50 protein-coding genes are annotated in these 52,526 nt (G+C 60.2%); 30 read left to right on the top strand and 20 right to left on the bottom strand.

Annotated features, from left to right (window positions below; genetic code table 11):
- Window positions 1-229: 229 nt before the first annotated feature.
- Window positions 230-1,447: an amidohydrolase gene (locus tag BKN05_RS06205; RefSeq protein WP_286688232.1), complete on the bottom strand. Its 1,218-nt coding sequence runs from the start codon at window positions 1,445-1,447 to the stop codon at window positions 230-232.
- Window positions 1,448-1,706: 259 nt separating this feature from the next.
- Between BKN05_RS06205 and BKN05_RS06200 the strand changes: the two genes are divergently transcribed.
- The 6 genes from BKN05_RS06200 (at window position 1,707) to BKN05_RS06175 (ending at window position 8,489) form a co-directional block, all read left to right on the top strand.
- A complete protein-coding gene (locus tag BKN05_RS06200; RefSeq protein WP_286688231.1) occupies window positions 1,707-2,687 on the top strand; it encodes a carbohydrate ABC transporter permease in 981 nt (326 codons plus the stop codon).
- 27 nt (window positions 2,688-2,714) lie between these two features.
- Window positions 2,715-3,560, top strand: a complete 846-nt coding sequence (locus BKN05_RS06195; RefSeq protein WP_050776571.1) for a carbohydrate ABC transporter permease — start codon at window positions 2,715-2,717, stop codon at window positions 3,558-3,560.
- Between the two features lie 80 nt (window positions 3,561-3,640).
- On the top strand, window positions 3,641-4,963 hold the full coding sequence (locus BKN05_RS06190) for an ABC transporter substrate-binding protein (protein ID WP_269954382.1): 1,323 nt from the start codon (window positions 3,641-3,643) through the stop codon (window positions 4,961-4,963).
- Window positions 4,964-5,007: 44 nt separating this feature from the next.
- Window positions 5,008-6,129, top strand: a complete 1,122-nt coding sequence (locus BKN05_RS06185) for an ABC transporter ATP-binding protein (RefSeq protein ID WP_049378731.1) — start codon at window positions 5,008-5,010, stop codon at window positions 6,127-6,129.
- Between the two features lie 175 nt (window positions 6,130-6,304).
- A complete protein-coding gene (locus tag BKN05_RS06180; protein WP_198492639.1) occupies window positions 6,305-6,922 on the top strand; it encodes a zinc metalloprotease in 618 nt (205 codons plus the stop codon).
- A gap of 172 nt (window positions 6,923-7,094) precedes the next feature.
- Window positions 7,095-8,489, top strand: a complete 1,395-nt coding sequence (locus BKN05_RS06175) for a GntP family permease (RefSeq protein WP_286688230.1) — start codon at window positions 7,095-7,097, stop codon at window positions 8,487-8,489.
- Here BKN05_RS06175 and BKN05_RS06170 read toward each other — a convergent pair.
- The 3 genes from BKN05_RS06170 to uriT form a co-directional block, all read right to left on the bottom strand.
- Entirely contained in the window at window positions 8,486-8,995 is a 510-nt protein-coding gene (locus BKN05_RS06170) for a gluconokinase (protein ID WP_286688229.1), read from the bottom strand. The two genes, BKN05_RS06175 and BKN05_RS06170, sit on opposite strands and share 4 nt — an antisense overlap.
- A gap of 192 nt (window positions 8,996-9,187) precedes the next feature.
- A complete protein-coding gene (gene uriH, locus BKN05_RS06165) occupies window positions 9,188-10,129 on the bottom strand; it encodes a uridine-preferring nucleoside hydrolase UriH (protein ID WP_286688228.1) in 942 nt (313 codons plus the stop codon).
- Between the two features lie 9 nt (window positions 10,130-10,138).
- Window positions 10,139-11,563: a uridine transporter UriT gene (gene uriT, locus BKN05_RS06160; RefSeq protein ID WP_286688227.1), complete on the bottom strand. Its 1,425-nt coding sequence runs from the start codon at window positions 11,561-11,563 to the stop codon at window positions 10,139-10,141.
- A gap of 129 nt (window positions 11,564-11,692) precedes the next feature.
- Between uriT and BKN05_RS06155 the strand changes: the two genes are divergently transcribed.
- The 4 genes from BKN05_RS06155 (at window position 11,693) to BKN05_RS06140 (ending at window position 16,189) form a co-directional block, all read left to right on the top strand.
- Entirely contained in the window at window positions 11,693-12,301 is a 609-nt protein-coding gene (locus BKN05_RS06155) for a hypothetical protein (protein ID WP_286688226.1), read from the top strand.
- 81 nt (window positions 12,302-12,382) lie between these two features.
- A complete protein-coding gene (locus BKN05_RS06150) occupies window positions 12,383-13,933 on the top strand; it encodes an alkaline phosphatase D family protein (protein WP_286688225.1) in 1,551 nt (516 codons plus the stop codon).
- A 21-nt stretch (window positions 13,934-13,954) separates the two neighbouring features.
- Window positions 13,955-14,860 carry a polysaccharide lyase family protein gene (locus BKN05_RS06145; RefSeq protein WP_286688224.1) on the top strand — a complete coding sequence of 302 codons (906 nt, stop codon included), beginning with the start codon at window positions 13,955-13,957 and terminating at the stop codon, window positions 14,858-14,860.
- 135 nt (window positions 14,861-14,995) lie between these two features.
- Window positions 14,996-16,189 carry an amidase gene (locus BKN05_RS06140; RefSeq protein WP_286688223.1) on the top strand — a complete coding sequence of 398 codons (1,194 nt, stop codon included), beginning with the start codon at window positions 14,996-14,998 and terminating at the stop codon, window positions 16,187-16,189.
- Here BKN05_RS06140 and BKN05_RS06135 read toward each other — a convergent pair.
- Entirely contained in the window at window positions 16,186-16,695 is a 510-nt protein-coding gene (locus BKN05_RS06135; RefSeq protein WP_284815626.1) for a 2'-5' RNA ligase family protein, read from the bottom strand. The genes BKN05_RS06140 and BKN05_RS06135 overlap by 4 nt on opposite strands.
- A 104-nt stretch (window positions 16,696-16,799) precedes the next feature.
- Here BKN05_RS06135 and BKN05_RS06130 point away from each other — a divergent pair, with 104 nt between their 5' ends.
- The 6 genes from BKN05_RS06130 (at window position 16,800) to BKN05_RS06105 (ending at window position 24,835) form a co-directional block, all read left to right on the top strand.
- On the top strand, window positions 16,800-18,698 hold the full coding sequence (locus tag BKN05_RS06130; protein WP_286688222.1) for a fructose-specific PTS transporter subunit EIIC: 1,899 nt from the start codon (window positions 16,800-16,802) through the stop codon (window positions 18,696-18,698).
- Between the two features lie 564 nt (window positions 18,699-19,262).
- A complete protein-coding gene (locus tag BKN05_RS06125) occupies window positions 19,263-19,826 on the top strand; it encodes a CAP domain-containing protein (RefSeq protein ID WP_286688221.1) in 564 nt (187 codons plus the stop codon).
- Window positions 19,827-20,039: 213 nt separating this feature from the next.
- Window positions 20,040-20,801, top strand: a complete 762-nt coding sequence (locus BKN05_RS06120; protein WP_286688220.1) for a LamB/YcsF family protein — start codon at window positions 20,040-20,042, stop codon at window positions 20,799-20,801.
- A complete protein-coding gene (locus BKN05_RS06115; protein WP_286688219.1) occupies window positions 20,801-22,375 on the top strand; it encodes a 5-oxoprolinase subunit B/C family protein in 1,575 nt (524 codons plus the stop codon). The genes BKN05_RS06120 and BKN05_RS06115 overlap by 1 nt, the downstream gene beginning before the upstream one ends.
- A complete protein-coding gene (locus BKN05_RS06110) occupies window positions 22,365-24,146 on the top strand; it encodes an acetyl/propionyl/methylcrotonyl-CoA carboxylase subunit alpha (protein ID WP_200435793.1) in 1,782 nt (593 codons plus the stop codon). Before BKN05_RS06115 ends, BKN05_RS06110 begins: the two co-directional genes overlap by 11 nt.
- A gap of 68 nt (window positions 24,147-24,214) precedes the next feature.
- Entirely contained in the window at window positions 24,215-24,835 is a 621-nt protein-coding gene (locus BKN05_RS06105; RefSeq protein ID WP_005322499.1) for a GntR family transcriptional regulator, read from the top strand.
- On the opposite strand, the gene BKN05_RS06100 is transcribed toward BKN05_RS06105, so the two are convergent.
- The 3 genes from BKN05_RS06100 to BKN05_RS06090 form a co-directional block, all read right to left on the bottom strand.
- Window positions 24,832-25,602, bottom strand: coding sequence for a putative hydro-lyase (locus tag BKN05_RS06100; protein ID WP_200435794.1), 771 nt, complete (start codon window positions 25,600-25,602; stop codon window positions 24,832-24,834). The genes BKN05_RS06105 and BKN05_RS06100 overlap by 4 nt on opposite strands.
- Window positions 25,602-26,765 (bottom strand): NRAMP family divalent metal transporter, encoded by a 1,164-nt coding sequence (locus BKN05_RS06095; RefSeq protein ID WP_200435864.1) that lies wholly within the window; start codon window positions 26,763-26,765, stop codon window positions 25,602-25,604. The genes BKN05_RS06100 and BKN05_RS06095 overlap by 1 nt, the downstream gene beginning before the upstream one ends.
- Before the next feature lie 186 nt (window positions 26,766-26,951).
- Complete coding sequence (locus BKN05_RS06090) at window positions 26,952-27,854, bottom strand: DUF559 domain-containing protein (protein WP_286688218.1); 903 nt, start codon at window positions 27,852-27,854, stop codon at window positions 26,952-26,954.
- Between the two features lie 251 nt (window positions 27,855-28,105).
- Here BKN05_RS06090 and BKN05_RS06085 point away from each other — a divergent pair, with 251 nt between their 5' ends.
- A complete protein-coding gene (locus BKN05_RS06085; RefSeq protein WP_250408868.1) occupies window positions 28,106-29,149 on the top strand; it encodes an RNase H family protein in 1,044 nt (347 codons plus the stop codon).
- A gap of 158 nt (window positions 29,150-29,307) precedes the next feature.
- Here the strand turns inward: BKN05_RS06085 and galK are convergent, their stop codons facing one another.
- From galK to BKN05_RS06055, 6 genes are all read right to left on the bottom strand, one after another.
- Complete coding sequence (gene galK, locus BKN05_RS06080; protein ID WP_286688217.1) at window positions 29,308-30,507, bottom strand: galactokinase; 1,200 nt, start codon at window positions 30,505-30,507, stop codon at window positions 29,308-29,310.
- Window positions 30,500-31,594, bottom strand: a complete 1,095-nt coding sequence (galT, locus tag BKN05_RS06075; RefSeq protein WP_286688216.1) for a galactose-1-phosphate uridylyltransferase — start codon at window positions 31,592-31,594, stop codon at window positions 30,500-30,502. The genes galK and galT overlap by 8 nt, the downstream gene beginning before the upstream one ends.
- Complete coding sequence (locus BKN05_RS06070; protein WP_005322508.1) at window positions 31,594-31,836, bottom strand: hypothetical protein; 243 nt, start codon at window positions 31,834-31,836, stop codon at window positions 31,594-31,596. The genes galT and BKN05_RS06070 overlap by 1 nt, the downstream gene beginning before the upstream one ends.
- Window positions 31,837-31,846: 10 nt before the next feature.
- The gene (locus BKN05_RS06065) at window positions 31,847-33,496 is read right to left on the bottom strand and encodes a sodium:solute symporter family protein (protein WP_286688215.1); all 1,650 of its coding nucleotides are present in this window, start codon (window positions 33,494-33,496) and stop codon (window positions 31,847-31,849) included.
- 11 nt (window positions 33,497-33,507) lie between these two features.
- Window positions 33,508-34,407, bottom strand: a complete 900-nt coding sequence (locus BKN05_RS06060) for an aldose epimerase family protein (RefSeq protein ID WP_005322510.1) — start codon at window positions 34,405-34,407, stop codon at window positions 33,508-33,510.
- A gap of 196 nt (window positions 34,408-34,603) precedes the next feature.
- Complete coding sequence (locus BKN05_RS06055; RefSeq protein ID WP_286688214.1) at window positions 34,604-35,047, bottom strand: YdcF family protein; 444 nt, start codon at window positions 35,045-35,047, stop codon at window positions 34,604-34,606.
- A gap of 130 nt (window positions 35,048-35,177) precedes the next feature.
- Between BKN05_RS06055 and BKN05_RS06050 the strand changes: the two genes are divergently transcribed.
- Genes BKN05_RS06050 through rbsD form a run of 6 tightly spaced genes read left to right on the top strand, consistent with a single transcriptional unit; the run spans window position 35,178 to window position 40,845 of the window.
- The gene (locus tag BKN05_RS06050; protein ID WP_286688213.1) at window positions 35,178-36,167 is read left to right on the top strand and encodes a LacI family DNA-binding transcriptional regulator; all 990 of its coding nucleotides are present in this window, start codon (window positions 35,178-35,180) and stop codon (window positions 36,165-36,167) included.
- A complete protein-coding gene (locus BKN05_RS06045) occupies window positions 36,164-37,708 on the top strand; it encodes a sugar ABC transporter ATP-binding protein (protein WP_286688212.1) in 1,545 nt (514 codons plus the stop codon). Before BKN05_RS06050 ends, BKN05_RS06045 begins: the two co-directional genes overlap by 4 nt.
- Window positions 37,705-38,646, top strand: a complete 942-nt coding sequence (locus BKN05_RS06040; RefSeq protein WP_150851164.1) for an ABC transporter permease — start codon at window positions 37,705-37,707, stop codon at window positions 38,644-38,646. The genes BKN05_RS06045 and BKN05_RS06040 overlap by 4 nt, the downstream gene beginning before the upstream one ends.
- Before the next feature lie 12 nt (window positions 38,647-38,658).
- On the top strand, window positions 38,659-39,573 hold the full coding sequence (locus tag BKN05_RS06035) for a substrate-binding domain-containing protein (protein WP_286688211.1): 915 nt from the start codon (window positions 38,659-38,661) through the stop codon (window positions 39,571-39,573).
- Window positions 39,570-40,478 (top strand): ribokinase, encoded by a 909-nt coding sequence (locus BKN05_RS06030; protein ID WP_286688210.1) that lies wholly within the window; start codon window positions 39,570-39,572, stop codon window positions 40,476-40,478. The genes BKN05_RS06035 and BKN05_RS06030 overlap by 4 nt, the downstream gene beginning before the upstream one ends.
- Window positions 40,471-40,845 (top strand): D-ribose pyranase, encoded by a 375-nt coding sequence (gene rbsD, locus BKN05_RS06025; RefSeq protein WP_286688209.1) that lies wholly within the window; start codon window positions 40,471-40,473, stop codon window positions 40,843-40,845. Before BKN05_RS06030 ends, rbsD begins: the two co-directional genes overlap by 8 nt.
- Here rbsD and BKN05_RS06020 read toward each other — a convergent pair.
- Complete coding sequence (locus tag BKN05_RS06020; RefSeq protein WP_239661102.1) at window positions 40,842-41,003, bottom strand: type II toxin-antitoxin system RelE family toxin; 162 nt, start codon at window positions 41,001-41,003, stop codon at window positions 40,842-40,844. The genes rbsD and BKN05_RS06020 overlap by 4 nt on opposite strands.
- A gap of 173 nt (window positions 41,004-41,176) precedes the next feature.
- Here BKN05_RS06020 and BKN05_RS06015 point away from each other — a divergent pair, with 173 nt between their 5' ends.
- Complete coding sequence (locus BKN05_RS06015) at window positions 41,177-41,428, top strand: type II toxin-antitoxin system Phd/YefM family antitoxin (RefSeq protein ID WP_286688208.1); 252 nt, start codon at window positions 41,177-41,179, stop codon at window positions 41,426-41,428.
- On the opposite strand, the gene BKN05_RS06010 is transcribed toward BKN05_RS06015, so the two are convergent.
- The 3 genes from BKN05_RS06010 to BKN05_RS06000 all read right to left on the bottom strand — a co-directional run bounded on the left by BKN05_RS06010 (window position 41,425) and on the right by BKN05_RS06000 (window position 44,187).
- The gene (locus tag BKN05_RS06010) at window positions 41,425-42,132 is read right to left on the bottom strand and encodes an endonuclease domain-containing protein (protein WP_286688207.1); all 708 of its coding nucleotides are present in this window, start codon (window positions 42,130-42,132) and stop codon (window positions 41,425-41,427) included. The genes BKN05_RS06015 and BKN05_RS06010 overlap by 4 nt on opposite strands.
- A 414-nt stretch (window positions 42,133-42,546) precedes the next feature.
- Window positions 42,547-43,047, bottom strand: a complete 501-nt coding sequence (gene purE / locus BKN05_RS06005; protein ID WP_049378615.1) for a 5-(carboxyamino)imidazole ribonucleotide mutase — start codon at window positions 43,045-43,047, stop codon at window positions 42,547-42,549.
- A 24-nt stretch (window positions 43,048-43,071) separates the two neighbouring features.
- Window positions 43,072-44,187, bottom strand: a complete 1,116-nt coding sequence (locus BKN05_RS06000) for a 5-(carboxyamino)imidazole ribonucleotide synthase (RefSeq protein ID WP_049378613.1) — start codon at window positions 44,185-44,187, stop codon at window positions 43,072-43,074.
- Between the two features lie 79 nt (window positions 44,188-44,266).
- Between BKN05_RS06000 and budA the strand changes: the two genes are divergently transcribed.
- Window positions 44,267-44,998: an acetolactate decarboxylase gene (gene budA / locus BKN05_RS05995; RefSeq protein WP_049378612.1), complete on the top strand. Its 732-nt coding sequence runs from the start codon at window positions 44,267-44,269 to the stop codon at window positions 44,996-44,998.
- Here the strand turns inward: budA and BKN05_RS05990 are convergent.
- Complete coding sequence (locus BKN05_RS05990; RefSeq protein ID WP_049378610.1) at window positions 44,976-45,416, bottom strand: hypothetical protein; 441 nt, start codon at window positions 45,414-45,416, stop codon at window positions 44,976-44,978. The genes budA and BKN05_RS05990 overlap by 23 nt on opposite strands.
- A 37-nt stretch (window positions 45,417-45,453) precedes the next feature.
- The gene (locus BKN05_RS05985; protein WP_286688206.1) at window positions 45,454-46,308 is read right to left on the bottom strand and encodes a biotin--[acetyl-CoA-carboxylase] ligase; all 855 of its coding nucleotides are present in this window, start codon (window positions 46,306-46,308) and stop codon (window positions 45,454-45,456) included.
- A 44-nt stretch (window positions 46,309-46,352) separates the two neighbouring features.
- Here BKN05_RS05985 and BKN05_RS05980 point away from each other — a divergent pair, with 44 nt between their 5' ends.
- The 5 genes from BKN05_RS05980 (at window position 46,353) to BKN05_RS05955 (ending at window position 52,384) form a co-directional block, all read left to right on the top strand.
- Window positions 46,353-47,345 carry an ABC transporter ATP-binding protein gene (locus BKN05_RS05980; RefSeq protein ID WP_049378608.1) on the top strand — a complete coding sequence of 331 codons (993 nt, stop codon included), beginning with the start codon at window positions 46,353-46,355 and terminating at the stop codon, window positions 47,343-47,345.
- Between the two features lie 168 nt (window positions 47,346-47,513).
- Window positions 47,514-48,764 carry an ABC transporter substrate-binding protein gene (locus BKN05_RS05975; protein WP_286688205.1) on the top strand — a complete coding sequence of 417 codons (1,251 nt, stop codon included), beginning with the start codon at window positions 47,514-47,516 and terminating at the stop codon, window positions 48,762-48,764.
- A 122-nt stretch (window positions 48,765-48,886) separates the two neighbouring features.
- Window positions 48,887-49,891: a carbohydrate ABC transporter permease gene (locus tag BKN05_RS05970; protein ID WP_396334666.1), complete on the top strand. Its 1,005-nt coding sequence runs from the start codon at window positions 48,887-48,889 to the stop codon at window positions 49,889-49,891.
- A complete protein-coding gene (locus BKN05_RS05965) occupies window positions 49,891-50,712 on the top strand; it encodes a carbohydrate ABC transporter permease (protein ID WP_049378605.1) in 822 nt (273 codons plus the stop codon). The genes BKN05_RS05970 and BKN05_RS05965 overlap by 1 nt, the downstream gene beginning before the upstream one ends.
- Before the next feature lie 181 nt (window positions 50,713-50,893).
- Window positions 50,894-52,384: an alpha-amylase family protein gene (locus BKN05_RS05955; RefSeq protein WP_049378603.1), complete on the top strand. Its 1,491-nt coding sequence runs from the start codon at window positions 50,894-50,896 to the stop codon at window positions 52,382-52,384.
- Window positions 52,385-52,526 lie beyond the last annotated feature (142 nt).

Raw genomic sequence — 52,526 nt, 5'->3', positions numbered from 1 at the left:
GGCTGCGTTTTCCCTCCGGATAAGTGAAATAATCCTAATATCAGCAGGCCAGACGGGCTAAACATATAACTTCACCAACACATCCTGTCGTTTAGGCCATGCATGGACCAGATTCGCGGTTATGGATCCTGCGGACTACTCCCCCACCCCGCCGCCTCATGCAGCGCGCATGCCAAAAGGAATGGCCGCACACTCCATTGGAGCTGTGCGGCCGAATGCTGCATGTCGGTTAGTTGTTTCCTAAGTAGCTCATCACTGCGGCGATAGGGGCTTCGGTGCCGGTGCGCAGAGCGGGCTGGAGCAGCGGGGCGAAGTGCGGGCTGTGGTTAGGGACATCCTTTTCTTCTTCTCGGCCTGAAAATACCCAGAAGCAGTAGGGAACGCCGAAGGCGCGGGCAATGGTGGAAAAATCCTCCGAGGCGGTGAAGGGCTCAGCGTCGAGAACACGGTCGGGGCCGAAGTGGGACGTGAAGGCTTCCTTAAGGCGTGCCGTGATGGCCGCATCGTTGCTGGTAAGCGGATAGGAATCGTGGTAGGTGAACTCAGCGGGGTGCGGACTGCCGGCGGCCTGACACTCGGCAGTGACGATGCGCTCGATGGCGCCGGTGATTTTATCGCGCACCTGCTCGCTATAGGCGCGCACATTGATCTTCAGGTTGGCTTCGAAGGGGATAATATTGGCCTTCGAGCCGGCGTTGATAGCGCCGACGGTCAGCACGCCGAACTCGGAGGGGTTGAGTTCGCGGGAGATGACCGTCTGTAAGCGCATGACAATCGAGCTGGCCAGTACAACGGGATCGACGCTGAGGTGCGGCATGGAGCCGTGCGAACCCTGACCATAAACCTTGACGTCCATGCTGACCGCGGTGGACATGAATGGGCCGGAGGCCAGCGCCACCGTACCGGCGGGAAAGTTGCTGGCAAAGACGTGTTGCCCCAGTACCACGTCCGGCGTGGCGACCTTGTCCACAAGTCCGTCATCCACCATGGACTGGGCACCGGCGGCAATCTCCTCGCCCGGTTGGAAAATGAGCTGTAGGGTGCCAGACCACTGGTCGGTGGCCTGCGCCATGAGCGCGCCCATGCCCAGCAGGCTGGCCACGTGGGAGTCATGGCCGCAGGCGTGCATGACGGGGACCGCGTTTCCTTCCTGGTCAACGGCGGTATCGGTGGAGGCATAATCTAGGCCGGTATCCTCCTTAACCGGCAGGCCGTCGAAGTCCGCGCGCAGCATGACGGTAGACCCAGCACCGTTTTCTAAGACACCGACCACGCCGCCGCCTACTTCAATTTGGTGAAAGCCAAGCTCAGAAAGCTCGTCTTTGATGATGCCCAGCGTGCGCTCTTCCTGCATGGATAACTCCGGGTGCCGGTGGAGATCCTTATAGAGCGGCTCCTGCCAGGCCTTGACGGAGTCATAGTTGCTGCAAACGGTACGAACAGACATTGCTTCCTCCTGGTGGGGTCGCGGTCGATTGTAGGGGCCAGTGTAGTGGGGTGGGAGGAAGGTGGCGCCGGCAAGCGGGGCATCTTTGTAACGGCAGACATAGTTGGGCAGCGGAGCGACCAGCGTCATAGGGGGTTGCGCTGCGGCTTTATAGAATCTTTGATGACGCGTCCACCTTTAACTCATTGGCCTTGTTTTATTCATCAGATGTTTGTTTTCTGTGTAGCTGGGCGTCACCTGCCCGCCCTAGATTGACCGAGTGACTTTTCAGGAAGACTCTCCCGGTGCCGGTGGCGCCGGCACTACAACCGCATCTCCCGCACGCGCGGAAAGCCCCGGTGATTCCGCGGCGCTTGTCCGCAAGGCCAAGCGCAACAGGCACAAGGAATGGCTGCTGGCCGCGGCGCTCTTAGCGCCGAACCTGATCCTGCTGGCCGTCTTTACCTACCGGCCGCTGCTGGATAATATCCGCCTTTCCTTTTTCAATTGGAATATCTCCAGCCCCACCTCCACCTTCGTGGGCCTAGATAACTATGTGGAGTGGTTTAGCCGCGATGACACGAAGACCATCGTGCTCAACACCCTGGTGTTTACCTTCTTCGCAGTGATTGGCTCCATGGTCATCGGCCTAGCGCTGGCCTTGCTGCTGAACCAAAACATTAAGGGCCGCAACTTTGCGCGCTCGGTAGTCTTTGCCCCCTATGCCATCTCCGGCGCGGCCATTGGCATTGCCTTCCAATTCGTCTTCGACCCCAACTTTGGCCTCATCCAGGAAATCCTGGGCTGGTTCGGCGTGGACTCCCCCAACTTCTACGCCGTACCGGGCTGGGCGATGTTCATGGTGACCTTCACCTTTGTGTGGAAGAACTTGGGCTATACCTTCGTCATCTACTTGGCGGCGCTGCAGGGCCTGGACAAGGAATTGGATGAGGCCGCCGCTATCGACGGCACCGGTCGCTGGCGCAAGTTCTGGCGTGTGACCATGCCGCAACTGCGTAATACCACGTTCTTCCTGTCCATTACGGTGCTGCTTAACTCCGTGCAGGTCTTCGACATCATCAACGTCATGACCCGCGGCGGCCCGCAGGGCAATGGCACGCAGACGCTGGTCTTCCAGATCTACAACGAGACCTTCGTCAACTTCCGCGCCGGCTACGGTGCGACTGCCGCCACCATCTTGTTCCTCATCCTGCTCATCATCACCCTGATCCAGGTCCGCATCATGGATAAGCGAGGTTAACCCAACATGGCTACTTCTACCCTTCACATGGTCACGGATGAATCCCCCACCGCCCGCCGCGCCAAGCTCATCGGCGGCTACCTAGGCATCCTAGCGGTCTTGCTGCTCATTGGCCTGCCGCTGTTTTGGATCCTGATGACCTCGTTTAAGGCCAAGGGCGATATTTATACCGACCCAGTCAATTGGCTTCCGCCAGTGTGGGAAACCGAGAACTACTCCGATGCCACCACCCGTGTGCCGTTCTGGACCTACCTGCGCAACTCGGTGTTCATTACCGCAGTATTGTCCATCATCAAGATTGTGCTGGGAGTCATCTCCGCCTATGCGCTGGCCATCCTGCGCTTCCCGGGCCGCCACCTGGTATTCCTGCTGGTCATTTCCTCACTCATGGTGCCGAGTGAAATCACCGTCATTTCCAACTACGCCCTGGTCAATTCCTTGGGCTGGCGCAATACCTTCGTGGGCATCATCGTGCCGCTGGCCGGCGTGGCCTTCGGTACCTTCTTGATGCGCAACCACTTTTTGTCCCTGCCCTATGAGCTGGTGGAAGCCGCCCGCATGGACGGCGCCGGGCCCATCCGCCTGCTGACCAAGGTGTTACTTCCGGTTTCGTGGCCCACGCTGACCGCATTTTCCGTCATCACCATGGTCAATGAATGGAATACCTACCTGTGGCCCTTCCTCATGGCGGATACGGAGGACGTCGCTCCGCTGCAGGTGGGCCTGACCATGCTGCAAAACAACGATGGCGTGACCAACTGGGGCCCGGTAATGGCCGCCACCATTCTCACCATCATTCCTATGGTCATCATCTTCCTAGCCTTGCAAAAGTACATGATTCAAGGCCTCACCACTGGCGCCGTGAAGGGTTAGAAGGCTTTTTCCCCACCCACGCTCGCCGTTTCCACTTGCTTTACTTTCCACCCCTTAACCACCCTTTTAAGGAGAACTACATGCTACGTCGCAAATTCCTCGCCCTAGCCTCCACAGCCGCTTCTGCTACCGCACTCGCAGCTTGTGCCGGCACCTCGTCCACCAATCCGCAGGGTGGCAACGACAAGGGCGGCGACGGTGAAGTCACCGAGCTGACCTGGTGGTCCAACCACCCGGGCACGTCCAAGGACATTGAGAAGGAGATCATCTCCCGCTTTGAAAAGGAGAACCCGGACATCAAGGTCAACCTCGTTGATGCCGGCAAGAACTACGAAGAAGCAGCACAGAAGTTCAACGCCGCGCTCACCGGCCAGGACCTGCCGGACATCGTGGTGCTGTCTGACGTCTGGTGGTACAACTTTGCCATCAATGACCAAATCGCCAACGTGGATGACCTTGCTAAGGAAGCGGGCATCGACCTGTCTACCTACGTGCAGCCCCTTTATGAGGACTACAACTACGACGGCGGCCACTTTGCGCTTCCTTTCGCTCGTTCCACGCCGTTGTTCTACTACAACAAGGACGCGTGGAAGAAGGCCGGTCTGCCAGACCGCGGCCCGAAGTCCTGGGATGAGATGGATGAGTGGTCCAAGAAGCTGGCTGAGGCTGATTCCAAGATGAAGCCTTTTGGCTGGGGCGATGCCGTGGACTACCTGGGCTGGATCTTCCAGGGCCCGCTGTGGTCCAAGGGCGGCGCTTACTCCGATGAGTGGGATCTGAAGTTCACCGATGACAAGACCATCAAGGCCGTCGAATGGCTCAAGGACATCACCGATGAGAAGAACGGTTACTCCTACGTGGGCAATGACATGGCCATGGAGTTCGGCACCGGCCGCGCCGCCGCCACCGTCCTGTCCACCGGTGACCTGGCGGGTCTGACCGATACCGCCAAGTTCGAGCTCGGCACCGCCTTCTTGCCTAACCCGACTGGCGAAGGTGCCTGCCCCACCGGTGGTGCCGGCCTGGCTATCCCGGCTGGCATCAGCAAGAACCGCCAGCTGGCTGCTATCAAGCTCATTGACTTCATCACCAATGAGGAAAACACCTGCTACTGGTCCCAGAACGTGGGCTACATGCCGGTGCGCTCCACCGCGGTGGACAACGAGGACCAAAAGAAGTTCATGAAGGACAACCCGAACTTCGAAACCGCTATCAAACAGCTGCCAGAGACCCGACCGCAGGACAATGCCCGCGTCTTCCTGCCCGGCGCGGACCAGGAAATCGGCGGCGCCTTTGAAAAGATCGTCACCAACCGCGATGACGTCACCAAGGTGCTGACCGATCTACAAAAGACCCTGCAGTCTATCTATGACAACCAGGTCAAGACCGTCATCAATAAGTAGGCTCTCGCAGCCACCCCTTCCCCACTAGATTCTGAAAGGTAACCATGGCTACTGTCACCTTCGATGGCGCAAGCCGCATCTACTCTAAGGACGCGGAACGCCCCGCCGTTGACCGCCTCAACCTGGATATTGCCGATGGCGAATTCTTGGTCCTCGTTGGCCCATCCGGCTGCGGCAAGTCCACCAGCCTGCGCATGCTGGCAGGTCTCGAGCCCACCGACCGCGGCTCCATCCGCATCGGTGGTAAGGACGTCACCGGGGTCAGCCCATCGGACCGCGACGTGGCCATGGTCTTTCAGAACTATGCCCTCTACCCCAATATGTCCGTGGCGCAGAATATGTCCTTCGCGCTGGAAAACCGCAAGGTCCCGAAGAACGAGATTAAATCCCGCGTGCACGAGGCCGCGAAGATCCTGCAGATGGAAGACCTTCTTGACCGCAAGCCGGCTAACCTTTCCGGTGGCCAGCGCCAGCGCGTGGCCATGGGCCGCGCCATCGTCCGCGAACCGGCCGTATTCTGCATGGACGAGCCGCTGTCCAACCTGGATGCCAAGCTGCGCGTTTCCACCCGCGCGCAGATCTCCAACCTGCAGCGCCGCCTTGGTACCACCACCGTATATGTCACCCACGATCAAACTGAGGCAATGACCATGGGTGACCGCGTCGCCGTTCTCAACGCCGGCGTCCTACAGCAGGTGGATACCACCCGTACCATTTATGACCGCCCACAGAACGTTTTTGTCGCCGGATTCATTGGCTCCCCGGCGATGAATATCTACGACCTCACCCATAACTCCTCTGAGCTCACCATCGGCTCTACCCGCATCAATCTGGCCAACTACAACTTTGAGGGCGTGGAGACCGTCACGGTGGGCATCCGCCCGGAAGACTGGCAGCTAAGCGATACCGGCAATGGCGGGGCAAAGTTCACCGTCGCGCACGTCGAGGAGCTGGGCAACCAGACCTATGTCTATGGCGAGCTTGACGACGCCGCCGGCAACAGCTCCGCCGACGGCGTGCTCAAGTCCTCGACCCGGATGGGTGGCCAGACCGGCATTTTGGTCGATGCCCGCGGCCGCTATGCGGTGGGCGATACTTTCTACGTTTCCCCCGATCCGGACCGAGTGCATCTATTTAGCACCACTACTGGCGAACGCCTGAACTAGAAGCAGAAAATAGGCAGTTGACACCTTAGATTCTTATTTTTCCCTTTGCAGACAATAAGAACCTGATATATGCTCGCACGCATAAGAAACCCGCACCATGCCATTTACCACGGTTATTGCTGGGAATATCGCACTCAGCGAACCTTAAAATCAACCGAAAGGTAACTCACTGCCTATGTATTCTTTCAAGAAGCTTTCTGCCGTCACTCTGGCTGCAACCGCAATCCTCGGTACCGTCGCCGCACCGGCCGCCAGCGCCAAGAGCGACCCAGTTCGCTCCCTCATCTCCCCGGGCACCTGCAAGACCATCACCAAGCTGGCCAACGATGGCAAGCCGGTTCCGGATCCTTCCATCCTCCACGATGAAGACTCCGTAAAGCCGTACTTCAAAGATGGCGTTTTGGAGTACAAGGTGGTCGAAAACTTCCCGTACCGCAAGCAGCTGGATGCCGCGGTTGCCGAGTGGAACAAGGCCCTCAAGGGCAAGGCTTCCCTGAAGGAAGTTAAACCTTCTGAAGCTAATGATGACACCATCGCCATCATCTTCAAGCCCGACCCAAATGGCTACGTCCAAGGCGCCGCCTACCCAGATCACAAGATGGTCTTTATCAAGATTCCTAATGCCCAGTACCCAGAGGCAGTCCAGGGCACCATCGCCCACGAGCTGGGCCATATGATGGGCGCGGGCCACTCCTGCGCCGGCGCGCTCATGGCCGGCGCTAACCAGAATCCCATCTCCTACCACGTGACCCCGCTGGATGCGGCGGCTATCATCCAGGGTCAGTTCGACTAAATCGCCTGACGCCTGCTTTCCCCTAGGCCCAGTACGGCGCCTAGGGGATTTTTCTGTCTTCACCCGGCTCCGTGTTGGGTAGGTCGCATTTAGCCGATTGCTTTAGGCAGCACACAGGACCACTGCTAACGTTTCCATTATTCAAAGTTTTGCAAAGGAAAAGGAACTCTCTATGGAAACGTGGGAACCTACACTATCCACCGGCCCGCTGCTGGGCATTGCGGTGGCCGCCATCGCCGTAATTTTGGTGCTGGTCATCTATTTCAAGCTTCACGCTTTTCTCACACTGCTGGTGGTCTCGGCTCTCACGGCGCTGGCTGCGGGCATTCCGCTCGAAGGAATCGTGCCCACCATGACAGAAAGCTTTAGCTCAACCCTGGGGTCGGTGGCACTGCTCGTAGGTTTGGGCGCCATGATCGGACGGTTGGTGGAAGCCTCCGGTGGCGCCAAATCGCTTGCCGACGCCATGGTCCACCGCTTCGGCGAATCCAAAGCACCCCTTGCACTCGGCCTGGCTTCGCTGATTATGGGCTTTCCCATCTTCTTCGATGCCGGCCTGATCGTGATGCTGCCGGTTATCTTCGCCGTAGCGCGCCGCCTAGACGGCCCCGTCCTTGCCTTTGGATTGCCCGCCGCCGGCGCGTTTTCCGTCATGCACGTATACCTGCCGCCTCATCCTGGCCCCGTTGCAGCCAGCGAATTCTATGGCGCTGACCTCGGCCTCGTCCTCCTCGTTGGCCTGCTGCTTGCACTGCCTACCTGGTATATTTCCGGTTACCGCTTCGGTCTGTTTTCCGGCAAGAAATTCCCGCTGAAGGTTACTGATGCCATCGCCGGCCCGGTGCTTTCGGAAGAAGAGCAACCCCTCAAGCCGGCCTCTGCCCCAACGGTGATTTCCCTCTTGCTCATCCCGATGGTGCTCATCTTCTTCCACACCGGACTCAACGCTTTGGCGTCCTATGGCACCATTGACGCCAACGCCGCGTGGGTGCGGTTCTTTGTCATGCTGGGCCAGACCCCGATCGCGCTGCTCATCACTGTGCTCATTGCACTCGTGGTCCTGGGCCTGCGCCGCGGCGTAGAAAAGACTGCGCTGGAAAAGCTCGTCGATTCCTCGCTCGGGCCCATTTGCTCGGTCGTGCTCATCACCGGTGCCGGCGGCATGTTCGGTGGCGTGCTGCGCACCTCCGGCATTGGTGATGCGCTGGCTGATTCCCTCTCCGGCCTTGGCATCCCCGTCATCCTGGCTTGCTACCTCATCGCCGTGGCCCTGCGCCTAGCCCAAGGCTCGGCAACCGTTGCGCTCACCACCGCTGCCGCCCTCATGGTTCCCGCCGTGGAAGCCGGCGGCTTCAACGAGCTCCAACTCGCCCTAATCGTCGTGGCTACCGCCGCCGGTTCCGTCTTCGGCTCTCACGTCAACGACTCCGGCTTCTGGCTCGTCGGCCGCCTGATGGGCATGGATACGGTCACCACACTGAAGACCTGGACGGTCAACCAAATTCTGATTTCCGTCATCGGCTTTGCCCTAGTCTTGGTGCTCTACGCAGTAGCAGCGCTCTTTTAGGCCCCAGCCTTAATCCAAGCAGCAGCCTCTTGGGCAATCTCCTCGACTGGCCGCGTCACATCAAAGACGCGGCCAGTTTCGTCTTCTTCCAGCGGCTCCAAGGTATCGAATTGCGATTGCAAGAGCGATGCTGGCATAAAGTGTCCCGGCCGGTGCTGCATCCGCTCATGCAGCACATCAAAGTCGCCGTGTACGTGAACGAACACCACGGCTGGGCAGTACTCGCGAATCAAATCCCGGTACTTGCGCTTCAGCGCACTGCAGCCCACCATCGCGCCTTCTGGCCTATCCGCCAGCCACTGACCAATCTGCTTCAACCACGGTTCCCGGTCCGCATCATTGAGCGGTGTACCTGCAGCCATCTTGTCGATATTGGCCTGCGGATGCATATCATCGCCATCGCGATACTCCAGACCTACCAACGGCGACAGCGCCTCCCCCACCGTTGTCTTTCCCGAGCCGGATACTCCCATCACTACGATGTGGCGGAAAGTGTTCTGGTCCATGGTGGCTCCTTGCGTTGATTGTGTTCCTTTCAAGTTTAGGCAGAGCCCTCGAACTCAGGTTAAACAACCGCATCTAGTGCCGAGGCCAATATTTTTCTCAAGATGTAAAACAGCCACGTTATTGCCTCAAACTGATGGTTCAAGGGCTATAACGTGGCTGAAAGTTGGATGGCTCGCGGGGCCGAAGGTGACCTAGCCGAGGTTTTCGAGGGCGTCGAAAACTAGGCGCCAGAAACCGGCGTGGTCGAGGGTGGTAGCGACTTGGGTGTGGCAGGAGGCGTCGGCAGGCTCGCGCAGGTCGGTGACGGTCATGCCGGTGGTGAGTGCACCGGCGAGCTCGACGTGAACGGGGGCCTTGCGGGTCTGGACGATGTCCGGATCGATGAGGTAAGCGATGGTACACGGGTCATGGACGGGTGGGTTATCAAAGCCCTGGTTGGCCTGGTAGGCCTTGCGGAAGAAGCCGAAAAGACCGACGACGAATTCTGAGACTGGGGTACCCAGAGCCTTGATTTCGGCTTCGACCTCCGGGGTGGCAAGCGCCTGGTGGGTGAGATCGAGGCCCACCATGGTGACGGGCCAAGGCTCTTCAAAGACGATGTGGGCGGCCTCAGGATCGATCTTGATATTGAATTCGGCGACTGGGGACCAATTGCCCTCGTGGTAGCCACCACCCATGAGGACTACTTCCTTAACGCGCTCGACGATGCGCGGCTCCTTGCGCGCTGCCATCGCGATATTGGTAAGCGGGCCGGTGGGCACCAGGGTGATGGTGCCGGGCTCGTGGGACATGATGGTGTCGATGATGAAGTCGATGGCGTGGGCGTCGGCAAGCGCGGTGCTTGGCTCCGGAAGCTGGACGCCCTCAACGTCCATGCCGGTGGAGCCGTGGATCGCCTCGGCAACCTCGACGGGGCGCACGAGGGGGCGATCGCAGCCGGCATAAACCGGAACCTCAGGGTGACCAGCGATTTCCTTGACCACCAGGGCATTGTGGGAGACCTTATCCAAGGTCTGGTTGCCGCCCACGGTGGTAATGCCCAGCAGCTCGATGTTGGGGTTGCCCATGGCTAGGAGCAGGGCCACCGCATCATCGTGGCCGGGGTCGCAGTCCAAAATGATTTTTCGCGTCATGCCACGAGCCTACTTTCGGGCGTTGACGGCCGCCACGGTGTCATCGATGGACTCCGGGCGCGGAATGAGGAAGGACAAGGCCAGGGCCGCGAGCAGAATGATGACACCGGCGATCATGCCCGCGCGGTAGCCATGCTCGAAAGACCCGGAAACCGCGAACAGCACTGCAAAGGACAAGCCCGCGCCTAGGTTGAAGGCACCGGCGTTCATGCCGGGAAGATAGCCCTGGTTATCGGCCGGCGAGAGCACAATTCCTAAGCCATTGAGCATGATATTGGCAATGCCGGCGTAGGTCACGCCCAAGAAGATGGAGACGAAAAGCAGGGTCCACGCGTTCGGAACGCCCACCACGAAAATGGCAATAATCAGGCCTACGACGGTGCCAATGAGGCCGGTTTGCAGGACGTATTTGTAGCCCAGCTTGGAGGCCATCCAGCCGGCAATGGGCCCGAAGACCAGACCTGCGAGGGCGTACGGGGTAAGCGTGACCCAAGAAATGGTGCTGGCAGAAATGCCGGCGCCGGCGTCTGGGTCCTGGCCGAGGTTTGGAATGAGGCCGTTCATTACTGCAAAGACGCCGGTCATAGTGAGCAGAGTGGTAGAAAGCAGCGCCCACGTGCGGCGCTGCTTCAGGTAAGCCACCGGTACGAGCGGATCTGCGACCTTCTTCTCCACATTCCAGAAAGCCCAGAAGCCGGCGGCGCCAATGAGGAGAAGGATGATGACGAGGAACCAATTGGCCTCGGCAAGCTTGCCGGCTTCGTTGAATGCGGTGAGAACGCAACCCAGCGCTACTGCCAGAGGTAGAACGCCCGCCCAGTCCATGCGCGGGGTTTCGGTGGCCGTGGATTCCTTGGTAAATACCTGCACCGCTACCGCTGCAATGACACACAGTACTGCCATGGTCCAAAAGACCGAGCGGTAGCCAAAGTTTCCTGCCAACCAGCCGCCGGCCAGGGCATCCACGCCAGCGATGCCACCATTGACGGAAGTGACAATTCCCAGCAGCAAGGCATACTGCTGTTCATTGAGCACTTGCTGGCGCAGCATAATCAGGCACAGCGGAACCGTAGGTCCGGCCACGCCCTGAATGATGCGGCCGATAAGCAACACGGCGACGTTCGGTGCAATAGCCGAAACCACGCAGCCCAGCGCAGCAACGCCCATCATGCCGACGAGGACCTTTCTGCGTCCGATGAGGTCGCCCCAGCGCGGCAAGAACAGCGAGAACAATGCCGCGGCCGTAAAGAATGCCGTTTGCGTCAGGCCGATCTGCGCAGTGGTGGCGCCTAGCTCGTCTTCCATCGTCGCCAAGGCAGGCGAGAGCATCGACGCATTGAGCTGGAAGGCAAACACTGCCGTGAGCAGTGCGAACATCAACGGGATATAGGAGCTGGGCTGGAGCTTTGGCGGCTCAGAGGTGGTGGAAGTCATGGCTTTAAACGTAGTTGATGAATCCTGCGCTCGATAGTGGAAAGCTTGGCTCAGCTAGTTCTCGCCCAACACATGAAAAGTACTGCTTAACGCTCCAGATATTTTCTAATTGCCTATTATCCATAGATTATGAAGACTCTCTCCTATATCGTCACTGCCGCAACGGTGATGCTTTCTCTAGCCTCCTGTACCTCTCCGGATTCGCAACCGGAAGGAGCGACTGCAACTAGCTCCTCCAGCACGAGCAATAGTTCAACTATCCGCTCTAGTTCCACAAGCTCTGCGGCCGAGTCGTCCTCTTCGGAGCCGCAACCGGCAGCGGAAGCTGAGCCTTCGCTTGCCGACGCTCCCCTAACGAACACCGCCCAATCCACCACAGAACCCACCCTGACTGAGTGCGTTTATGGCGGCGGTAGTTGGACCACCAACGGTTTGTACAGCGATGGGACTATTCGCTGGGCGCAGGAATGCCAGAACCTCCACGACGAGCAAATGGCAAAATACCCCTACCGGTGTCCGCAAACGGATCACTACGTCTCCGATCCATCTCAGTGCTCCTCGCCGGTAGGCAACGGGGATCGCGGCTCAGATTCAGATTATGATCCCAACATCCCTGCTTATATGACACGTTCTGCCGAAGTTGAGCAGATGCGCGCTGAAAACCAGAAGTGGTGGTTTAACTGCCAGGCAGAGCATTCGGCTGAATATTGCCGCGAGAACGATCCTTGGAGTCCATAGATTTCATGCTGATTTAACCAGCGATTCACCGCGGCTACTTAGGCTGAAAAAGTTCCTTTTAAACCTCTTGTGGAGCTTTATATGCCTTATTCAAATAGTCGTCCTTCTTTTAACCGTCGTAACTTCCTGCAGATTGCCGGTGTTTCAGCCGCGGCGGTGGCTGCGGGTATTAGTGCACCGGCAAAGGCGGGTGCGCAATCGAGCCTGAGTTCATGGGGTTCTTCACGGGATGGTGATCTGCCGCAGGATTCGGAGCTTTTTGGTCTAGGTGTAGCGGCGGGTACGCCGCGGCACAATTCGATGATCTTGTGGACCCGCCTGGCCCCGGAACCGCTGGCCGAGGATGGTCACGGCGGCATGACCGGCGGCGATGTCCGCGTGGGTTGGGAAGTTGCGAAGGATGAGAGGTTTGGGGACGTCGTCAAGCAGGGCGAAGCCCTAGCCCAACGCGAGCTGGCGCACTCGGTACATCCACAGGTAACTGGGCTGGAACCTGCAACTGAGTACTTTTATCGCTTCCGCGTGGATGGCAAGGTGAGCCCCGTAGGTCGGTTTAAGACTCTGCCGGCGCCCGGTGCGAAGGTGGATAATTTCACCTTCACAGTGGCTTCGTGTCAGGCGTGGTACCACGGCTATTTCACCCCGTGGAAGCATATTGCGCAGGAACCGGACCTGGATATGACGATTTTCGTGGGTGACTACATTTACGAATACGGCATTGTGGAAGGCGATAATCTCTGGCGCCAGGGTGCAAGCGTGCCCAATGTTTTCAAGGCAAAGGTGGAGACTCTGGAGCAGTATCGCCTGCGCTACTCGCTCTTCAAATCTGATAAGCACCTGCAGGCCGCGCACGCACGCGCCGCGATGGCGATTGTGTGGGATGACCACGAAGTAGAAAATAACTACGCCGGTAGTTGGTCCGAGATTGGCACCACGGCCGAGCACTTCCTGTACCAGCGCGCGGCTGCCTACCGTGCCTTTTATGAGAATCTTCCGGTGGCCCCGCCGGCGCTTCCCGAAGGCCCCAATAACCGCATCTATGATTCTTTCGACGTGGGCACGCTAATGCGTTTCAATCTAGTCGATACCCGCCAATACCGCGAAGAATCCGCGGAGGATGCCAGCATCTTGGGCGCGGAGCAAGAGCAGTGGCTCAACGATAAACTCACCACCTCCCCGGCACAGTGGAACGTGGTGGTCAATAGCGTGGTCGTCGTACCGATCGCCGATAGCACCGACCAGTGGGACGGCTTCCCAGCAGCCCGCCGCCGCCTTATCGAGTCCCTCTCCAAGGTCAGCGATCCCGTTGTCTTCACCGGCGATATTCACCAACACTGCGCTGCCGAAATCCAATCCGAATCCGGCCAGCCCGTCGGCGTGGAATTGGTCGCTACCTCCATTGCTTCCGATGGCGATGGCTTCGCTGGTTCCAAGAGCACCGAGTGGCTGGAAAAGCCGTATGTGAAGGCCATGGATAAGCGCCGTGGCTACATCAAAGTGCGCGCTACCCGCGAGCACCTCGATTCCGAATTCGTTGTCGTGCCCTGGATCGAGCGCGATGATACCGCCCCGCGTGAGACTGCTTTCTCCTTCCGTACCAATGCCGGCGAGCACACGCTGCGCTCCCTCTAAGCCCCGAAAGGACAATTCATCATGGGACTTTTTAGCTCGCTTTCCTCTTCTTCCTCTCGCCACGGTTCTTCCCGCAAACATTCCTCTGACCAGGGTTCCTCTGCTCCAGCTCCTACCGCGAGTGCTGCTCCGCCGGTCGTAACCGGCATTCAGGCAGAGCCGCAGCTCATGGAAAACTACATCACCTGGGAACCTGTTTCTTGGAACGTCGTTTTGGATCACTACCGAGTCATCGGCACCGATCCTAATGGTGTAGACGTGCTGCTGGGCAAGACCATCTTCCCTTTCTTCCACCACTCACGGCGCGATGTTGCCGGTGAAAAATGGTCATATTATGTCAAGGTGGTTGATGCTGCCGGTGCTGAGTCCTCTCCTTCTGGCAAAGCGACGTCTACCTCCCTGCCTTCGGTCACTGCCGGCAAAGCGCTAGCCACGATTGGTTCCTTTGACCGAAAGGGCACGGAGTTTCAGTACTCACCAAAGGACTATAAGAAGATCGTCACCGCGCACCCAGACCAGACAATCACTGTTGGACCGGATGCTACGCCTGCCGAGGTCCCCTATCTCCTCCCCGGCCCCGGCGACAAGTGGGCGGGCAGCAAGTCCTACACGCTGAAGTGGACGGTGAAATTGGATAAGCCTGCTTCAAAAGCGGCGCTGGCATTGTGGCTCATTGATACCACCAAGCTCGGCGGTGTTCTCGATATCACGATTAATGATTTTCATAAACAAATAGAGCTCCCACAGGGCGCAACGCAAGGTTCGCGCCAAGGCGATGCCAGCGGGGACCCGACCCCGCTGCGCCCCGCAGCAATCGAGTTTGATCTCGCCGAAGATACCCTGAAGGAAGGAGAGAACCAGCTGGTCTTCACCCTGCGCGAAGGCGGCTGGCTTGCATGGGATGCGCTGGGAATCTTTGCTAAGTAACACCGCGCAGGCGGTGCTTTGCCTGGAAACGGGAAATTGTTCACCGATTCCTGATGTACGGTAGTAACATCTGCACCCTTCTACTACATCGTCAGCAGCAAAGGACGCCGACGTTGAAAGGACTTAGCTTCCGTTATGCCTACAGTTTCTGATCGCCTGCACCGAGCCCAGCAGGATTTTAACGCGGTGATCACCATCATCCCGTTTGATGAGCACGCGGTGGATGAATCGCCCACGCTCATGGGACAACCGGTGGCATTCAAGGACATCGTTGATGTGGCGTGTGTGGCTACTACCTGCGGCACCAAGGTCAATGTTGGCCGCGCACCGGTCAAGGATGCGCCAGTGGTGCAGCGCTTGACGGCGAAGGGTGCGCTGCCGGTGGCGAAGGCGAACCTGCAGGAATTTTCCTATGGCATTTTGGGCGATGCCTCCGCGTATGGACGAGTTATCAATCCGCGGGATCCCGAAGTGTGCGGCGGTGGGTCTAGCTCTGGGTCCGCAGCTTTGGTGGCGTGCGGCGCGCTGCAGCTTACGGTGGGGTCCGATAGCGCCGGCTCGGTGCGTGTGCCTGCCGCATGCCAGGGCGTGCTGGGTTTCAAACCCACCTTTGGTCTCATTCCGGTAGAAGGCGTCTTTCCCTTCGCCCCGAGCTTTGACTGCGTTGGATTCTTTGCCAGCTCAATTGACCTGATTGAGCAGGCCTTTATTGCCACCGCAGATGAGGAACCAGCCGCAGCGCAAGACGTTTCTACAGTTGATATCACGGCCCTCAAGGCCAAGGGAGAGCGCTTCGCGGATCTTTTGGCGGCGCTGGAGCACTCGGACTTTGAGCTCACCGAGAGCGTGGATTTGGAAGACACCATCGCCGCCACGGCCAAGCTCTACGAGCCGATGCGCTTGAAGGAGGTCTATGACATCCACCGGCCGTTGCTGGACCAACGCGATAAGTACCAGGACGTGATCCTGCAGCGTGTACTGGGCGGAGAAAATATCAGCCAAGAAGATTATGACGCGGCCGCACAGGGCGTGAAAGAGCTGCGCGAGAAAGCGCTTGCCCTGCTCGGCGACGCCCCCGTTATCCTCACCCCTACCCTCGATTCCGGCCCCCTCAAGTGGTCCGATATCACCGCGGAAAATACCGCGGAATCGGCCGCGAGCCTGCGGCGCTGGACCGAGCCTTTCAATGTGCTCGGATGGCCGGCGATTACGCTGCCGCTGCGCGGCGAAGAGGAAGAAGGCGTGGGTGATGCGGTGCAGGTCGTCGGCAAGCCGGGCGAGGACCTGACCGTGCTGCGCGTTGCCCGCGCTCTGCAGGCCCTGCTCTAGGCCTCGGCCAGCACTGTCTTTTCCTGCGTGCGCGGCCGCCAATAGGCGGCTTCTACGGCGCTAAGCTCCTTGAAATGCGATGAGGTGAGCTCATCCATTGCTTGGATATAGCCAGGAACCTCCTCACGCGGCAGGCGCAACCCCATGGTCAGATGCGGGGTCCACCGCGGCCCGCGCCCATCCGGATTAGCGGCACTGATTTTTCGCGCGGCAATTTCTAGCTCGTTAGTCGTTTCAAGGAGCCAAGCCACCGTCTGCTTGCGCTTGGTGCCGAAAATGACGTTTCCTACCCGCCGGAAATCTGCCGGTATGACGGCCGGCAACAGCTGCGCTGCTAAATCCACGACCTCCGGCTGCATATGCGGCGAAAAGGTCACAGTAATATGCGGGCGTTGCTGCTGGACAGGAAAGCCGCGCTCTGCAAGGCCGGCAAAGATTTCGCGCACCTGTTCCTCCTGCTTTTGCGGCAGGTAGAGCAAGATATTATCCGGCGATGCTTTACTCACAGGCGAGCATTCCCTTTCTGTAGTGGAGTGCTTCCAGCGTACAGTCCAAGAAGTGGATCACTGCCTCTTGTGCCAGCGCAAACGTTTGCCGTTTAATGAGAGTCATGAGCACTTCAGAGTCATCGCCCCTCATCCTCGCCATCACGGCGTGTCCGACGGGCATCGCACATACCTACATGGCAGCCGAAAACCTCGAGGCCGCAGCCCAAGAATTGGGCTACCGCATCAAGATTGAAACTCACGGTTCCATCGGCGTCGAAGGAACCTTTAGCAAGCAAGATATCGAAGACGCTGATGCCATTGTCATCGGTGCCGATACGGTAATTTCCAAAGACCGCTTCCACGGCAAACGCCTCGAGGCCACCGGTGTGGACGAGGCCATCAAGCACCCGAAGGAACTGCTCAGCAGGTCCTTGAGCGCCTCGCGCTGGGAGGGCACTTCCGAGCAAACGGAAGAAGAGGCACCGCGTAAAAACAACGTTGGTCAAACCATGTATAAGGCGCTGATGAACGGCGTCTCGCACATGATCCCGTTCGTGGTAACCGGTGGTCTGCTCATCGCGGTCGCCCTCTCCATCGGCGGCACGCCCACGCCTGAGGGCATGGCGATTCCAGAAGATAGCTTCTGGAACACAGTCAATGAGCTCGGCGCCCTGGCGTTCTCGCTGATGGTCCCAGTGCTCTCTGGCTATATTGCGGTGGGCATCGCGGACCGGCCGGGCCTTGCCCCTGGCCTTATTACTGGCCTCATCGCCACCACCGGCTCGCTTTACGGTTCTGAGGCGGGCGCCGGTTTCTTGGGCGGCATTGTCACCGGTATTTTGTCCGGTTATGTGGCTCTTGCCATTAAGAAGATTCCGGTACACAAGTTCATTGCACCGATTTGGCCCATCATCGTCATCCCGATTTTCACCACGCTGATCGTGGGGCTCATCTTCATCTTGCTCATTGGCGCACCAGTTTCGGCCGCGTTCGAGGCAATGACCGACTATCTCGCTGGCATGCAGGGCTCCTCCGTCATCGTGCTGGGTCTTATCCTGGGCGCCATGATCGCCTTCGATATGGGTGGTCCCTTTAATAAAACAGCCTTCCTCTTTGGCGGCGGCATGATCGCGGCCGGCAATGCGGCACCCATGGGCATGGCAGCATGCGCGATTGCCGTACCGCCTCTCGCCGTTGGTGTAGCTACGCTCCTGCGCCGCCGCTGGTTCACCAAGGCCGAAAATGATGCGGGCATCGCCGCGTTGTTCATGGGATTCTTCGGCATTACTGAGGGCGCCATTCCGCTCGCGGCTGCACGCCCGCTACAGGTTATCCCTGCCAACGTTGCCGGTGGCGCCGTAGCTGGTGCGCTCGCCGGTCTAGTTGGTGCACAAGACCACGTCATGCACGGCGGCCCCATCGTCGCGGTGCTCGGCGCGGTAGATAACGTCGTTGGCTTCTTTATCGCCATGCTTGCCGGCATCGCTGTCTGTGCTGGCCTTATTCTCCTGCTAGTGGGATTGACGCAGCGCAAGGATAAGCCGCTTGTTGCTGTCGATACGATTAGCCTCGATAAAGACCTGGGTTCTTCCAGCGAAGAGGTCATTCGCTCCATGGTGAAGCTCACCTCTTCGCGTATGTCTGATGCGGAAGCGGTCGCCAGCGCCGCGTTGAAGCGCGAATCTACCCGTTCCACTGGAGTGGGCCACGGAGTGGCCATTCCGCACGCTCGATCTGCGGGGGCGAAGGTACCAACTCTCGCCTTCGCGCGCCTGCCCCAGGGCGTCACGTGGGCCGCGGGTGAGGACCCGACCACCTTGGCCTTCCTTATTGCCGTTCCGGATAACGCCGGAAAGCAGCACCTCAAGCTGCTCTCCAAGCTGGCCCGCAGCATCATGAAAGAGGACTTCCGAGCCCAGCTCCACGGTGCGAAGACGCGCAAGGAAGCCGCCGACATCATTTCACAGGTGCTCTCCCCTGCACCATCGACTGACAACGCAGCCGCAACCTCCCAGGCCTAAATTGTCTTGCAGCTACTAGCGCTCAGCGGTTATACCCGCTGGGCGCTTTTCTTATGCCAACACCGCACAGGAATGGGGCGAATGGGGCGGTTTCGCGGGAGGAGCAGCGGTAGCGCGGCGGGTTCAAACGAGACCCGGCATCACCCTGATGCTCTCTTACACTCCTTAGACAGCCAGAAATACACAAGGTTTCTCATAGGCTCTTTCAAGAAAATGGCCAGCTTTACCAGAGACGGGCTTAAAACTAAGGCTGTATGTCTTAAAAGAACCTCACTCCTCTGGGAACCTGAGATACTGGTTGAGATCTACCCCCGTAGGGGCGGGGAACTGAGCGACATCACTGAGGAAATTTAGGGGTTTCCTAGCTCAAATCGAGAAATAACTAAGAGGCAATTAGTTTTACGCGACATCAACTTCATGAATCCTAATATTTGCTGGTCAGCTGGATTTTACCCGAGCGGAATTGATTAACTTTTAAGTGAAGGGGAACGGAAGTTAGCGGTTAACACTCCGAGATTCCCGCCCTCCTGATTTCCGCTAGGTCCCAGCAGAAAGGTGCCGCTCATGTTTACCCCCAAAATTCACTTCTCCGCCAAGAAGTTCTTTGCTCCTGCACTTGCAGCAGCCGTCGCCCTCAGCATTGGCGCAGCTCCAGCAGAGGCCTCCAGCTCCTTGAGTAGCTTCGGTGGTGTAAAGCTTCCGGTACCGTCCGCCAGCCAGCCCGTCGCCCCAGCTGCCGCTGCGAAGCCAGTTGCCCCAGCTTCCAACCGAGTCCAGAGCATCATCAACCACACCAACGCCTACCGCCAGGCACACGGCCTGCGCCCGGTTCGCGCCAACGGTGCACTCAATGCGCTGGCTCAGGATTGGGCCAACCAGCTGGTTCGCGCCGATAAGCTCAGCCACCGCCCACAGCACTGGAACTACTACCCTTCCAACATCCCGGCCGGCGGCGAGAACGTACTGCAGGCATGGAGCGACTACTCCGATGCCCTCCTGGTCAAGCTTTGGTACGAATCTCCGGGTCACCGCAAGATCATGCTCGACCCACGCGCCAAGACCATCGGCGTTGGTGTTGCCATAAACTCTGAGGGCAAGCTCTACGCTGTCCAGAACTACGGCCGCTAAAGATTACACAAGCTAGGGCCTTCGGCCCCTTGGGCTCTAGCGGGCCACCCCGCCCCCTCCCGGACCTCTTGCCCGGGGCGGGGCGGTTTTCTCATGCCTAGGTGGGGGTGCGCACGCGGGTAAATAAAAAGTAACCGTCTTCACAAATGACAGTGGCGAGGGTTACACTTAAAGGCATTCGAATTGTTCAACAATCTTAAAGGACGGTGTTGAATGTCCTCGCTCCATATTGATTTGAACGCGGACTTGGGAGAAACGACCGCGGGCAATCCGGTCGCGGATGACGCGGCGATGCTGGAGATGGTGTCCTCAGCAAACGTGGCCACGGGCTTCCACGCGGGTGACCCACACTCGATTGCCGGCACGCTCGAGGCAGCTGCAGAAGCGGGCGTTACCGTAGGTGCACATGTAGGTTATAACGACGCCGCAGGTTTCGGTCGCCGCTTTATCGATTACAACCCGGACGAACTCGCGGACGAGGTAACTTACCAAATTGGCGCGCTCGATGCTTTGGCCCGCGCCAATGGCACCAAGGTTTCCTATGTGAAGCCGCACGGCGCGATGTATAACGCCATCGTCAAGGATAAGGCGCAGGCAGAAGGCGTCATCAAGGGCATTAAGGCCTTTGATGACTTGCCGGTGATGCTGCTGCCGGGGGGAGTAGCGGTGGACGTCGCCAAGCGCAGCGGGCTTACCGTCATCCGTGAAGCCTTTGCGGACCGCAACTACAACCCCGATGGCACGCTGGTCTCACGCAAGGAAGCCAATGCGGTGCTGGGTAGCGCCGATGAGGTGGTGCAGCGAGTACTGGAGGTGGCGCAGACCGGGTCGATCACGGCCGTGGATGGCACGAAGTTAGAGGTAGATGCACAATCCGTATGCACCCACGGCGATTCGCCCGGCGCGGTGAAGTTGCTGCGCGGCGTGGTGGAGCGCCTGCGGGAAGAAGGCATCGAGATTCGGAGCTTTATCTAATGCACATTAATTTTGTGGGCACGCGCGCGTTGCTCATTGACCTGGATGGATTGAACCAGGTGATGGATTGGCACGCGGCGCTTTCTGCCAAGCCGTTGAAGAATCAGGTGGACTGCATCGCGGCCGCCACCACCTTGCTGCTGACCTTTGAAGCACCCGATTCGGCGCGTGATGCGGCGGAATTTTTGCAGGACTTCTCCCCTGCCGCCGCGACGGCTGCGGAGGCGCGCACGGTAGAAATTGATGTGCTCTATGACGGCGAGGATGTGGACGAGGCCGCAGACCTGCTGGGTCTTTCGCGCGAAGCGCTCATTAACTGGCATACCTCTACCGAGTGGACCGCGGCATTCGGTGGCTTTGCCCCGGGTTTTACCTACTGTGCGCCGTCGGACCCCTCCCAGGCGCGTGCTGTGCCACGCCGATCCAATCCCCGTACCGCGGTGCCGGCCGGTGCCGTAGGTATCGCGGGCGAGTTTTCCGCGGTGTACCCGCGCGTTTCCCCGGGCGGCTGGCAGCTGTTGGGCACCACCAATACGCCGATGTGGGATTCCAATGCTAACCCGCCGGCGCTGGTACAGCCGGGAGACCGCGTGCGCTATCGCAGCGTGGATAAGCTGCCGGAGCTCGTTGATCACTCTGCCCGCTCGAAACGCGCCCCTGCCCGCTTGCCGCGCATGGAGGTTATCGATGCCGGCCTACTCACGCTCTACCAGGACTTGGGCCGCCCCGGTGTGGGCGATCTCGGCGTGACCCCCTCCGGTGCTGCCGACCGCGCCGCCGCCGCGACCGCCAACGTGGCCGTGGGCAATCCGCGTGGGGCAACAGTGCTGGAAAATATCGGCGGCATTAAGCTCCACGCGCTCACCGATACCGTCATTTGTGTCACCGGCGCGACCGCGCGTGTGCGCCTCGGCGAGATGCCGGTCCACCTTGCTCGCCCCGTACTGGTTACGGCCGGGCACACCGTCACGGTGGATCCTGCAACGGTAGGCATGCGCAATTACGTGGCCATCCGCGGCGGCATTATTGCTGAATCCGAGCTTGGCTCCGCGGCCACCGACGTCCTTTCTGGCCTTGGCCCGGACCCGGTCACCACCGGCGATGTCATCGGCGTGCTGCCGCGCTCTACCGGCATGACCGACGCCCAGCTGGCCAACCCACTGCGCGTGCGCGAAAGCTCCGATGGCAAGACCCGCGCCACCTTGCGCTGCGTGCTCGGACCGCGCGATGACTGGTTTGGCGATAATGTCTCCGCCTTCCTGGACACCGAGTGGACCGTCACTTCGGATTCCAACCGCGTGGGCCTGCGTCTCGATGGCGAAGAGACGATTGAACGCGTCAAAGACGGCGAGCTCCCCTCCGAGGGCATGGTCGCCGGTTCCATCCAAATCCCACCTAATGGCAAGCCCGTGGTCTTCCTGCGCGATCATGCCGTGACCGGCGGCTACCCGGTCATCGCCACCGTCTTGGAAGAAGATATTGATATTGCCGCGCAGCTGCCACCCGGCGCACGCGTGAACTTTGAACTCGTAGCACCCCAAGCCTTGAACACTGGAGATAAAAATGCAGATTAAAACCGTCCTCATTGCTAACCGCGGCGAGATTGCCGTGCGTATCGCTCGCGTCGCCCGCGACCTGGGAATTAAGTCCATCGCCATTTACTCCGAGGCAGACGCTGGTGCCTTGCACACCCAGGTAGCGGATGAAGCTTATGCGCTGCCGGGCAATACGGCCGCCGATACCTACATGAACGTGCCCGCGCTGCTCGATATCGCGGTGCGTGCCGGTGCTGATGCTATTCACCCAGGCTATGGCTTTTTGTCTGAGAACGCCGACTTTGCCCGCACCGTCACTGAGGCCGGCATGATCTGGATTGGCCCTTCGCCCGAGCATATTGAGTTACTCGGTGACAAGATCGCTGCCCGCCGCGTAGCCGAAGAGGTCGGCGCACCACTGGCACCTGGTACTTCTGATCCCATCGATGATTGGCAAGAAGCCCGCACCTTTGCCGAAGAGCACGGCCTGCCCATTGCCATCAAGGCCGCTTATGGTGGCGGCGGACGCGGCTTGAAGGTCGTGGACAATATGGAAGAAATCGAGGGCGCGTTCAACTCCGCCGGCCGCGAGGCCATGGAGGCTTTTGGCCGCGCCGAGTGCTATGTGGAGAAGTTCCTCACCCACCCGCGCCACGTCGAAGCCCAGGTATTGGCCGATACGCACGGCAATGTGCGCGTGCTCGGCACCCGCGATTGCTCCACCCAACGCCGCTTCCAAAAGCTCATTGAGGAGGCTCCGGCGCCCGCGCTTTCCGACGCCCAACGCAACGGCATCATCGAAGGCGCCCGCTCCATTTGCTCCAAGGTGGGCTACACCGGCGCCGGCACCGTGGAATACATCGTTTCCGAGGACGGCACCATTTCCTTCCTGGAGGTCAATACCCGCGTCCAGGTCGAGCACCCCGTTACTGAGGTAGTCACCGGTACCGATATCATCGCCGAGCAGTTCCGCATCGCGGCCGGGGAGCCGCTGTCCTTCGAGGAAGATCCGCAGTCTCACGGCCATGCTTTTGAGTTCCGCATCAATGCCGAGGACATCCTCAACGGCTTTGCGCCGTGCCCCGGCACCATTGTCTCCTTCGAGCCGCCCACCGGCCCGGGCATCCGCGTAGATTCCGCGGTGCGCTCCGGCTCTATCATCCCGCCGTACTATGATTCCCTGATTGCCAAGCTGGTGGTGTGGGGCCCGACCCGCGAAATCGCCCTGGCCCGCGCCCGCTTTGCCCTGCGCGAGTTCACCGTCACCGGCGTGCGCACCGTGCTGCCGTTCCACCGCGACATGATGGATGAGCCTGCACTCATCGGCACCGCCGCCCCAGCAGACGATGCCGCTGCCGCCGGCGCCTCCGAGATTGGCGTATTTACTGACTGGGTGGATCACAACTACCGCCCGTCTGCCGCCAACCAGGTGGAAAAGGTCGAGGCCATCTACACCCAGCGCCGCACTGTGGCCGTAGAAATCGACGGCAAGCTGGTCAACGTCGGCGTCCCCGTGGACTTCCTCACCGCGCCGGGCGCCGGCTCGGCCGGTGGTTCTGCCTCCACCGCGCCGTCTTCGGCCGGCGCACAGTCCACCGATGACAACGCGGTCACCTCCCCGTTCGAGGCCAACCTCGTGGCCTGGAACGTTGCGGACGGCGATACCGTAGCCGAGGGCGATGCCATCGCCACCGTCGAGGCCATGAAGATGGAATCGGCCATCAAGGCTCCGCGCGGCGGCACCATCAAGCTCCTGGCCGCCGAGGGTGACCGTCTGGATTCCTCCAAGGTCATCGCGACCATCGATTAGCGCTCACACCATCGTTGTGCACCCCATCTTCAATGTGAGGTGCATAACTTTTTAGTACAGTTGTGGTCATGCTTTCCCAGTCTGTCGCCTCCGAGTTGCGCGAGGCTATCTCCGCCGGCGAGTTTCAGCCGGGCGAGCAGCTCAGCGAGGTCAAGGCGGCCGAGCGCTTTCACTGCTCGCGCAATACCCTCCGCGAGTCCTTCACTAGGCTGGCCGCGGAACGCATTGTGGAACGCATCCCTAACCGGGGTGTTTTCCTTGCGACGCCCGATGCAGACTATATCCGCGACCTCTTTGCCGCCCGCGCAGCCATCGAGCCCGCGGCGGTGCGCTGGGGCGAGTTTGCTGATGCCCCCTCGCTCGTTACCCTCACTTCCTCCGCCTTCGACTACGCGGCACGCGGCGAGCACCAAGAAGTCTCCGCCATCAACCAACGCTTCCACCGCACGCTGGTGGCCGCGCTGGGCTCGCCCACCCTTAATGAGCAGATGGATAACCTGCTCGCCCGCATGCGGCTCACCTTCTTGCTAGCAATCCCGCGCTACCCGCAGCTGCATGCGGACCACATTCAAGGCAATATCACCTTGGCCACGCTTATCGCAGATGGAAAACGCCTCGAGGCCGCCACGCTTTCGCATGACAGCCTCATGAATACCTGCGAGAAGATCCTCGCCGTGCTGGACGATTAAGGAATGAGAAAATCTTGATCGCGGGCGTTGGTCACGAGCATCTGGCCCGGTGCGTGCGTAATAGCTAAGCGCGGCTTAGATTCCATCACGATGGCCTGCGGGGTCACACCACAGGCCCAAAAGACCGGCAGGCAGCCCTCCGGCACTTCGCCCGGATCACCAAAGTCCGGGCGGTTCAAGTTCTCAATGCCAATGGCCGCCGGGTCACCCACGTGAACCGGGGCGCCGTGAACTGATGGGTAACGGGAGGTAATCCGCACGGCATCGGAGACCTGCGCGGCCGGAATAGGGCGCATGGAGACTACCATGGGCCCGGAAAAGACACCGGCCGGGGTGGTGGGAATCGTGGTTTTAAACATCGGCACGTTGCGCTGCTGGGCAATGTGCGCGACCTCAATGCCGTTATCCTGCAGCGCAGTCTCAAAGGTAAAAGAGCAACCGATGAGGAAGCTGACCATGTCTGGGGTGTAGTACGAGGTGGCGTCGGCAAGCGTGGCTGTATGCTCGCCGTTTTCAAAGACACGGTAGGCCGGAATATCGGTGCGGATATCCCCACCCGGCAGCAGCTCGGAGGTGTACTGACCGGCTTCCAGCACGCCCACAATCGGGCATGGCTTGGGATTGCGCTGGGCAAAGAGCAAGAAATCAAACGCGTATTCCTGCGGCACGGCCAGCAGGTTAGCCTGCATGAAACCGCGGGCATGCCCGGCGGTGGTGGCCATGTCATGGCTGCGCGCATACTCGCGCACCTGCTCTGGGGTCTGCATTATGCCCACAGCTCGGTGATGCCGGAGAAAGCCTTGAAGCCGATGAAGATGGTGAGTACCCACGCCAGGGTGCCGATAACCAGCAACCACTTGGGATACTTATAGCCCTGCAGGAGGTCGCGGCGGCGCCAGGCCACCCACATCACGAGGGCGAAACCGATGGGCAGGATCAGGCCATTGATGGCGCCGGCGAAGATGAGCAACTTCTGTGGCGCGGAGTTGATGGCTACGAAGACTACCGTGCACACCGCAATGAAAATAATGGTGAGGATATTGCGGGTGCGCGTCGAGGTGTCCTGGGAGGTCACGAAGGATACCGAGGTATAGGCGGCGCCGATAACCGAGGACAAACCGGCCGCGAAGAGGACCACGCCGAAGGCACGCAGGCCAAACTCGCCGGCGGCATTGTAGAAGGCATCGGCCGCGGTGTTGTCGTCCGAAAGCGCCACGCCGGTGGCGACCACGCCGAGAACCGCCAAGAAGAGGAGCATACGCATGATGCCGGTGACCACGATGCCGCTTACCGAGGTATAGGTAATGTTTTTGACGTTTTCCACGCCGGTGTGGCCGGAATCGATGAGGCGGTGCGCGCCGGCAAAGGTGATATAACCACCCACGGTGCCACCAATGATGGTGGTGATGACGAAGAAGTCGATCTCGCCCGGCGCGACGGTATTCTTGAGCGCCTCCCCCACCGGTGGCTGGCTGACCACCGCAACGTAGAGCATCAGCAGGATCATGACCGCGCCGAGGACCGCAACGAGACGGTCAAGCGCCATGCCCGCCTTCTTGGAGAGGAAGATAAAGATCGCGATGGCCGCGGCAATGACGCCGCCGATGCGCGAATCGATGCCCAGCATCGCATTAATGCCCAGGCCAGAACCGGCGATATTGCCAATATTGAAGACTGCGCCGCCGATGAACACGAATACGGCAAGCACCCAGCCCAGGCCAGGGAGCACGGTATTGCCCAAGGTATTGGCGCGCATGCCGGTCACGCAGAGAACTCGCCACACATTGAGCTGGATAGCGATGTCCACGAGGATGGACAGCATAATCGCAAATGCGAAGGATGCTCCCATCTGCACGGTAAAGACCGAGGTCTGGGTCAAAAATCCCGGACCGATGGCGGAGGTGGCCATGAGGAACATGGCACCGGCCATGGCGCCGAGGCCCTTGGGCGGGGTCTTGTCCCCCGCCTGCGCCGGAGTGGCGTGTGATGTCTCAGCACTCACTAGATTCACCTTTCGTGATGCAGGTCGCATTAATTTGTGATGCGCATCATCTTAAAGGTTGCTATGCCTTTTGTTCAACAACTTTTATGCGTTGTGGGGTGGCGCGGGGGTGATCTAGGCTACTTTTCTCGTTCGTTTTTCCAGGTGGCTGGCGATTATCCGCAATGCGTCGTCCGGCGCTTTCATATCGCTGGGGCCAAAGCGCAGCACCACGTATCCGCGGTTTTCTAGCGCTCGCTGCCTCTTTATCTGCTGCTTGACCACGTAAGCGGGCGCCTCGCCATAGGTACCGTCATATTTGGCATCGCCATCGACCTCGACAACCAGCCAGCCATCGAGACAAAGATCCGCCCGATATTTCCCGAGCAGCGATTTCTGGGGCTCAATTTTCACCTGCGGGAAACGCTCAATAATGAGGGCTCGCAGATAGGACTCATAGGGCGATTCCGATCCGCCGTACGCGTGCTCGATAACCTTACGCATGGCTGCTTGTCCCCTCGTGCGCTGCATTTTTGCCAGTTCTTCGCGCAAGTCATATGTGGTGACGTCGTGTTGCCTGAGGGCAGAATCGGTAGCTACCAGGCCATCCGGAAAGCCGTGTAGCCGGGCGATTTCGAGGCAGGTGCGGGCGGGATTCGTGGCGCGCACACCCGCAATCGACACCGTGGATTCTTGGAGGGACTTTACCCGGCGGTAACGGTAGCCTTTCGGGGTGAGTCTGCGTGGGGGAACGCTTCCCGAAGGCACCGCTAACTCCACCTCCTCCCCTTCCCTGGAAATTACCCATATTCCCCACAGCCGCGCGGCCGATTTGCTGATGAGGACGGCGCGGTGGGTGCTCCACCCGGCAGCGGCTACTTTGGCGAATTGTTGTTTATGGCGTACCCATTGCCTCCAGGTGGCTGTGGGTACGGCGATCCAGGGCGCTATCTGGGTGAGCTCACCGCTCTGGAGAGCTAAATGGTGCGGACTTTCGGCTCCGGCGTAACGAAGGTTGATGAAGTGATCTGTAATCATGGTTTCATCTTCGCGGCTGGCGGGGCGGGGCACGCGTCATGAGGCTCAGGAAGGTGAATTTCCGAGGGCCTTGAGTGGGGGTCGGAATATTAGGTCCAAGGTGATCGGGCCGAATTGAGGGCGTTGAGGCTGAATTGAGGGCGGGTTGTGCTCAGATCGGCTCGATCACATTCGACCTAAGGAGAAGCAGTTCACAGCGGCGGTGTGGGGGATAATTCAGCAGCGCGGTTAACCGTGCTTTACTAGAGATAATGGAACCCATCGAGCTCTCAGAACTAACCGGTACGCAATCGCGCACCTACGGCACCCGCAAGATCACCTCGGATATGGTCTCGGCACCAATCCACGTTGCGGTCGCACTCTGGGACGAGCGTTGGGATTCCGCCCCCAACGGCACCATCGAAGGCTGGGTCATCGCGGTCAATACTAAGCAGACGCGTTTTGTGCGCCGCGGCCAAACGAAGAAGGGCAATATCGTCGATATCGCCGTGCGCGAGGTCAACAGCGCGCTCAAGGGACTCGACGGACGAGTGTGGATTGTCACTGGTCGCAGGCAGAACGCGTTGCGAGCGGCACTCACGGCTGACGGTTTCACGGTGACGGGAAGCTTTGCGGGAGAAAATAGGGCGTCGAAAAGCGCGAGCTCTGTGCGCAGAAAACAAGCCGGCCTGACCGCCCGGAAGGCCCGAAAGATGGGTGAGGCGCCGAAAAAGAAGCAAGCGGCACAGGTAGAGACGCCGAAAGCGCACTGGTGGCCGAACTTCTCGCGCGCCTCCTCGTGGGCCGAGGGCGAGGTGGTGCGCATAGCCACCGATGCTTCCTCGGATACTGTATTCAAGGGGTCGATGTGCTTCGTTGCGGGAAACGGCGACTACCGGTTACGGACTCGAGAAACCAAGGCGAGCACAGATGAGCTTGAGCTCGAAGCACTGACGCTCGCACTGAAATACCTGCTCAAGGTGGGTGCGCGCAAGGCGGTCATTGAGTCCGATTCCGTAGCCGCTTTGGAGGCGGTCGAGCAGATTGTGCATAAGCGCGGCTCTAAAGCATCACGGCCGGGGCGCACGTGGCGAGGGGTGTCTTCGGGTGCGCGGTCCCGATTCCAGCAAGCTTGGGGCGATATCCAAGGCCAATGCGAGGTCGACATTCGCCGTGTGCTCGGGCATGCGGGCGATCCGCTGAATCGGGCGGCCGACCAGATTGCGTACATGGGGTTGCGCGCGATTGCGCATCCAATGAAGCAGTCTCGCGAGACGCTGCGCGAGGGGATTCAGAAAGCTCTCTCGGCGTTGTGAACCAAACGCTAAAGGCTTAGGGCTGATCTGATCAGGCCGAATTGAGGGAGTTAGGGCCGATCTGAGGCGGCCCAGCCTTCAGATCAGCCTGATCAATATGGACCTAACGACGAGAGGCGCGCTGGGGGTCGCGACCGAGCCGAGCCCGGAGGCGGAGCTTAAGCCAGGCGGCGGGCGCCGTCTCCCGGGCGAGCCACCAAGAAGGTGGGCTCTGGGAAGCCGCGGGATGCCGCGGCGTCGTGGATGGCTTCGGCGGTGGACTCGACGGCGGAGCGCGGGATGAGCGCGATGACGGCGCCGCCGAAGCCGCCACCAGTCATGCGGGCACCGAGTTCACCGGCCGCGGTGAAGGCGGAGTCGAGTTCCGGAGTGGTGACTTCGTACAGGTCGCGCAGGGAAAGGTGGCTTTCGCGCATGAGGCGGCGGAACTTTGCCAGGTCGGAAGAGGTGAGCGCGGTGGCGGCGTCGAGGGTGCGAGCGGTTTCGTCCACCACGTGGCGCACGCGGCAGCGGTAGAGTTCCGCGTCGGCGGGGTTGACGGTGGCGGCAAAGGCGACGGCATCCGGGATTTCGCGAATGGTGTGGCCGGCGGCAGACTGGACGGCGTCGATGATGCCGCGGCGGGAGGCATATTGGCCGTCGGAAAGCGTGTGCGGGGCATTGGTGTCCGCGATAAGCAGCACCATGTCCTGGGCCTCGATATTGAACGGCACGCGCTCGACGGCGCCGGTGGCAAAATCCAGGAAGAGGGCCTTTCCACGCTGACCGAAGAGGCTGGCGTTTTGGTCCAGGCCGCCGGTAGAGGCGCCAACCACCTCGTTTTCGGCGCGGATGCAAGCCTGGGCCAGCTGCGCGCGGGCGGCGTCATCGGGAGCTTTGCCGTGGCAAAGCTCGTAGGCGGCCACGGCAACGGAGCACTCGAGGGCGGCGGAGCTGGACAGACCAGAGCCGACGGGGACATCGGAGACGATGGCAATATCGAGGCCGGCGCAGGTCAGAACGTCCGCGGCAGTGGCGGCCCAGACGGTGCCGGCGACGTAGCCGGACCAGTCGGAAGGGTGGCCAGGGCGGACTTCGGAGAGTGGGAGGCTGGCCTGGGCAACGCTGCCGTCGTATTCGGAGGCTATCCGGAGAAGGCCATCGGTGCGGGGTGCGACGGCGACGGCGGTGTTTTGTTCCAGCGCAAAGGGAATGGAGGCGCCGCCGGCGTAATCGATGTGCTCGCCGATGAGGTTGACGCGGCCGGGAGCGGCCCACACGCCGGCGGGCTCGGGCGCGTCCGGAAAGGAAGCGGCGAAGAGGTCGCGGGCTGCGGCGGCAAGCTCGTCATCGCTGCGGGTGTCAATCCAGTTAAGCATCCCAGATCTCCTTGAAGCGGGCGGCGATGCGCTCCGGGGTGGTGTCATTGATCCACACGGCCTGCGAGGACTCGGAACCGGCAAGGTACTTCATGCGGCCGGGCGATCGCATGAGCGAAAAGAGCTGCAGGTGCATGCGGATGCCGGGGCGCAGGTCCGGATCCACCGGCGCCTGGGTCCAGCCGGCGATATACGGGGTCTTGTCCACGCCATCGAAGAAGCGGTCCACGGCGGAGTACAGCTTTTTGAGGAGGGGTGCGAGGTCGGCGCGTTGGGCGTCGGAAAGCGCGGCGAAATCGGGTACTTCCTCGTTGGGCAGGACCATGGCTTCGAGCGGCCATTTGGCGGCGGCGGGAACGAAGACGGTGAAGTGCTCGGTTTCGGTGATGATGCGGGTGCCGGCGGCGCGCTCGCGATCGAGGAGATCCTGGAAGAGGTCGCCGTCATAGGCGCGGGCAGAATCCACAATGGAGCGCAGGCGCGGCGAAAGGAACGGATAGGAGTAAATCTGGCCGTGCGGGTGTTGGAGGGTCACGCCGATTTCCTCGCCGCGGTTTTCAAAGGGGAAAACCTGCTGCACGCCGTCGATCTGGGATAGCGCGGCGGTGCGGTGAGCCCAGGCCTCGATGACGGTGCGGATGCGCGATTCCGGCAGGTCCTTGAAGGATAGGGCTGGGTCCTCAGTAAAGCACACCACCTCGCAGCGGGCGCGGGCCGGAAGGCGCGGCACCATGCCGAGCAGGTTATCCTCCTCCGGATGCTCGATGTCTGCGGCAGTAGCAAAGGACGGGAAGCGGTTTTCAAAGACCACCACGTCATAGCTGGGGCTGGGGATCTCCGTGGGCAGCTGGCCTTCGCGCGTGGGCGCCAGGGGGTTCTCGTTGGCCGGTGGCAAGAAGGTACGGTTCATGCGGTGGGCGGCAAAGGCCACCCAATCCCCCGTTAGGGGATCCCGGCGCATTTCGGAAGCGGGGGCGACGGTGGGGATGTCGCGGGCGTCGACAAGCACGCGGTCGGGATGGGGCTGGTCGTCGAAGTAGAGGATCTCGCGGCCGTCGGCAAGCGTGGCAGAGGTAATCTCAACCATTAGTTTTCTCCTGGGATGGTGATGGGCTTCAGGCGCGCCCACAGCACAAAGGCGGCGGCCACGGCCAGCAAAGCAAGGCTTGCCCATAGGTTATCGCTAGCGTTCTTCGCCTGCCCGGTATCCGGGTTGATGCCTGGGTCAAGGAAGAAATAGCAGCCGAGCAAAATCAGGCCGTAGAGGCCGAGGAGTGCGGCGATGACATTGCGCAGGTCGAATGCGCCCGCGCGCTTTTTCTCAGACATGTTGGGCTCCTTAGGCGAAGATGACGTTGAGGGCTACGGCCATCACCAGGCAAATGATGCCCAGCGGGACGGTCTGCTGGTACCAGGGCAAGGACTTTTCGGTGTAGTCCTCAAAGTGGTCCTTGGGGGTCACGGAAGAGACGAAGCCAACCAGCTCGCTATCCGGCTTGGGCTGGGTGAACAGGGTGACCACGATGGACACCAGGATATCCACCACAAAGGCCACACCGGCCGCCACAAAGGCCGTGCCTTGGCCCGGCAGGTTGATCATGTCCGTGAAGGACGCGACGTACCAGAAAGCGATGGCGGAACCGGTACCGGCCACAAGACCGGACCAACCGGCGTGCGGGGTCATGCGCTTCCAGAACATGCCCAGAATGAAGGTGGCAAACAGCGGCGCATTAAAGAAGCCAAACAGGGTTTGCAGGTAGTCCATGATATTGCCAAAGTTCTGCGCGAGCAGCGCGGTAAAGATGGCAATAGCGGTGGCGATAATCGTGGCGATGCGGCCGAACTTCAGGTAGTAATCATCCTCGCGGTCCTTGACCACATAGGTCTGCCAGATGTCATAGGAGATGACGGTATTAAAGGCCGAGATATTCGCGGCCATGCCGGCCATGAAGGAAGCCAGCAGGCCGGCGATCGCCACGCCCAGCAGGCCATTGGGCAGAAGGTCGCGCATGAGCAGCAAGATGGCGTCATTCGGCTCCGCGCGCTCCTCCATCAAGTCGGCCACGGAAACGGAGGCAACCATGCCTGGAATGACCACGAGGAAGGGCACGAACATCTTGGGGAAGGCGCCGATAATCGGCGTCTTACGGGCGGCGGAAATGGAATCGGAGGCCATGGCGCGCTGAACTTCCACGAAGTTGGTGGTCCAGTAACCAAAAGAAAGCACGAAGCCGAGGCCCAGCACGATGCCGATGACGGACCACACGGGATTCTCAAAACCGGAGATATCCGTGCCCGGCCAAGTGTGGAAGTGCGATTCCTGGGCCACCGCGTCCTTCAGCCCGCTCCAACCACCAACGCGGTTCAAACCAATGATGGTCAGCGGGGCGAGTGCGGCGATGATGACGAAGAACTGCAGCACCTCGTTATAGATGGCGGCCGAAAGTCCGCCCAGGGTGATATAGGACAGCACGATGATGCCGGCCACGAGGAGCGATACCCACATCTGCCAGCCCAGCAGGGCCTCTACGATGGTGGCCAGCAAGTACAGGTTCACGCCGGCAATAAGCAGCTGGGCCACGGCGAAAGAAATCGCATTGACCAGGTGCGCGGCGTTGCCAAAGCGCTTGCGCATGAACTCCGGCACCGAGCGCACCTTGGAGCCGTAGTAGAACGGCATCATCACAATGCCCAAAAAGACCATGGCCGGGATGGCGCCGATCCAGAAGTAGTGCATGGTTTGGAAGCCGTACTCCACGCCATTGGCGGACATACCAATGATTTCCACGGCACCCAGGTTGGCCGAGACGAAGGCCAGTCCGGTCACCCAGGCTGGCAGTCCCCGGCCGGAGAGGAAGAAGTCGATGGAGCTAGACACTCGGGCCTTGGCGGCCCAGCCGATGCCTAGTACGAAGAGGAAGTAGATGGCTACCAAGAAGTAGTCCACCCAGGAGGCATCGAGCCTCAATACGGATTCAGCAGTCTCCATGGCTGACCTTTCTAGTTATTGTTCTCTGCTGCAAGGCGCAGCGTGAATCTCTGCGGGTTCTGAGCGCTCAGGCGCGCGAGGTCTTCCCCGCTGCGCAGCGCATTCGGCGGCGCGCTCATGGGCTCCACGGCTAATGCCTTGCCGGGGCCACCTGCCCGCGGGAAATCGGCCGGGGTAAACATCTGCACCCAGTTCAGGCCTTCGCCCATCTCCAGGCGCACACCCTTTCCGCCGGCCGAATACACGGCCGTCAGTGGGCCTTCGCCGTGGAAGCAATCGTCCCAGTCCACCTCGGCGATGGGCTGATTAACAATGCGCACCTGCTCCGTCTTTCCCGTAGGCAGGTTGCGGGCGCCTAGCAAGTAGCGCTTGCCGACGTCCACACTGAGCACCGCCTCCTCCGCCCCAGCTCCCTGTGGGGAGAGGTAGAGGTGCAGCCCATAGGCGAAGGGAACCTCGCCGGGTTCCGCGGTGCGGGCGGTGAGCTGGTGGTGCAATCCCCGCTCATCGAGGGCGTAGGTGGCCTCTAGTTGAATCGCCCACGGCCAGCCCTGGCGCGGCTCAATATCAAAGGCAAGAGCCACCCGGTTGTCCGAGCGTTCCGTGACGCGCCACCAATCCACCGCGAATCCATGGATGGCGTTATTGCGCTCCGGCTCCGTGATCTCTAGCTGGTGGGCGGTCCCCTGCCATTCAAACCAGCCATCTTCGGTGCGATTGGGCCACGGCGCCAGCACCACTCCGGCCATCAGCGGCGGCTTGCCTTCGTAGCTTTCTACTAAGGGCGCGCCGCGATAGGTCAGCGCTTTGAGTGTACCGCCGAATAGACCAATCTCTGCCGCATAATCGCCATGGGCAAGTGCGACGCTGGGGTAGTCAGCGTCAGGGCCAGCTGCTCCTCCACTGGTCATAACAAAGACCTTTCTGGCTATAACTTTCGTTGGATTTAGCCTAGGAGTACGGCGAAGCGCCGGTCAATCGTTTGCATAACTTCCGGCTCAAACTCACTGTTTCAGCAGCTCACCGCCCCTTGAGTTAACCTCCAGTTAACCTCTTTCGGGGCTGGAAGCGCCGGTAGGAAACAAGCCGCCACACAGGGCGGGAGCACTATCCCTGCATCCGCCGCCACACTATTCGCGCCGCGGAGTGTGGCGTGGCCAAGACTTCGCGCAGGTAATTGCGCGGCATCAACCGCCACGGGGTACACGCGGGATGCAGGCGCACGGCAATGCCGAGGTGCCAGGCCCACAACGCGGTGCGCAGGACATGAAAATCATTGGTCACTACCTGCAACACGGCATCCGGAGCCAAGCGGTGGGCATTTTCTAGATTTTCATTGGTGCTCGTGGCTTCCGGTTCCACCACTACCCGCTCGGCCGGCACACCGCGCTCGATGAGGTATGTAGCCATGGGTCCCGCCTCACCACGGCCGGAGACAATAATCTGCTGACCGCTATAGAGAGCCAACGCCTTGTCTAGGCGCGAGCGCAGCATAGCGCCGGGATAGCCATGGGTTACGCGGGAGCCCAAGACGAGAAGCGGGTCAGACATGAATACCAGCATAGACTTGCCGGCTCTTGACATGAAGATGGAAATAGCCGTACCTTTAACTCAAATGTGCAATCGATTGCACCCAGGAGGGCCGGAAGCCGGCTCATACGCCTAAACCAAGGAGGACAGCATGGCCGGAACCACGCTCAAGGACGTGGCCGCTGCTGCTGGAGTATCCATTTCCACCGCGTCCCGCTCACTTTCGGGCAACCCAGCCATCTCGGAGGCCACGCGCCAGCGCGTCAAGGATACGGCCATCAAGCTCAACTATAGGCCCAATGCCCAAGCCCGAGCATTGCGCAGCTCCCGATCTAACGCCATCGGCTTGGTCATCCCCAGCCTAGATAATGCCTACTTCGCCGCGATGGCCGCAGCCATTGAAGAAGCCGCCGATAAGCACGGATTTGCCACGATGATTACCAGTTGTGGCGAGGATCCACAGCGCCTAGTCAAGGCCCTCGATGCCCTGATGGAACGCCAGGTAGACGGCATTATCGCGGTACCGCTCGAAGGCGCCGAAGAAGCGCTGGAGCAGGCTCGCGCTTACCGTCCACTCGTGCTCATTGACCGCACCCTGGGCCCGATTCCAGCAGTGCTATCAGACCCCCACTCGGGCATGAAACAAGCCGTGGAACAGCTCAAAGAGAAGGGGCATACGCACATCGGCTACCTGTCCGGGCCGCAGGAAACCTCCACCGGCCGCCAGCGCCTCCACGCATTCAAAGCCGCCACCCGCGGTATGCCTACCCATATCCACCACGGCAGCTACCGCCACCGCGAGGGCTATAAGGGTGCTATCGCACTCCTGCAGGAAGGCGTCACCGCGCTCATTGCCGGAGATTCCATGATGACGGCCGGCGCGCTGGAGGCCTGTCATAATGCGGGCAAGCGCATCGGAGAAGAAATCGCGCTCGTCGGCTTCGATGACTTCATCTACCTGCGCTTCCAACCCTCCCCTATCTCAGTGGTAGACCAGGATGTGGCCAGAATGGGCGAGACCGCCACGGCCAAGCTCATCGCGGCGATCAATGATAAGCACCAACCGGAAGGCGAGGTGCTAGAAACCCGTTACATCCCGCGCATGTCCACCGCCCACCAACTCGATGGAGCCACGCCATGAGTGACTGCGTTTTGCGCCTGGACAATGTCACCAAATCCTTCGGACCGGTGGAAGTCATTAAGGGTGTAGACCTCACCGTCCGCCGCGGCCAGGTGCAGGCCTTGCTGGGTGAAAATGGCGCGGGAAAATCCACCCTCATCAAGATGATTGCCGGCGTGCACGAACCAGATTCCGGCCGCATCCTGGTAGATGGCGCAGAGGTGAAAATCCCAGATACCAAGGCATCTGAGGCGCTGGGCATCGCCACCATTCACCAAGAGCTCAACCTTGTGCCCACCATGTCCGTGGCCGAGAACATCATGCTCGGGCGCACCCCACGCCGCTTTGGGTTGATCAATCGCAAGCACCTCAAGGCACAAGCCCAAGCGGCACTGCGTCTTATCGGCTTGGACGTGGACCTAGACATGCCGGTGGGTGAGCTGGGTGTGGCCAAGCAGCAGCTCGTGGAAATCGCCAAGGCGCTGTCTATGAACGCGCGCATTCTCATCCTGGACGAGCCCACAGCCGCGCTCACCGGCAAGGAGGTCGATGCACTCTTTGCTGTGCTCGAGGAGCTCAAGGCTAAGGGTGTGGCCATGGTCTTTATTAGCCACCACTTGGAGGAGCTGGCGCGCATTGCAGAGACCATCAGCGTGCTGCGCGATGGCTCTTTCATCGCCGAGGTCCCAGCCGATACGGACGAAGACGAGCTGGTACGGCTCATGGTCGGCCGCGAGATTGAAAACCAATACCCGCGCGAGGTTCCTCCCGAGCGCGGCGAGGCACTGCTGGAGGTCTCCGAGCTGACTGCCGACGGCGCCTTTCACGACGTCACCTTCACCGTCCATGCCGGCGAAGTCGTTGGCCTCGCCGGGCTCGTAGGAGCCGGCCGCACCGAAATCATTCGCGCCATCGCGGGCGCTGACCCGTACGATTCCGGCACCATCCGCGTCGGCGGCACGCAGCTGCGCGGCGGCGATATTCGCGGCGCCATCCGCGCCGGCGTGGGCCATATCCCCGAAGACCGCAAGTCCCAAGCGCTAGTTCTAGATGCCTCCGTGGGCGATAACCTCGGATTCGCCACCCTCTACCCCACCGCTAAGGCGGGGCTAGCAGACCGCAGCGGCCAACGCCGCCGCGCCGGTGACGTAGCGGAGAAGCTGCGCATTCGCATGGCCGATCTCTCCCAGCCCATCCGGAACCTATCCGGCGGCAATCAACAAAAGGCGGTCTTTGGCCGCTGGGTGCTGGCCGGCTCCAAGGTCCTCCTCCTCGATGAGCCCACCCGCGGCGTCGACGTCGGCGCCAAGGTGGAGATTTACAACATCATCAATGAAGTCACCGCTGCCGGCGGCGCCGTGCTCATGGCCTCCTCCGATCTGCCTGAGGTGCTCGGCATGTCCGACCGCATCCTCGTCATGTCCGGCGGCCAACTCGCTGGACAGTTACCTAAGGACTCCACCCAAGACGAGGTCATGGCCTTTGCCGTATCCAATGTGACCTCTTCTACCACCGCCTCTGCTGCCGCACCTGCCGGCATTAACCCCAAGGATGAAGCATGACCAAGAATCGAGTAGTTAATTGGGCGATGAATAATGGTGCGCTCGTCGGCCTCATCGCCCTGTGCATCGCGCTGTTTATCGCTACGCCGTACTTCCTCACCGTGGCGAACCTGCTCAATATCGGCATCCAGGCCGCCACGGTGGCCATCTTGGCCTTCGGCATGACCTTTGTCATCGTCACCGCAGGCATCGACCTCTCAGTGGGCTCGGTCGCCGCGCTCGGCGCCATGGTCTCTGCCTATATGTTCTCCACAGCGGGACTGCCTGGCTGGCTCACCCTGCTTCTCGGCCTGATCGTGGGTGCGCTGGCCGGCGCCATCTGCGGCATGGCCACCGCGTGGGGCAAGATCCCCTCTTTCATTGCGACGCTGGCCATGATGTCCATCGCCCGCGGCCTCACCCTGGTCATTTCCCAGGGCTCGCCAATTGAAACTGCCCCGTCCGTCAATGCCTTTGGTGGCGATATCGCCGGCTTCCCCGTGCCCATCATCATGATGGTTATCGCCGGGCTCATCTGTTGGTTCATCTTGGAGCGCACGGTGCTCGGCCGTTCCATGTACGCCATCGGCGGCAACCTGGAGGCCGCCCGCCTCTCGGGCCTGCCGGTCAAGCGCATCCAGATCGCTGTCTTTGCGCTCTCCGGTTTCTTCGCCGCCTGGGCCGGCATGGTCATGGCCGGCCGCCTCGAATCCGCACAGCCGCAGGCCGGCACCGGCTATGAGCTCGATGCCATCGCGGCCGTCGTCATCGGCGGCGCCTCGCTCTCCGGTGGCCAAGGCAAGGCCACCGGCACACTGGTCGGCGCGATCTTGCTAGCGGTCATCCGCAATGGCTTGAACCTGCTCAACGTCTCCTCTTTCTGGCAGCAGATCGTCATCGGCCTGGTCATCGCGCTGGCCGTTGGCTTCGACGTCATTCGCAATAAGACGGCCAACTAAGGAGCACCCGCTATGAAAAAGCTCATCGCCGCCCTCCTCGTACCTGCCCTCGCGCTGGGCCTTGCCTCCTGCAATCGCTCGGAAGAAGACCGCAACCGCATCACTCTTGCGCTCTCCACGCAGACCAATCCCTTCTTCGTCGAGCTGCGCCACGGCGCACAAGATAAGGCCAAGGAACTCGGCGTTCCGCTAGACATCCAAGACGCTTCCGATGACCCCGCCCAGCAAGTCAATCAGCTGGGCAATGCCACTTCCATGGGCGCCAAGGTCGTCGTGGTCAACCCCACCGATTCCGATGCCGTCGCTCCAGCCGTGCGTGGCATCAAGAATGACGGCGTGCCCGTCATCGGCGTGGACCGCGATGTCAACGGCGTTGAGCTGGATTCCATGGTGGCTTCCGATAACGTCGCCGGCGGCGCGCAGGCTGCGGATAAGCTCGCCGAATCCATTGGGAAGAAGGGCGATATCCTCATCCTGCAGGGCACCGCCGGTACTTCGGCCTCACGCGAGCGCGGTAAGGGCTTTGAAGAGCAGATTGCGAAGTACGGGGACATTCGGGTCGTCGGCAAGCAATCGGCGAATTTCGACCGCACCGAAGGCCTCAACGTCGCCACCAACCTGCTGCAGGCCAACCCGGATATCAAGGCCATCTTTGCAGAGAACGATGAAATGGCGCTCGGCGCGGTCGAAGCTTTGGGTTCGCGCGCCGGATCTGAGGTCAAGGTGGTGGCTTTTGATGGCACCTTCGATGGCCTCAAAGCGGTCAAAGATGGCAAGCTGGAAGCTACCATCGCCCAGCAGCCCGCAGAGCTCGGTGCCCGCGCCATCGAACAAGCCGCAGCGCTCCTGCACGGTGGCGCGGCGGAGAAGAGCGTCCCCGTCGAGGTCATCACCGTCACCCGCGACAATGTGGAGGATTTCCAATGAGCAAGCTAACCGTCGTCGGTTCCATCAATGCCGATCTCATCGTGCACGCCGATCGCCACCCGCAACCCGGCGAGACCCTGCTGGGCTCCGGCGGCGACATCTTGGCCGGAGGCAAGGGCGCTAACCAGGCTGTCGCGGCCGCACAGCTGGGCGCCACTGTGGCCTTCGTGGGCGCGGTCGGCTCCGATCCCTATGCCGAGCCTGCCATGCACTATATGCGCACCTCCGGCATAGATCTGGCCGCCGTGGAACAGGCCGATACCAACACCGGCCTCGCCGTCATCACCGTCTCGGCCGATGGCGAGAACACCATCGTCATCTCCCCCGGTGCCAACGCGCTTGTCGACGCCCCCTTTGTCTCCTCCCGCGCTTCCACCATCGCCGATGCCGATGTAGTCCTCCTCCAGGGCGAAATCCCCGCCTCCGGTTTCCAGGCCGCGGTCGAGGCGGCCCAAGGCCGAGTGGTGGTCAACCTCGCGCCCGTGGTCAAGGTCGACCGCGACTCGCTTCTGCAGGCCGATCCCCTCCTAGCCAATGAACACGAGGCCGGGCTCATCTTGGACCAGCTCGGTCTACCATCTGAAGGCGCCCCGCGCGAGCTCGCCCACCGCCTAGTAGAGGCCGGCTTCCGGTCCGTCGTGCTGACCCTCGGCGCCCACGGCGCCTACGTAGCCACCCCAGAGGGCGGCACGGATATCCCCACCCCGCGCGTGACTGCCGTGGATACCACCGGCGCCGGCGATGCCTTCGCAGGTGCCTTCTGCGCCCAGCTCCTCACCGGTGCCTCGCTTGTCGATGCCGCCACTTTCGCCGCCCGCGTCGGCGCCTTCGCCGCCACCGGCAACGGCGCGCAACCGTCCTACCCCACCACCGAATCCGCCCTACCGGAGGTCACCGATGCGTAAATCCGGCCTGCTCAATCCCGCACTCACCAGCGCCGTCGCACGCCTCGGGCACACCGATACCTTTGTCATCGCTGATTGCGGCCTTCCCATCCCCCACGATGTTCCCGTCATCGACCTCACGCTGACCTTCGGCATCCCCACCTTTGCCGATACCCTGGCCGCCCTCCTTGAGGAGGTCGTGGTCGAAGCCGGGACCATCGCCGATACCACCCCGCCCGAAGTGCGCTCCCTGCTTCCCGCGGTACCGCTTACCGAGGTCTCCCACGATGACCTCAAGCGCGAGGTCGCCCGCGCCTCCTTCGTCGTGCGTACCGGTTCCACCACGCCGTTTGCCAATGTCATCTTGCGCTCCGGCGCGCCCTTCTAGCGCTTATAGACGTTTCCGCGTGCCCCTACTGTAAACACTTCCACCAGCACTTCTTGCTCCTCTACGGAGTACAGCACGCGGTAATTTCCCACCCTTATTCTTCGGCCACTCTTGCCGGACAAAGCGATAGATCCTGGTGGATATGGGTCTTGGGCCAGTCCACCGATCGCACGCTTAATCCGTTGATATTGCTTTCGGTTTCCCTGATGGATTTTTGTAACTCCCGGTTGGCCTGCCGCGTAAACGTGATGTTGTATCCCATAACCTCTTAAAAAATTGTACTCTTTGCTAACTTAGTACTAGTAGTACTTTGATGTTTAGGAGCTTTACATTGTCTTTGCCACTTTCCGAACTCCGCACCCGCCTAGGCCAGGTCATTGACCAAGCCCACTACGCAGGCACCCGCACCGTTGTCACCCGCAACGGTAAGGAAGCCGCAGTTATCATTTCGCCTCAGGAACTAGCTTTCCTTGACCGCCTCGAAGCCGCTGCAGATGCTGAATCTCTCCGCCAAGCCCGCGCCGCCGATACCGGCGAACGCTTCTCTTTTGAGCAGGTCACGAAAGAAATCGAAGGGCGCTAGCCGTAAATTGGCTCGGCTTCATACCCGACTAAAAGCCAATGCCAACGCCACACGGATTCGTGAGCATGAGAACCGAAATTCGTTCGCCCCTCATGAGCCTCAGTAATCTGCTGAACCACATCCACTAAGTGATGCTTAACGCAGCTTCCTGAATAGCGAAGAACGGTATACCCTCTTAGCGCCGCATCATTTCCCTTCCAGCGGTCTTTAACGAAGGTCCCCAAATCCTCCGCCTTATGGAAGTCATAGCCATCGATTTCAACGGCGACTTTCCCTACAACGATGTCCCATAGATAGGGACCTATCTGGTGGTTCACCTGAACCTTCTTCCCACGACGCTGAAGCGCGCGGACTACTTTCCTTTCTGCTTCGCTATCGGCACCTACCGCAGATTTGTTCACTACTTCCCGAACCCGAGCAGGTACCCGCGCGATACATCCGAGGTCTTTTTCTAAGGCTTGCTTACCGCGCCTGTTTTGATATCGCGTTTCAAGCATTGTTACTGCTTGATCGTCATCCACCGCAGCCGCCGCTAGCAGGGGATTTTGCACAGGCATACCTTCAAACGTAAATCTCGTTTTCTGCCGAGTTCTCTCGACTTCAAACCACTGCGAACCACTCACGACATGCCTGTAGGCAAATTTCAGAGGAAAGGTCATCTCCTTCTTGGAGTACAGCTGCACCGCAGAGCTTCCTGCGAGCATGATTCCAGGCCACCGCTTGTGTAGGATGCGAGCTACCTCCATGGGAGTCGGTTCCCGCCACGTATAGATCCCGCGGCCGATTCGGATTATCTTTCCATTCGCTACATGAGTTTGCAGTTCTCCCCTGCTTAGGCCTGAAACCAGTACTTCTTCCATGCTTCCCCCCTTTGAGCATTATCTCCCTGCCCGAAAGCTTAAAGCACGCTTCCTCACGCCGCAGGCTACAGCGATGCAAAGCAAGCACGTTTTACCCTTTTCCTCCTCGAATTTTGCCTAATTGTGCTTGTTTTGCATGTTGGTAAGGGGCGACGAGAACTTCGCTAGAGCTTAGGAGACAGAACAAGCACGTTTTGCCGAAAAACTACATGGCTATGGCTAAAACGCGCTTGTTTTGTTCGGCTTTAGACCGGAAAGCTACTCTCCCAGCAGCTTGTCGCGCAGGTTCTTATCCTTCTGCTCGACCTCTTCGGCCATGCGCTTTTGGTAATCCACCATCTTATCTTGGATGACGGGATCGCCAGCGCCGAGGATGCGCGCAGCAAGCAGGCCGGCGTTTTTTGCACCGCCGATGGAGACGGTGGCAACCGGCACGCCACTAGGCATCTGCACGATGGATAGGAGGGAGTCGAGGCCATCGAGCTCCTTCAGTGCGCGGGGGATGCCGATGACCGGCAGCGGCGTGGCCGCGGCGACCATGCCAGGCAGGTGCGCGGCACCGCCGGCGCAGGCGATAATCGCCTTCAACCCGCGGGTATGGGCTTCCTTTGCATAGGCCAGCATCTTGTCCGGGGTGCGGTGGGCGCTGACCACGCCGACCTCGAAGGGGATGCCGAAGTCCGCGAGGACCTGAGCGGCGGGTTCAACGGTGGGCCAATCGGAATCGGAGCCCATGATGATGCCTACATGCGGTTGCATAATGTCCTTTCTACAGACAGGAATTTAAGCCCATTCGGCGTGCACGAGGAAGTATGCGGCCTGGCGGGCAATGGTCAGGGTCTCGTCGGTATCTTCACCAGTGACGTTGACGTGGCCAATCTTGCGGCCAGGGCGGTGATCCTTGCCATAGAGGTGAATCTTGGCCTGCGGATAGCGCTCCATGACTTCCCTGACGCGCTCCGGCATAGGCATAGCAGGATCTTCGTCAGCGCCCAAGACATTGGCCATGACGGTGACGGGGGCAAGCGTGTCGACTGCGCCCAAGGGGAGGTCGAGCACGGCGCGCAAGTGCTGCTCAAACTGCGAGGTGACACAGCCATCCTGGGTCCAGTGGCCGGTGTTATGCGGGCGCATGGCCAGTTCGTTGACGGAGATATCCTCGCCCTCAGGGCCGTCGAAGGCAAAGAGTTCGACGGCCAGCACGCCGGTCACGCCGAGGGACTCGGCGATGGTGAGACCCAACTCGGAAGCGCGCTGGGCAAGTTCCGGTGCGAGGCCGGGGGCGGGAGCTATAGCCTCGGCACAAATGCCGTTTTCCTGGCGGGACTGGGTAATCGGCCACACCTTAGCCTCGCCGGAAGGGCGACGGGCAACGAGGATGGAAAGCTCGCGGGTAAGTTCCACCTTTTCCTCGGCCATCAGCGGGGTTCCGGCCTCGAGTAGCTCGGAGACCAGCTCAAAGCAATTATCGGCGGTGGGGAACCATACGCCCTTGCCGTCGTATCCACCGCGGCGTGCCTTGAGGCATACGCGGCCATCGACGGTGTCGAAAAAGGCGCGGGCATCGGCCACCGAGTCAATGGCGGCAAAGCGCGGCACGGGAGCGCCCAGCGCGGCGAGCTTTTCGCGCATCTTGAGCTTATCCTGCGCGTAGATAAGAGCGGTGGGCTGGGGCTGGACGTTAAATCCGGCGTCGATAAGCGCGGCGGAGTGCTCGTTGGGCACATGCTCATGCTCGAAGGTGATGGCATCCGCGCCCTCTGCCACGCCGCGCAGCTCCTCCAAGGAGGTGTAATCCCCCAGCACCACATCTGGGGTGACCTGCGCGGCGGAGGAATCCGGCTTGCTAGCCAGAATCCGCAGGTGAATATCGAGTTCTGCGGCGGCCGGCTGCATCATGCGGGCCAGCTGGCCGTCGCCACAAACAGTTACAATAGGCTTTAAGTCACTCACGTCCCCCAATACTAGCCTGGATACTATGTTCACCCGTCATACCATCTTCCAAAACTCACTCCTGACCGCTTTGCTGGACGGCATTTATGACGGCGAAATGACCATTTCGGAACTGCTAGGCAAGGGCAACTTCGGCCTAGGCACCTTTGATGGCTTGGACGGGGAGATGATCATTTTGGATGGCACCTGCTACCAACTGCGTGGCGATGGCTCCGCGCAGATTGCAGATTTGGATCAGCGCACTCCCTACGCGGTGGCCACGAACTTTGTCCCGCGCATTACTGCCGACGCCCCCGCGGGCCTACGCCGAGATCAGCTCTCCGCGTTCATCGATAAGCTCGAGCCCTCCGCTAATTACATGTACGCGGTGCGCATCGTGGGCACCTTTAAGGAGGTGACCACCCGCACGGTGGTCAAGCAAGAAAAGCCCTACCCGCCAATGTCCGAGGCCGTTGGCGGCGACAAGGAGCTGCATTTTAAGGACGTCGAGGGCATCATCGGCGGCTTCCGCACCCCCGTGTATGAAAAGGGAATCTCGGTACCGGGCTGCCACGTGCACTTTATCGACGCCGCCCGCACCACCGGTGGCCACGTGCTGGACTACGTAGTGGATAAGGCAACGGTTGAGCTCTGCCCCGCCTCCGACCTAGAGCTGCGCCTGCCGTTGACACAGGAATTCAGCCGGGCCAACCTCTCCCCCGAGGATCTGGATAGCCAGCTGCACACCACCGAGGTTAAAACCAAGGGCGATCATTAATAATCTCTGCCACGCGCTTGGGCTTGGCCACATTGGGAAAATACATGGCCCGGTCCCAGCCGTGAATTGCTAGGGACACCCCGCCCCGGCGCTTGCGGGCGCCGCGGATATCCTGCAGCGGAATCGAATCGATATTGCGGCCCTCGCGTGCGATGACGCGCCTATTAGTAACAATGAAGCGCTTGCGGCGAGCCTTATAAAGAGGAATGAGAAAGCGCCAGATTCCCAGCAGCGCCCATACCGCGACGAGGCCATTGCGCAGCATCGGATCTACCGCTTGGACATCGCACCAGCCGATGGCAATCCACAGCAGGCCGGTGATGAGGATGAGCTCGAGGAAGGGGAAAATCAGCGCGCGAAACGGCGCGGAGACATCCGCGCGCTTGACCTCGCCTTGGCCCATCTTCATTAGTCCCATAGCTATGGATGCTACCTCGCGTGTCTACTGTGGTGGTTTACTGCTGTGGGCGCAGGTGCGTGACATCGCCTGCGGAGTAGTATTCGCCGGCGACCATGATGCGGCCGTCCTCGCCGATGCCATCGACGTGCCCGGTGACATCGCCAGACGGGGTCTCCAAGCGCACCTCTTGGCCAAGCGAGGAGCAGACCGCACGGTAGTCGCGCAGGAGCTGCGGATCTTGGTTCTCCCACTGCACGATGCGGCGGCGCAGGTTCTTCAGCACGGTAATGGCCAGCTCGGTGCGGTCGGTATCGTGGCCTTCGAGCGCGAGCGAGGTGGCCTTTTCAATAGGTAGGTCCTCACGAGTCAGGGTGACATTGATGCCCATGCCTACGACGACGCGCGCAGAAGGTGCGGCACCGCCCACGGCTTTATTGACCTCCGCCTTATTGACTTCGGCCTTGTTGACTTCGGCTTTGCTTACCTCCACCTTGGTGAGCTCGGTCTTCGGCGCGGCCTTGAAAGCTTGGCCCACGGGACCGGCCTCGGCGAGGATGCCGCACAGTTTATTGCCGTCGATGTGCACGTCATTTGGCCATTTGAGCACGGTGCCCTCGATCGAATCGGTCACCGCAAGTCCCGCGGCCAGCGGCAAGGTGCCCAAGTGCTCGAGGGATTCCGGCAGCAAGAGCACGGAGAAGATTACCTGGGAGCCGGCTGGCGCGGTCCAAGTGCGGCCGAGGCGGCCCTTGCCGGAAAGTTGTTCGTCGGCAAGTAACACGGTGCCATCTGCAACGTTGGTGGCCTGCATCAAATCGGTATTGGTGGAGCCGGTCTTTTCCACGAAATCGATGGTGGTGAAATCGTCCGCCAGCGCGGTGCGAATGCGTTCCAAATCAAGTGCAGTCATAAGCTTCAAGGATACCGGCCACCAATGGTGCTAGTGTGTTGCGCATGGCAAAGGTCACTTTTGAAAAGGTCAACATCACCTACCCCGGTGCGAGCGCGCCCACGGTAAAGGACTTGGACCTCGATATCGCGGACGGCGAATTTCTGGTACTCGTTGGCCCTTCGGGTTGCGGCAAGTCCACCACGCTGCGCGCCTTGGCGGGTCTGGAACCTACATCCAGCGGCCGCATCACCATCGATGGCAAGGATGTGACCAACCTGGAACCAGGCGATCGCGATATTGCCATGGTCTTCCAGAACTACGCCCTCTATCCGCACCTGACGGTGGAGGAAAACATGGGCTTTGCATTGAAGCTCGCGAAGCTCCCCAAGTCCGAGATCAAGGCCAAGGTACACCAGGCGGCGGAAACGCTCGGCTTGACCGAGTACCTCAAGCGCAAGCCGAAAGATCTTTCGGGCGGCCAGCGTCAGCGAGTGGCCATGGGCCGCGCTATTGTGCGCGAGCCGAAGGCCTTCCTTATGGACGAGCCGCTGTCCAACCTGGATGCCAAGTTGCGCGTGCAGACCCGCGCGGAGTTGGCCAGCCTCCAGCAGCGCTTGGGCACGACGACCGTGTATGTCACCCACGACCAGGTGGAGGCTATGACCATGGGCGACCGCGTAGCAGTGCTCAAGGACGGCGAGCTGCAGCAGGTAGCCCCGCCGCGCGAGCTTTACGACGCCCCCGCGAACGAATTCGTCGCCGGTTTCATCGGCTCGCCGGCAATGAATATCTTTGATTACAACGGCTCCCGCGTGGGCGTGCGCCCGGAAAAGATGTTCATCAATAAGAGCCCAGTGGGCTTCCAGGGTGTCGTAGACATCGTGGAAGAACTCGGTGCTGAGTCTTTTGTCTACGTCACTGTGGGTGACAAACGCCTGGTCGCCCGTGCCGAAGGTACCCCACCACAGCGCGGCGAGGAGGTCGTGCTGACCTTCAACCCGCGCGAGGCGCACCGCTTCGATCCGGAAACGGGCCGCCGCATCGCGCAGGACTAGTTTTAGCGGAGGCTAAGCCGCGGAGAAAGCTGGGACGCAGGTACGCGTCCCCACCACCCACAGCCCCTTTTCTACCCCCATTTAGAGTTAAATAGGCCAAAATTATCCACCTTTTGGTTTCCATATTTTAGGTTTAAAGAACCGAAAGTTTTCCGAAAGGTGAATTCCATGAAGAAATTCCTGCTTCGCACCACCGTTGCGACAACCGCAGTTTTGGCACTGGCCGGCTGTTCTTCTTCCTCCTCCGATTCCGCTGCGGGCGGTTCCTCCGAGGGCGGCGCGGATGCGCGCGGCCCCATCACTTTTGCCATGGGCAAAAATGACACGGACAAGGTGACCCCCATCATCGAGAAGTGGAACGAGCAGCACCCAGACGAGAAGGTCACCCTCAAGGAGCTGGCCGGTGAGGCCGACGCCCAGCGCGAAACCCTGGTGCAGTCCCTGCAGGCGGGCAGCGATGACTACGATGTCATGGCGCTGGACGTGGTGTGGACCGCAGAGTTCGCCGCCAACCAGTGGCTCCAGCCGCTCAATGGCGACTTTGAAACCAATACGGATGATCTTTTGCCGGCCACCGTGGAGTCTGCCACCTATAACGATGTACTCTACGCCCTGCCGCAAAACACCAACGGACAGCTGCTTTTCCGCAATACCGAGCTCGCAGATAAGGCACCAGAGAAGTTTGCGGATCTTAAGTCCGCGTGTGAGGCACTGGACAAGGGCAAGGACTGCCTGACCACCCAGTTCAAGCAGTACGAGGGCCTAGCGCTCAACACCGCTGACTTTATGGAAGGCTGGGGCGGCTCCGTCCTAGATAAGGACGGCAACGTGACCGTAGATTCCCAGGAGGCCAAGGACGGCCTGCAGGCCATGGTGGATGCCTACAAGGAGGAGACCATTTCCAAGGACTCCACCGCCGCCACCGAGGAGGAAACCAATATGGCCTTCACCGAAGGCAAGACCGCCTTCGCCATGAACTGGCCATACATGTACTCCAATGCGGTTGACGCCGGCGTCGACGTCGAGGTCCAGGCCCCACTGGGTAAGGACGGCGTAGGCGTTTCCACGCTGGGTGGCTATAACAACGGCATCAATATCAACTCCAAGAATAAGGGCACTGCGCTCGACTTCATGAAGTTCATCATCAACGAGGACAACCAGAAGTCTTTTGCGGAGCAGTCCTTCCCGCCGGTCTTGGCTTCCATCTACGATGACCCGCAGCTGCAGCAGGAATTCCCGTACCTGCCGGCACTCAAGGAATCTCTGGAGAACGCGGCACCGCGCCCGGTTTCCCCGTTCTACTCGGCGATTTCTAAGGCCATCCAAGACAATGCCTACGCCGCATTGACGGATGGCAAGTCTGTCGATGATGCCACCGCCGATATGAAGGCGGCCATCGAATCGGCTTCCCAGGGTTAAACGCCCAATCTGGGTGAGGTAGGCGGACACCCCGCCGCCTCACCCTTTGTGGTTTTCACTCCCCTAATGGGGATAGAATCTAGCCAATACTCAGCATTTCTTGAACAGAAAGGCGGTCCAGCGTGGCTATAGCTTCGCCGACTGCGTCCAAGGGGGCGCCAAAGGGGGCGTCGGCAAGCGCGCCGAAGCCCCAGCGCAAGAATTATGGGCGCGTGGCCGGGCTGATTGCTCCGGCGCTCATCGTGCTCGCCGTCATCATCGGCTACCCCATCATCCGCGCCATTGTCCTGTCCTTCCAAGGCAATAGGCAGCTCAACCCGCAAACGGGGCTTTTTGAGGAGGGCGGCTTTGCCGGGCTGGAAAATTACCTGTACTGGATTAATAACCGGTGCGTTTCCGGCACTGGCCAGATTTCTACCTGCCCGCCGGGGGTTATCGCCACAGACTTTTGGCCGGCGGTAAAGATTACGCTCTTTTTCACCATCGTTACCGTGCTGCTGGAGACCATCCTGGGCATGCTGATGGCGCTCATTATGAATGGTGAGTACCGCGGCCGCGGCCTGGTGCGCGCTGCGGTACTTATTCCCTGGGCCATTCCTACGGCCGTCACGGCCAAGCTATGGCAGTTCATGTTCGCCCCAGAGGGCATCATCAACTCACTGCTTGGTGCGAACATTGCTTGGACCACGGATCCCTTCTATGCTCGCCTAGCTGTCATCATCGCGGACGTATGGAAGACAGCACCATTCATGGCGCTGCTCATCCTGGCCGGCCTGCAGATGATTCCGAAAGACGTCTACGATGCCGCTCGCGTGGACGGCGCCAACCGTATCCAGGCTTTCTTCCGCATCACCCTCCCGCTGGTGCGCCCAGCACTCATGGTGGCGGTGCTCTTCCGTACGCTAGACGCTCTGCGCATGTATGACCTCCCGGTCATCATGATTTCTAGCTCCTCCAACTCCCCCACCGCGACCATTTCCCAGCTGGTGGTAGAGGACATGCGCCAAGGCAACTTCAACTCCGCCTCCGCGCTTTCCACCCTTATTTTCCTCCTCATCTTCGTCGTCGCCTTTATCCTCATCCGCTTTCTTGGCGCGGATGTCTCCGGCAGGAAGGCAGCTAAATAATGCGTAAATTCGGACACTACGCCGGCATCATTTTCATCATGTTCTGGGGACTGGCGCCCTTTTACTGGATGCTGGTGACGGCGCTGCGAGATCAGCGATTCACCTTCGATACCACCCCGTGGCCCACCCACGTCACGCTGGATAATTTCCGCGATGCCTTGGCTACCGATAAGGGAAATGACTTCTTGGCGGCGCTGGGAAACTCGCTGCTTATCTCCCTTGTGACCACCGCTGTGGCCGTGCTCATCGGCGTCTTTACCGCCTATGCGCTCTCCCGTTATGACTTTCCTGGTAAGGGAATCGTCACCGGCATTATCCTGGCCGCCTCCATGTTCCCGGCCATTGCCTTGGTCACCCCGCTCTTCCAGCTCTTTGGCAGCCTGGAGTGGATTGGTACCTACCGCGCGATGATCATCCCCAATATTTCCTTCGCGCTACCGCTTACGGTTTATACACTGCTGAGCTTCTTCCGCCAGCTGCCCTGGGAACTGGAAGAAGCAGCCCGGGTGGATGGTGCCTCGCGCTCCCAGGCTTTCCGCTTGGTGCTATTGCCGTTGGCGGCGCCAGCACTATTTACCACCGCGATCATCGCCTTTATCACCACGTGGAATGAGTTCATGCTGGCCAAGCAGCTTTCCACCACTGATACCGAGCCGGTGACCGTAGCCATCGCACGATTTTCCGGCCCGTCCGCTTTCGAGTACCCCTATGCCGCCACCATGGCCGCCGGCGCATTGGTGACCATCCCACTGGTCATCATGGTGCTCATCTTCCAGCACCGCATCGTCGCCGGCCTGACTGCTGGTGGTGTCAAGGCCTAATGCGCCGGGCCATGCTGTGGGATACCGCGCTGGGCTTCCTTGGTTTCTTTAGCGTCCTCGCGCTTATCCAGGCCATCATCAACCTCTTTCAAGATTCCCCCGCCATCTGGCCCGGTCTCGTGGCCGGAGTACTGTGCCTTCTTACCTACCTAACCTGGCGGGCTAAAAGAAAGGACCTTTCATGAGCTGGTACCACAATGCCGTCTTCTACCAGGCGCTCGTCGGCTCGTTTAAGGCCGATGGCGATAAAGAGGTAGGCACGCTGCGCGGGGTCATCGATAAGCTGGACTACCTCCAGTGGCTCGGCGTGGACTGCCTGTGGCTCTCGCCGTTTTATGCCAGCCCCTTGCGCGATGATGGCTACGATATCGCGGACTACTACTCCATCCATCCGGATTACGGCACGATGGAAGACTTTGAAGAGCTCATTGCGCAGCTGCACCGCCGCGGCATGCGCATTATGACGGACTTGGCGCTCAACCACACCAGCTCCGATCACCCATGGTTCCAGGCCTCTCGCACGGATCCCACTGGCCCTTATGGCGATTTCTATGTCTGGGGCGATGACCCAGAGCGCTACCCCGAAATCCGTGTCATTTTCACCGACGTGGAAACCTCAAATTGGACCTGGGACGAAAAGCGCGGCCAGTACTACTTCCACCGCTTCTACTCCCACCAGCCGGATTTGAACTACGATAACCCGGCCGTGCAGGAGGAAGTATTCAAAATTTTGTCCTTCTGGATGGACAAGGGCTTGGACGGCTTGCGCCTCGATGCCATTGCTTATCTCTTTGAACGCGATGGTGTAGGCGGCGAGTCCCTGCCGGAAACAATTGAGTTTGTCGAAAAGATTCGTTCCTTCATGGACACCCACTACCCGGACGCGGTGCTCATCGCCGAGGCCAACCAGCCTCCGGCCGAGACCATGCAGTTCTACGGCAAGGGCGAGCGCTTCCACATGGTCTTCAACTTCCCGGTTATGCCGCGGTTGTACCAAGCATTGGCGCTTGGCGACGCAACCCCGGTCTACTCCATCCTCGATGAACTGCCCCAACTTCCGGCTGACTGCCAATGGGGTACCTTCCTGCGCAATCACGATGAGCTCACCCTGGAGATGGTGGACGATGACGTGCGCGAGCTGATGTATGAAGCTTTCCTCCCCGATGATGAAATGCGCGCCCATGTGGGCATTGCCCGCCGGCTGATGCCGCTGATGAATGGCGATCGCCGCAAGGTGGAGCTCATGTTCTCGTTGCTGATGACCCTGCCGGGCGCACCGTTTATCTACTACGGCGATGAGATTGGCATGCTCGATGACACCACGCTCCCGGACCGCTATGCGGTGCGCACCCCGATGCAGTGGGACGATTCCGAGCACTCTGGTTTCAGCACCAACGCACCTTCCGGCCTTCCGATTGTGGGAGGTACCTCCGTGGCCGCCCAGCTTGATGACGCCACCTCGTTGCTCAATACCGTCCGCTCTATGATCGCCCAGCGCCATGCCCACCCTGATCTCGCTACCGCACCGTGTGAGCCGATCGAGACCGGCGAAGCGGCCGTCCTTGGCTACCAGCGCGGTGATCTGCTGTGCCTGCATAACTTCGGCGATCGCTCCATCGACCTCGGACCGGTGGAGCTTGGCCCTTATGGCTACGCCTGGCTGCCAGCCTAAGCCTTAGCGCGCAGCCGCAGCCCCCTCTCCTACCGGCGCACTACGCGGCGGATTCTAGGGGTCGTTGCAACGATGATGGTTAGTTTGGTTTGATGCTACCGGTTTGTGTGAGGGCGTTGGTCATGACTTCGGCTGGGGTGCG

This window comes from Corynebacterium sp. S5S1 (assembly GCF_001913985.1).
Taxonomy (GTDB): Bacteria; Actinomycetota; Actinomycetes; order Mycobacteriales; family Mycobacteriaceae; genus Corynebacterium; species Corynebacterium marquesiae.
This window is presented reverse-complemented; position numbering and strand designations above follow the sequence as displayed.

Excerpts from the sequence above, each read along its gene's own strand:
- BKN05_RS06205 (WP_286688232.1), bottom strand. The coding sequence starts at position 1,447 with ATGTCTGTTCGTACCGTTTGCAGCAACTATGACTCCGTCAAGGCCTGG.
- BKN05_RS06195 (WP_050776571.1), top strand. The coding sequence starts at position 2,715 with ATGGTCACGGATGAATCCCCCACCGCCCGCCGCGCCAAGCTCATCGGC.
- BKN05_RS06190 (WP_269954382.1), top strand. The coding sequence starts at position 3,641 with ATGCTACGTCGCAAATTCCTCGCCCTAGCCTCCACAGCCGCTTCTGCT.
- BKN05_RS06185 (WP_049378731.1), top strand. The coding sequence starts at position 5,008 with ATGGCTACTGTCACCTTCGATGGCGCAAGCCGCATCTACTCTAAGGAC.
- BKN05_RS06180 (WP_198492639.1), top strand. The coding sequence starts at position 6,305 with ATGTATTCTTTCAAGAAGCTTTCTGCCGTCACTCTGGCTGCAACCGCA.
- BKN05_RS06175 (WP_286688230.1), top strand. The coding sequence starts at position 7,095 with ATGGAAACGTGGGAACCTACACTATCCACCGGCCCGCTGCTGGGCATT.
- BKN05_RS06170 (WP_286688229.1), bottom strand. The coding sequence starts at position 8,995 with ATGGACCAGAACACTTTCCGCCACATCGTAGTGATGGGAGTATCCGGC.
- uriH (WP_286688228.1), bottom strand. The coding sequence starts at position 10,129 with ATGACGCGAAAAATCATTTTGGACTGCGACCCCGGCCACGATGATGCG.
- uriT (WP_286688227.1), bottom strand. The coding sequence starts at position 11,563 with ATGACTTCCACCACCTCTGAGCCGCCAAAGCTCCAGCCCAGCTCCTAT.
- BKN05_RS06155 (WP_286688226.1), top strand. The coding sequence starts at position 11,693 with ATGAAGACTCTCTCCTATATCGTCACTGCCGCAACGGTGATGCTTTCT.
- BKN05_RS06150 (WP_286688225.1), top strand. The coding sequence starts at position 12,383 with ATGCCTTATTCAAATAGTCGTCCTTCTTTTAACCGTCGTAACTTCCTG.
- BKN05_RS06145 (WP_286688224.1), top strand. The coding sequence starts at position 13,955 with ATGGGACTTTTTAGCTCGCTTTCCTCTTCTTCCTCTCGCCACGGTTCT.
- BKN05_RS06140 (WP_286688223.1), top strand. The coding sequence starts at position 14,996 with ATGCCTACAGTTTCTGATCGCCTGCACCGAGCCCAGCAGGATTTTAAC.
- BKN05_RS06130 (WP_286688222.1), top strand. The coding sequence starts at position 16,800 with ATGAGCACTTCAGAGTCATCGCCCCTCATCCTCGCCATCACGGCGTGT.
- BKN05_RS06125 (WP_286688221.1), top strand. The coding sequence starts at position 19,263 with ATGTTTACCCCCAAAATTCACTTCTCCGCCAAGAAGTTCTTTGCTCCT.
- BKN05_RS06120 (WP_286688220.1), top strand. The coding sequence starts at position 20,040 with ATGTCCTCGCTCCATATTGATTTGAACGCGGACTTGGGAGAAACGACC.
- BKN05_RS06115 (WP_286688219.1), top strand. The coding sequence starts at position 20,801 with ATGCACATTAATTTTGTGGGCACGCGCGCGTTGCTCATTGACCTGGAT.
- BKN05_RS06110 (WP_200435793.1), top strand. The coding sequence starts at position 22,365 with ATGCAGATTAAAACCGTCCTCATTGCTAACCGCGGCGAGATTGCCGTG.
- BKN05_RS06105 (WP_005322499.1), top strand. The coding sequence starts at position 24,215 with ATGCTTTCCCAGTCTGTCGCCTCCGAGTTGCGCGAGGCTATCTCCGCC.
- BKN05_RS06100 (WP_200435794.1), bottom strand. The coding sequence starts at position 25,602 with ATGCAGACCCCAGAGCAGGTGCGCGAGTATGCGCGCAGCCATGACATG.
- BKN05_RS06095 (WP_200435864.1), bottom strand. The coding sequence starts at position 26,765 with ATGGCCGGTGCCATGTTCCTCATGGCCACCTCCGCCATCGGTCCGGGA.
- BKN05_RS06090 (WP_286688218.1), bottom strand. The coding sequence starts at position 27,854 with ATGATTACAGATCACTTCATCAACCTTCGTTACGCCGGAGCCGAAAGT.
- BKN05_RS06085 (WP_250408868.1), top strand. The coding sequence starts at position 28,106 with ATGGAACCCATCGAGCTCTCAGAACTAACCGGTACGCAATCGCGCACC.
- galK (WP_286688217.1), bottom strand. The coding sequence starts at position 30,507 with ATGCTTAACTGGATTGACACCCGCAGCGATGACGAGCTTGCCGCCGCA.
- galT (WP_286688216.1), bottom strand. The coding sequence starts at position 31,594 with ATGGTTGAGATTACCTCTGCCACGCTTGCCGACGGCCGCGAGATCCTC.
- BKN05_RS06070 (WP_005322508.1), bottom strand. The coding sequence starts at position 31,836 with ATGTCTGAGAAAAAGCGCGCGGGCGCATTCGACCTGCGCAATGTCATC.
- BKN05_RS06065 (WP_286688215.1), bottom strand. The coding sequence starts at position 33,496 with ATGGAGACTGCTGAATCCGTATTGAGGCTCGATGCCTCCTGGGTGGAC.
- BKN05_RS06060 (WP_005322510.1), bottom strand. The coding sequence starts at position 34,407 with ATGACCAGTGGAGGAGCAGCTGGCCCTGACGCTGACTACCCCAGCGTC.
- BKN05_RS06055 (WP_286688214.1), bottom strand. The coding sequence starts at position 35,047 with ATGTCTGACCCGCTTCTCGTCTTGGGCTCCCGCGTAACCCATGGCTAT.
- BKN05_RS06050 (WP_286688213.1), top strand. The coding sequence starts at position 35,178 with ATGGCCGGAACCACGCTCAAGGACGTGGCCGCTGCTGCTGGAGTATCC.
- BKN05_RS06045 (WP_286688212.1), top strand. The coding sequence starts at position 36,164 with ATGAGTGACTGCGTTTTGCGCCTGGACAATGTCACCAAATCCTTCGGA.
- BKN05_RS06040 (WP_150851164.1), top strand. The coding sequence starts at position 37,705 with ATGACCAAGAATCGAGTAGTTAATTGGGCGATGAATAATGGTGCGCTC.
- BKN05_RS06035 (WP_286688211.1), top strand. The coding sequence starts at position 38,659 with ATGAAAAAGCTCATCGCCGCCCTCCTCGTACCTGCCCTCGCGCTGGGC.
- BKN05_RS06030 (WP_286688210.1), top strand. The coding sequence starts at position 39,570 with ATGAGCAAGCTAACCGTCGTCGGTTCCATCAATGCCGATCTCATCGTG.
- rbsD (WP_286688209.1), top strand. The coding sequence starts at position 40,471 with ATGCGTAAATCCGGCCTGCTCAATCCCGCACTCACCAGCGCCGTCGCA.
- BKN05_RS06010 (WP_286688207.1), bottom strand. The coding sequence starts at position 42,132 with ATGCTCGCAGGAAGCTCTGCGGTGCAGCTGTACTCCAAGAAGGAGATG.
- purE (WP_049378615.1), bottom strand. The coding sequence starts at position 43,047 with ATGCAACCGCATGTAGGCATCATCATGGGCTCCGATTCCGATTGGCCC.
- BKN05_RS06000 (WP_049378613.1), bottom strand. The coding sequence starts at position 44,187 with ATGATGCAGCCGGCCGCCGCAGAACTCGATATTCACCTGCGGATTCTG.
- budA (WP_049378612.1), top strand. The coding sequence starts at position 44,267 with ATGTTCACCCGTCATACCATCTTCCAAAACTCACTCCTGACCGCTTTG.
- BKN05_RS05990 (WP_049378610.1), bottom strand. The coding sequence starts at position 45,416 with ATGGGACTAATGAAGATGGGCCAAGGCGAGGTCAAGCGCGCGGATGTC.
- BKN05_RS05985 (WP_286688206.1), bottom strand. The coding sequence starts at position 46,308 with ATGACTGCACTTGATTTGGAACGCATTCGCACCGCGCTGGCGGACGAT.
- BKN05_RS05980 (WP_049378608.1), top strand. The coding sequence starts at position 46,353 with ATGGCAAAGGTCACTTTTGAAAAGGTCAACATCACCTACCCCGGTGCG.
- BKN05_RS05975 (WP_286688205.1), top strand. The coding sequence starts at position 47,514 with ATGAAGAAATTCCTGCTTCGCACCACCGTTGCGACAACCGCAGTTTTG.
- BKN05_RS05965 (WP_049378605.1), top strand. The coding sequence starts at position 49,891 with ATGCGTAAATTCGGACACTACGCCGGCATCATTTTCATCATGTTCTGG.
- BKN05_RS05955 (WP_049378603.1), top strand. The coding sequence starts at position 50,894 with ATGAGCTGGTACCACAATGCCGTCTTCTACCAGGCGCTCGTCGGCTCG.